The 54890-nt window shown below is 70.9% G+C and carries 59 protein-coding genes and 1 tRNA gene (2 of these 60 running past the window's edge); 23 read left to right on the plus strand and 37 right to left on the minus strand.

The features are described 5' to 3' along the window. The 14 genes from DP939_RS23310 to DP939_RS23375 form a co-directional block, all read right to left on the minus strand. Positions 1 to 176, minus strand: the start of a protein-coding gene (locus tag DP939_RS23310) for a cell division protein FtsK (protein ID WP_199565363.1). Its footprint begins 2122 nt before the window's first position; the window shows 176 of its 2298 coding nt (coding positions 1–176); the start codon lies at positions 174 to 176; the stop codon falls past the left edge of the window. After that, positions 173 to 802 carry a hypothetical protein gene (locus DP939_RS23315; RefSeq protein WP_199565364.1) on the minus strand — a complete coding sequence of 210 codons (630 nt, stop codon included), beginning with the start codon at positions 800 to 802 and terminating at the stop codon, positions 173 to 175. Before DP939_RS23315 ends, DP939_RS23310 begins: the two co-directional genes overlap by 4 nt. Continuing rightward, complete coding sequence (locus tag DP939_RS23320; RefSeq protein ID WP_113982889.1) at positions 802 to 1797, minus strand: conjugal transfer protein TraI; 996 nt, start codon at positions 1795 to 1797, stop codon at positions 802 to 804. The genes DP939_RS23315 and DP939_RS23320 overlap by 1 nt, the downstream gene beginning before the upstream one ends. Position 1798: 1 nt before the next feature. After that, a complete protein-coding gene (locus DP939_RS23325) occupies positions 1799 to 2059 on the minus strand; it encodes a hypothetical protein (protein WP_147268099.1) in 261 nt (86 codons plus the stop codon). A 41-nt stretch (positions 2060 to 2100) separates the two neighbouring features. Next, positions 2101 to 2292 carry a hypothetical protein gene (locus tag DP939_RS23330; RefSeq protein WP_113982891.1) on the minus strand — a complete coding sequence of 64 codons (192 nt, stop codon included), beginning with the start codon at positions 2290 to 2292 and terminating at the stop codon, positions 2101 to 2103. Positions 2293 to 2314: 22 nt separating this feature from the next. Then, positions 2315 to 2815 carry a hypothetical protein gene (locus tag DP939_RS23335; protein WP_113982892.1) on the minus strand — a complete coding sequence of 167 codons (501 nt, stop codon included), beginning with the start codon at positions 2813 to 2815 and terminating at the stop codon, positions 2315 to 2317. Next, complete coding sequence (locus tag DP939_RS23340; RefSeq protein WP_113982893.1) at positions 2812 to 3192, minus strand: RRQRL motif-containing zinc-binding protein; 381 nt, start codon at positions 3190 to 3192, stop codon at positions 2812 to 2814. Before DP939_RS23340 ends, DP939_RS23335 begins: the two co-directional genes overlap by 4 nt. Before the next feature lie 13 nt (positions 3193 to 3205). After that, entirely contained in the window at positions 3206 to 4102 is an 897-nt protein-coding gene (locus DP939_RS23345) for a DUF4097 family beta strand repeat-containing protein (RefSeq protein ID WP_113982894.1), read from the minus strand. A 15-nt stretch (positions 4103 to 4117) separates the two neighbouring features. Further along, positions 4118 to 4567: a DUF3307 domain-containing protein gene (locus tag DP939_RS23350; protein ID WP_113982895.1), complete on the minus strand. Its 450-nt coding sequence runs from the start codon at positions 4565 to 4567 to the stop codon at positions 4118 to 4120. Beyond that, positions 4564 to 4749 (minus strand): hypothetical protein, encoded by a 186-nt coding sequence (locus DP939_RS23355; RefSeq protein ID WP_113982896.1) that lies wholly within the window; start codon positions 4747 to 4749, stop codon positions 4564 to 4566. Before DP939_RS23355 ends, DP939_RS23350 begins: the two co-directional genes overlap by 4 nt. Next, positions 4749 to 5069, minus strand: a complete 321-nt coding sequence (locus DP939_RS23360) for a WhiB family transcriptional regulator (protein WP_158578668.1) — start codon at positions 5067 to 5069, stop codon at positions 4749 to 4751. The genes DP939_RS23355 and DP939_RS23360 overlap by 1 nt, the downstream gene beginning before the upstream one ends. Positions 5070 to 5175: 106 nt before the next feature. Next, positions 5176 to 5355 carry a hypothetical protein gene (locus DP939_RS23365; RefSeq protein WP_113982898.1) on the minus strand — a complete coding sequence of 60 codons (180 nt, stop codon included), beginning with the start codon at positions 5353 to 5355 and terminating at the stop codon, positions 5176 to 5178. A 235-nt stretch (positions 5356 to 5590) separates the two neighbouring features. Further along, a complete protein-coding gene (locus DP939_RS23370) occupies positions 5591 to 5983 on the minus strand; it encodes a RapZ C-terminal domain-containing protein (RefSeq protein ID WP_113982899.1) in 393 nt (130 codons plus the stop codon). An 80-nt stretch (positions 5984 to 6063) separates the two neighbouring features. Next, positions 6064 to 6306 (minus strand): hypothetical protein, encoded by a 243-nt coding sequence (locus DP939_RS23375; RefSeq protein WP_113982900.1) that lies wholly within the window; start codon positions 6304 to 6306, stop codon positions 6064 to 6066. Positions 6307 to 6694: 388 nt separating this feature from the next. On the opposite strand from DP939_RS23375, the gene DP939_RS23380 reads away from it, so the two are divergent. The 3 genes from DP939_RS23380 to DP939_RS46275 all read left to right on the plus strand — a co-directional run bounded on the left by DP939_RS23380 (position 6695) and on the right by DP939_RS46275 (position 8971). Continuing rightward, a complete protein-coding gene (locus tag DP939_RS23380) occupies positions 6695 to 7549 on the plus strand; it encodes a GntR family transcriptional regulator (RefSeq protein ID WP_113982901.1) in 855 nt (284 codons plus the stop codon). Positions 7550 to 8098: 549 nt separating this feature from the next. Continuing rightward, positions 8099 to 8752, plus strand: a complete 654-nt coding sequence (locus DP939_RS23390) for an HAD family hydrolase (RefSeq protein ID WP_113982903.1) — start codon at positions 8099 to 8101, stop codon at positions 8750 to 8752. Between the two features lie 155 nt (positions 8753 to 8907). Further along, a tRNA-Arg gene (locus DP939_RS46275) sits at positions 8908 to 8971 on the plus strand. A 212-nt stretch (positions 8972 to 9183) separates the two neighbouring features. Here the strand turns inward: DP939_RS46275 and DP939_RS23395 are convergent. After that, positions 9184 to 10740 carry a tetratricopeptide repeat protein gene (locus DP939_RS23395; RefSeq protein ID WP_147268100.1) on the minus strand — a complete coding sequence of 519 codons (1557 nt, stop codon included), beginning with the start codon at positions 10738 to 10740 and terminating at the stop codon, positions 9184 to 9186. 274 nt (positions 10741 to 11014) lie between these two features. Here DP939_RS23395 and DP939_RS23400 point away from each other — a divergent pair, with 274 nt between their 5' ends. The 5 genes from DP939_RS23400 to DP939_RS23420 all read left to right on the plus strand — a co-directional run bounded on the left by DP939_RS23400 (position 11015) and on the right by DP939_RS23420 (position 19992). After that, complete coding sequence (locus DP939_RS23400) at positions 11015 to 11233, plus strand: DUF5988 family protein (protein ID WP_147268101.1); 219 nt, start codon at positions 11015 to 11017, stop codon at positions 11231 to 11233. A 114-nt stretch (positions 11234 to 11347) separates the two neighbouring features. Next, on the plus strand, positions 11348 to 16642 hold the full coding sequence (locus tag DP939_RS23405) for a type I polyketide synthase (RefSeq protein WP_113982906.1): 5295 nt from the start codon (positions 11348 to 11350) through the stop codon (positions 16640 to 16642). Positions 16643 to 16647: 5 nt separating this feature from the next. Beyond that, entirely contained in the window at positions 16648 to 17595 is a 948-nt protein-coding gene (locus DP939_RS23410; RefSeq protein ID WP_113982907.1) for a spirocyclase AveC family protein, read from the plus strand. Next, positions 17592 to 18926: an FAD-dependent oxidoreductase gene (locus tag DP939_RS23415; protein ID WP_147268102.1), complete on the plus strand. Its 1335-nt coding sequence runs from the start codon at positions 17592 to 17594 to the stop codon at positions 18924 to 18926. Before DP939_RS23410 ends, DP939_RS23415 begins: the two co-directional genes overlap by 4 nt. A gap of 73 nt (positions 18927 to 18999) precedes the next feature. After that, on the plus strand, positions 19000 to 19992 hold the full coding sequence (locus DP939_RS23420; RefSeq protein WP_113982909.1) for an aldo/keto reductase: 993 nt from the start codon (positions 19000 to 19002) through the stop codon (positions 19990 to 19992). Positions 19993 to 20001: 9 nt separating this feature from the next. Here DP939_RS23420 and DP939_RS46280 read toward each other — a convergent pair whose 3' ends face one another. The 4 genes from DP939_RS46280 to DP939_RS23435 form a co-directional block, all read right to left on the minus strand. Then, positions 20002 to 20169, minus strand: a complete 168-nt coding sequence (locus tag DP939_RS46280; RefSeq protein WP_158578669.1) for a hypothetical protein — start codon at positions 20167 to 20169, stop codon at positions 20002 to 20004. A 16-nt stretch (positions 20170 to 20185) separates the two neighbouring features. Beyond that, positions 20186 to 21067, minus strand: a complete 882-nt coding sequence (locus DP939_RS23425; protein ID WP_113982910.1) for a hypothetical protein — start codon at positions 21065 to 21067, stop codon at positions 20186 to 20188. Then, positions 21064 to 21435: a hypothetical protein gene (locus DP939_RS23430; protein WP_113982911.1), complete on the minus strand. Its 372-nt coding sequence runs from the start codon at positions 21433 to 21435 to the stop codon at positions 21064 to 21066. Before DP939_RS23430 ends, DP939_RS23425 begins: the two co-directional genes overlap by 4 nt. Positions 21436 to 21549: 114 nt before the next feature. After that, entirely contained in the window at positions 21550 to 22146 is a 597-nt protein-coding gene (locus DP939_RS23435; protein WP_113982912.1) for a DUF2249 domain-containing protein, read from the minus strand. A 56-nt stretch (positions 22147 to 22202) separates the two neighbouring features. Here DP939_RS23435 and fdxA point away from each other — a divergent pair, with 56 nt between their 5' ends. The 3 genes from fdxA to DP939_RS23450 are packed head-to-tail and all read left to right on the plus strand — an operon-like array spanning position 22203 to position 23543. After that, positions 22203 to 22547, plus strand: a complete 345-nt coding sequence (fdxA, locus tag DP939_RS23440; protein WP_113982913.1) for a ferredoxin — start codon at positions 22203 to 22205, stop codon at positions 22545 to 22547. A gap of 4 nt (positions 22548 to 22551) precedes the next feature. Further along, positions 22552 to 23196, plus strand: a complete 645-nt coding sequence (locus tag DP939_RS23445; protein WP_225878441.1) for a helix-turn-helix transcriptional regulator — start codon at positions 22552 to 22554, stop codon at positions 23194 to 23196. Then, positions 23196 to 23543: a cupin domain-containing protein gene (locus DP939_RS23450; RefSeq protein WP_113982915.1), complete on the plus strand. Its 348-nt coding sequence runs from the start codon at positions 23196 to 23198 to the stop codon at positions 23541 to 23543. The genes DP939_RS23445 and DP939_RS23450 overlap by 1 nt, the downstream gene beginning before the upstream one ends. Here the strand turns inward: DP939_RS23450 and DP939_RS23455 are convergent. From DP939_RS23455 to DP939_RS23470, 4 genes are read right to left on the minus strand one after another with little or no spacing between them, the layout of a single operon-like run. Further along, positions 23521 to 24093 carry a GNAT family N-acetyltransferase gene (locus tag DP939_RS23455; protein ID WP_113982916.1) on the minus strand — a complete coding sequence of 191 codons (573 nt, stop codon included), beginning with the start codon at positions 24091 to 24093 and terminating at the stop codon, positions 23521 to 23523. The two genes, DP939_RS23450 and DP939_RS23455, sit on opposite strands and share 23 nt — an antisense overlap. 44 nt (positions 24094 to 24137) lie before the next feature. Continuing rightward, positions 24138 to 24677: a hypothetical protein gene (locus DP939_RS23460; RefSeq protein ID WP_147268103.1), complete on the minus strand. Its 540-nt coding sequence runs from the start codon at positions 24675 to 24677 to the stop codon at positions 24138 to 24140. Next, positions 24674 to 26074 (minus strand): sensor histidine kinase, encoded by a 1401-nt coding sequence (locus tag DP939_RS23465; protein ID WP_225878442.1) that lies wholly within the window; start codon positions 26072 to 26074, stop codon positions 24674 to 24676. Before DP939_RS23465 ends, DP939_RS23460 begins: the two co-directional genes overlap by 4 nt. A gap of 11 nt (positions 26075 to 26085) precedes the next feature. Continuing rightward, positions 26086 to 26769 carry a response regulator transcription factor gene (locus DP939_RS23470; RefSeq protein ID WP_158578672.1) on the minus strand — a complete coding sequence of 228 codons (684 nt, stop codon included), beginning with the start codon at positions 26767 to 26769 and terminating at the stop codon, positions 26086 to 26088. Positions 26770 to 26913: 144 nt separating this feature from the next. Between DP939_RS23470 and DP939_RS23475 the strand changes: the two genes are divergently transcribed. The 3 genes from DP939_RS23475 to DP939_RS48800 all read left to right on the plus strand — a co-directional run bounded on the left by DP939_RS23475 (position 26914) and on the right by DP939_RS48800 (position 28831). Next, positions 26914 to 27216 (plus strand): hypothetical protein, encoded by a 303-nt coding sequence (locus DP939_RS23475; protein ID WP_113982920.1) that lies wholly within the window; start codon positions 26914 to 26916, stop codon positions 27214 to 27216. Position 27217: 1 nt separating this feature from the next. Then, complete coding sequence (locus DP939_RS23480) at positions 27218 to 27856, plus strand: class F sortase (protein WP_113982921.1); 639 nt, start codon at positions 27218 to 27220, stop codon at positions 27854 to 27856. Positions 27857 to 28021: 165 nt separating this feature from the next. Further along, complete coding sequence (locus tag DP939_RS48800) at positions 28022 to 28831, plus strand: alpha/beta hydrolase (protein WP_113982922.1); 810 nt, start codon at positions 28022 to 28024, stop codon at positions 28829 to 28831. On the opposite strand, the gene DP939_RS23490 is transcribed toward DP939_RS48800, so the two are convergent. Further along, positions 28823 to 29281, minus strand: a complete 459-nt coding sequence (locus tag DP939_RS23490) for a MarR family winged helix-turn-helix transcriptional regulator (RefSeq protein WP_113982923.1) — start codon at positions 29279 to 29281, stop codon at positions 28823 to 28825. The two genes, DP939_RS48800 and DP939_RS23490, sit on opposite strands and share 9 nt — an antisense overlap. A 62-nt stretch (positions 29282 to 29343) precedes the next feature. On the opposite strand from DP939_RS23490, the gene DP939_RS23495 reads away from it, so the two are divergent. Next, complete coding sequence (locus tag DP939_RS23495) at positions 29344 to 30471, plus strand: FAD-dependent oxidoreductase (RefSeq protein WP_113982924.1); 1128 nt, start codon at positions 29344 to 29346, stop codon at positions 30469 to 30471. A 361-nt stretch (positions 30472 to 30832) separates the two neighbouring features. Then, the gene (locus DP939_RS23500) at positions 30833 to 31276 is read left to right on the plus strand and encodes a hypothetical protein (RefSeq protein ID WP_147268104.1); all 444 of its coding nucleotides are present in this window, start codon (positions 30833 to 30835) and stop codon (positions 31274 to 31276) included. A gap of 173 nt (positions 31277 to 31449) precedes the next feature. Here the strand turns inward: DP939_RS23500 and DP939_RS23505 are convergent, their stop codons facing one another. Continuing rightward, positions 31450 to 32874: an MFS transporter gene (locus tag DP939_RS23505; protein ID WP_199565365.1), complete on the minus strand. Its 1425-nt coding sequence runs from the start codon at positions 32872 to 32874 to the stop codon at positions 31450 to 31452. 252 nt (positions 32875 to 33126) lie between these two features. On the opposite strand from DP939_RS23505, the gene DP939_RS23510 reads away from it, so the two are divergent. Next, positions 33127 to 33753 (plus strand): TetR/AcrR family transcriptional regulator, encoded by a 627-nt coding sequence (locus DP939_RS23510; RefSeq protein WP_113982926.1) that lies wholly within the window; start codon positions 33127 to 33129, stop codon positions 33751 to 33753. 2 nt (positions 33754 to 33755) lie between these two features. Further along, entirely contained in the window at positions 33756 to 34271 is a 516-nt protein-coding gene (locus DP939_RS23515) for a hypothetical protein (protein ID WP_113982927.1), read from the plus strand. 14 nt (positions 34272 to 34285) lie between these two features. Here the strand turns inward: DP939_RS23515 and DP939_RS23520 are convergent, their stop codons facing one another. Further along, complete coding sequence (locus DP939_RS23520; protein ID WP_113982928.1) at positions 34286 to 34654, minus strand: hypothetical protein; 369 nt, start codon at positions 34652 to 34654, stop codon at positions 34286 to 34288. Positions 34655 to 34737: 83 nt separating this feature from the next. On the opposite strand from DP939_RS23520, the gene DP939_RS23525 reads away from it, so the two are divergent. Further along, positions 34738 to 36888, plus strand: a complete 2151-nt coding sequence (locus DP939_RS23525) for a tetratricopeptide repeat protein (RefSeq protein ID WP_158578670.1) — start codon at positions 34738 to 34740, stop codon at positions 36886 to 36888. Here DP939_RS23525 and DP939_RS23530 read toward each other — a convergent pair. Continuing rightward, on the minus strand, positions 36885 to 38555 hold the full coding sequence (locus tag DP939_RS23530) for a translation initiation factor IF-2 (protein WP_147268105.1): 1671 nt from the start codon (positions 38553 to 38555) through the stop codon (positions 36885 to 36887). The two genes, DP939_RS23525 and DP939_RS23530, sit on opposite strands and share 4 nt — an antisense overlap. Before the next feature lie 370 nt (positions 38556 to 38925). On the opposite strand from DP939_RS23530, the gene DP939_RS48805 reads away from it, so the two are divergent. Beyond that, positions 38926 to 40632: a DUF4082 domain-containing protein gene (locus tag DP939_RS48805; protein ID WP_199565366.1), complete on the plus strand. Its 1707-nt coding sequence runs from the start codon at positions 38926 to 38928 to the stop codon at positions 40630 to 40632. Positions 40633 to 40639: 7 nt separating this feature from the next. Here the strand turns inward: DP939_RS48805 and DP939_RS23540 are convergent, their stop codons facing one another. The 3 genes from DP939_RS23540 to DP939_RS23550 all read right to left on the minus strand — a co-directional run bounded on the left by DP939_RS23540 (position 40640) and on the right by DP939_RS23550 (position 43078). Further along, positions 40640 to 41530, minus strand: coding sequence for a DUF2268 domain-containing protein (locus DP939_RS23540; RefSeq protein WP_113982931.1), 891 nt, complete (start codon positions 41528 to 41530; stop codon positions 40640 to 40642). Positions 41531 to 41760: 230 nt separating this feature from the next. Further along, entirely contained in the window at positions 41761 to 41994 is a 234-nt protein-coding gene (locus DP939_RS23545; protein WP_113982932.1) for a DUF397 domain-containing protein, read from the minus strand. Between the two features lie 184 nt (positions 41995 to 42178). After that, on the minus strand, positions 42179 to 43078 hold the full coding sequence (locus tag DP939_RS23550) for a helix-turn-helix domain-containing protein (protein WP_225878443.1): 900 nt from the start codon (positions 43076 to 43078) through the stop codon (positions 42179 to 42181). Between the two features lie 227 nt (positions 43079 to 43305). On the opposite strand from DP939_RS23550, the gene DP939_RS23555 reads away from it, so the two are divergent. Both DP939_RS23555 and DP939_RS23560 read left to right on the plus strand, forming a co-directional pair. After that, positions 43306 to 43770 carry an ATP-binding protein gene (locus DP939_RS23555; RefSeq protein WP_158578671.1) on the plus strand — a complete coding sequence of 155 codons (465 nt, stop codon included), beginning with the start codon at positions 43306 to 43308 and terminating at the stop codon, positions 43768 to 43770. A 61-nt stretch (positions 43771 to 43831) separates the two neighbouring features. Beyond that, positions 43832 to 44911: a quinone-dependent dihydroorotate dehydrogenase gene (locus tag DP939_RS23560; RefSeq protein ID WP_113982934.1), complete on the plus strand. Its 1080-nt coding sequence runs from the start codon at positions 43832 to 43834 to the stop codon at positions 44909 to 44911. A gap of 5 nt (positions 44912 to 44916) precedes the next feature. Here the strand turns inward: DP939_RS23560 and DP939_RS23565 are convergent, their stop codons facing one another. From DP939_RS23565 to DP939_RS23585, 5 genes are all read right to left on the minus strand, one after another. Further along, positions 44917 to 48432, minus strand: a complete 3516-nt coding sequence (locus DP939_RS23565) for a S8 family serine peptidase (RefSeq protein ID WP_225878444.1) — start codon at positions 48430 to 48432, stop codon at positions 44917 to 44919. A 181-nt stretch (positions 48433 to 48613) separates the two neighbouring features. Next, positions 48614 to 50239: a beta-N-acetylhexosaminidase gene (locus DP939_RS23570; protein ID WP_113982935.1), complete on the minus strand. Its 1626-nt coding sequence runs from the start codon at positions 50237 to 50239 to the stop codon at positions 48614 to 48616. Positions 50240 to 50277: 38 nt separating this feature from the next. After that, positions 50278 to 51123, minus strand: a complete 846-nt coding sequence (locus tag DP939_RS23575) for an N-acetylmuramoyl-L-alanine amidase (protein WP_113982936.1) — start codon at positions 51121 to 51123, stop codon at positions 50278 to 50280. Between the two features lie 321 nt (positions 51124 to 51444). After that, a complete protein-coding gene (locus DP939_RS23580; RefSeq protein WP_113982937.1) occupies positions 51445 to 51699 on the minus strand; it encodes a hypothetical protein in 255 nt (84 codons plus the stop codon). A gap of 263 nt (positions 51700 to 51962) precedes the next feature. Next, positions 51963 to 53054 (minus strand): LacI family DNA-binding transcriptional regulator, encoded by a 1092-nt coding sequence (locus DP939_RS23585; protein WP_113982938.1) that lies wholly within the window; start codon positions 53052 to 53054, stop codon positions 51963 to 51965. Positions 53055 to 53288: 234 nt separating this feature from the next. On the opposite strand from DP939_RS23585, the gene DP939_RS23590 reads away from it, so the two are divergent. After that, positions 53289 to 53978 (plus strand): TetR/AcrR family transcriptional regulator, encoded by a 690-nt coding sequence (locus tag DP939_RS23590; RefSeq protein ID WP_225878445.1) that lies wholly within the window; start codon positions 53289 to 53291, stop codon positions 53976 to 53978. A gap of 146 nt (positions 53979 to 54124) precedes the next feature. Here DP939_RS23590 and bldC read toward each other — a convergent pair whose 3' ends face one another. After that, on the minus strand, positions 54125 to 54328 hold the full coding sequence (gene bldC, locus DP939_RS23595) for a developmental transcriptional regulator BldC (protein WP_013133571.1): 204 nt from the start codon (positions 54326 to 54328) through the stop codon (positions 54125 to 54127). 321 nt (positions 54329 to 54649) lie between these two features. After that, on the minus strand, positions 54650 to 54890 hold the end of the coding sequence (locus tag DP939_RS23600; RefSeq protein WP_113982939.1) for a hypothetical protein. It continues 683 nt past the right edge of the window; only the last 241 of its 924 coding nucleotides appear in the window; its start codon lies beyond the right edge, outside the window; its stop codon occupies positions 54650 to 54652.

Consider the following 54890-nt stretch of genomic DNA (forward strand, 5'->3'; position numbering starts at 1 on the left):
GTGTCCAGGTGGACGATGTCCGCGCCCTTGCCGCCGGGGTCGTCGTCGCGGTCGGCGGGGCGGGGCGGCTCGGCGGACCCTCCGACCTCGGCGGTCGGGGCGGTCCGGGTGGTCGGGGTGGCCTCTTGCGGACCGGGGGCGGGCGGGCCGGTGGGAATGGGCGGCGTATCGGTCATGATGGGGTCACCTCGTGCTCTGTGCAGGGTGTGGGGTGGCAGGGCGCGGCCGGATTCTTGGCGGAAGAGGTCGCGCCCTGCGTGATGGTGAGCGGGTCGTGCGTGGGCCGCTTGAGATCGGCGTAGGCGATGATCTGCCGGGCCAGCACCGCTACGGCGGCCATCTCGACCAGCCCCGCCGTCAGCGTTGCCGGACTGAAGGCCGTAGCGAGCACCACACCGAGCGCAACCAGCGGCGGCAGGCAGAACACGCTGAGATCGACGGCCAGTTGGTAGCGCTTGCGGGAGCGGCGGCGGCGGTCTGCGATGTGGTCGAACTCCCAGCCGAGCACCGCATCAGCGTCCCCGGCGGCCAGGGCCAGATGCGGCCCGAGGTCATCGCGCAGGTAGCGCCCGATCGCGGTGATCATGTGGTCATTGACCAGGAAGGTCCAGCCGATCGCCACGGACGCCAGCGGCAGCACCAGCAGCAGCTCAGCCCGCGCGGCGGACACGGCAACGGTGGCGATGGCCGCAACGGCGGTCAGCATGGCATAAACGAGCTGGTCGCGGTGCCCGATCCGCGCGGCCTGTTCAGCCTTGAGCGCGGAGTATTCCGCCAGCAGCAGGGTTGCGACGGGGGTCATCACGCCACCTCTTTGAGTGCGTCGCGGACCACGCGGGCGTCGTCCATCGCGCACCGCAGTGCCCGCTGAATCCGATACGCGCTCGGTGCCGCGGGCAGCGTGCCGGCGGCGATGAGCTTTTGCGTACGCTCGATCAGCGGGGCCACATCGGCGGCGGTCCGCCTTACCCGATCATGGCCGTTTCCGCTGTACGTAAGGCCGGTAAGCCCCTCGCCGGCCCGATCGCCGACACGGTCGTGGTCCAAGCGGGCGAACGCCGCGAGGATGATCGGAAGGGCGGTGACGATGGCCACCGCCACCACCGGGCCGAGGATGTGCAACACCAGCCGAGACAAGGAGAACGACTCGGCGACCCACGGCAGATAGGGCCAGGCGTTCATACCGAGCGTCAACCCGAGAAACAGCCACTCGATCTTCACCAGCTTGGGGTCGTTGAGCGGCTGTCCCCGGGTGCCGAGGTAGGCGCGGGCACCCACGATGCCCAGCAACGCGATCGACATGAACGGCTCGACCAGCCACGCGAACACCCACGACGGCGACCACGCGGGCGCGTTCTCGGCGGCGAAGTGCTGCACGCCGGCCGTGCTCCACGCCAGTGCCAGCGTCAGCGCCACCATGAGCGCGGTGAGCAGGGTTCGCCGCATCCGGGCGGCCTGCCAGGCTCGCATCTGCGGGTTCTTGGCCAGCTCGTGCAGCCGCGCGGCCTGGTGGGCGGCCTTGCGCCGCTTGCGGACCTTCGGGGAGTCCACCAGCAGCGGGGTTTCATCCTCTTGCAGGTCAGCCACCTCGTGCGCTTCGGCGACCTCGGCGCGCAGCCGCCGCACCCTCTTGGACTCCGCGCGAACCGGCAGGCCGGCCGGGGCAGTGTTGTGTGTCGTGGCCGGCGGCGGGGCGGTCGGGGTTTGGGCGGCCAGATGCCGTTCCAGGTCGGCCAGCCCCCGCGCGACGTCCTCGGGGTCGGGGTCGGGGGCGGGAAGGGGAATGATCGCAGGCATGTCACACCTCCTTGCGGGTCAGGCAGGCGGGATAGGCGGAGCGGGGGCGGCAGGCGCGGTGTTCGGCGAGGGACACGGCGATCCGTACCGGCTCCCCACCGGCGGCGGGGCGCACCTTCAGCCGGTAACGGGTCTTGCAGACCGTGGGGCGTCCGGCGCACGTGAGCACGCGGAAGCTGTCGATGACGACCCCGGGCGGGCCGTCCGGGGCCGACACGGTGCAGCCGGCGGCGACCAGGGTCGCCGCGGCGGCGAGTGTCACGACGTGAACGGTGCGGGCAATGGCCGAAGGGAGGGGCATCACTAGCCCTGCCTGCCGATCTCGTCCCAGATGTCGCGGTCGGCCTGCCTGCGCTCGTCGTCTGAGGCGTTGCGGTAGGCGCCGGCGTAGGTGGCCCTGGCACGGGCGGCGGCACTTGAACTGCCCCGCTGCCGGGCGATGCGGGTTTCACGGGCGGCGGTGGTGAGCTTGTCCACCTGAGACTTGCGGGTCATGTCGATTCCTTCCGAAGAGGGGTCAGGCGGCCATGGACTGCGGTGCGCGGTTCCAGGCGGTGCGCAACCGGCCGATGGCCGCGATGTCGGGCAGATCCTTGGCACGGCGGGCGCGTTGTTTCCAGGTCAAGACGTCGCCGAGGCGCATGAACGGGATGCCGTCGATCACGTCGGCGGAACTGATCAGGTAGCCGGTGGACCATCCGGGGGTCCACCGGTCGGCGAACTCGATCCCGGAGGGGTGGCGGATGACCAGGCCATGCCCGGAGGGGGCCGGGCAGGGCGCGACGCCCAGTTGCAGGACGCGTTTCCAGGCCGGTCCCTCGGCGAGGACGTCCAGGTCGCCGAGATGGGCGCGCAGCCCGCGGACCCACAGGGTCGCAGAGCCGCACACCACGTAGTGCCCGCGTGGCAGGTCCAGCCGGGCCAGCTCGGCGAACATCCCGGCAGGGTCGGTCACCAGGACCGGCGGCGTGCCCACCCCGTACGGATGGAGCGGGGCGGGGCAGGCCGGCGGGCTCATGCCGCACACCCCTCGGCGCAGTCCAGGCAGGTGCCGAGGTGGCGTGGGAGCACGTAGCCGACATCGCGCAGGCACTCAGGGCAGGTCCGCCGGGCGGCGTTGGCCTTGCCCAGGGCGGCGCGCTGCGCGGGGGTGGCGGTCCGCTTGGGCAGCGCGAACCGCACGTCGTAGAGGTAGGCGGCGCGCACGCCGGGCGCGCCGTGCCGGCGCGAGCGCCACAGCAGCTGCCCTTGTACGCCCTGACCGCCGGGACGCAGCCCTTCGGCGGCCAGCTGGCGCAGGGTGAGCAGGTGCGGCGGGGCCAGCCGCCACGGGTAGGTGGGGATGCCGTACCGGCTACCGGCCGGGTCCCAGAAGGCGACGCGGATACGGGACATGATGACCTCCTGATCAGCAGAACCGGGGACGGCGGGAACGGGTGGGACCGGTAGCGGTGGCGGGGGTGCGCACGCGGCCGGTCAGTGAGTGGGCATCGATGGTCAGGGCGTGCTCGCCGGCGCGGGGCGGTGCGGTGATGCGGATGTCGCCCGAGGTGGCGTGCGCGGTGATCTGGCCGGGCGGCGTGGCGTTCACGGTGATGTCGCCCGAGACGGTGCGCAGCAGCGCCGTTCCGTTGAGATCGCTGATGGTGATGTCGCCCGAGGTGGTGCCGGCGGTGACCGTGGCGGTCGTGTCGAGGTAGATGTCACCGGACACGGTCCGTACCTCGGCATGCTCGGCGAAGCCGGCGGACAGATCGCCGGAGGTTGAGGAGGCGTTCAGCCTGCGGCAGGCACCCAGACTCAGGTCACCGGAGACGGACGCGAACCGCGCCCACTCCAGCGGGCCGCTCGTGGCGAGGTCGGCGGACTTGGTCCGCACCTGAAGGGCCGAACCGCGCGGCAGGCGGACCACGGCGCGAACGCCCGGGGCGGCGGCTCCATTGATGATCTGCCCGCCGGTGATGGTGCCGCCGGCGATGTGAATGTCTCCCCCGGAGATGACGACTCCGGACGTGACGTTGCCGGAGACGACGACTCGCCCGCCCCGTGCGTGGGTGACGATGGTGGTACCGCCCTCGGGGGCGGGAACGTGTACGGTCATCACCCGCGCGTCGATGGTCACGGTGGCGTCGGCGATGGCCTCGCCGGCCGGGCTGCCGGGCGGGGCCGCTGTGGTGAGGTCGATCTCGGCACGGTCGATGTCGCAGACCCGAACGTCGATCTGCCCATGCGGCATGTCCAGGTCGAGCACCATGGGACCGGGGATCGGGGCGGACAGCGTCCGCCGTGTGGCCGTGCTGGTCATGATGGGGACTCCGTTTCAGGCGGCGATGATCAGGGCGGCGATGAACAGCCACAGGTGATGCCAGGACTGGTCCAGGGCGTAGGCACCGGTGCCCAGATGCGGCGCGTCGTCGGTGCCGGGGCGGGGCGCGCCGAGGCGGTAGAAGTCGCCCTTGCCGATGCGCTCGGCGAGCCGGGCCAGCGGTGCGCGGCGGTCGGCCCAGTAGTGCGAGACGGCGTCGATGGTCAGGCCCACCGCCACCGGCACCAGCGATACCGTCAGGCCGGTGACCGCGATGACCAGCGCGAGGGCGACCGCTTTGGTGGCGGTCAGCGTGGCCACGTGCCGCAGGCAGGCCAGCCGTCCGGACTGCGACGTCGCGCCCTTGGCGCATGCCTGGCCATGGGTTTGAACCCAGTGGTCGCCGAAGCTGTGCGCGGCGTATAAGGCCGCGAATGTGGCGGCGAAAGCGGCGGGGCCGGTCATCGCGCCTCGCCGCCCTTGTCGCCGGTGGGGTTGTGGCGGCGGTCGATCAGCTCGAAGTAGGCCGGCGAACCGAACGGCGGGCAGGCGCACGGGGCCAGCTCACACAGCGCGCACCGCACGTCTTTGGCCTCCAGCTCCCCGGCGGCGTAGCGGTCGAAGTCGGGTGACCACAGGACGGACATCACGCCACCCCCAGACCGGGCAGGTCCCCCGGCAGGGTGCCGGAGTGGGACAGGCGGGCGGTGTGCTCGGCGAGTTCGGTGGGAGTGCGGCCGGCCCAGATCCCGGACGTCGGGCGGACCCGCGCGGCGTACCGGCCGCACACCTCCAGGGCCGGGCAGGCGGCGCAGACCTCACGGGCGACGGCCTCGCGTGCGGCACGGTCGCCGGGCGGCTCGATCACACCGCGCGGGCCGGTGTGCAGGTCGGGGTCATAGACGCACTCGGGAAGCGGCACGTCCCCCGCCGCGGTCCAGGCCGCTTCCAACTGCGGAAGCGACATGCGGGATGGATGAACAGGGCGCATCATGGGTGGGGCTCCTTCAGGAGTCGAGAGGGGGGCGGCTCGTGTCTTGGCGGATGAGGGCCGCCCCCGGTGGTTGCGTCGATCACGCGCTGACCGTGCGGATGAACTCGGCGACCTGCTGCGCGCCGGTCACCACGGTCTGAAAGACCCACTTGGCCGCCGCGGCGGCACCCTGCGGGTCGGTGAACAGGTAGATGACGAAACCGATCAGGATCAGCGTCGGCAGGAACCGGCCGATGCTCTTGGCGGGCTGCATCTGCATGGAAGCTCCTAGGGGCGATGGCGGGCGGCTACTTGATGAACCCGGACAGGATCGCGATGACCCCGATCTGGAGAGCGGCGTAGAACACGACGAACATGAGCATGTTGAAGGTGCTGGGGCGCATGGCATGTGCTCCGTTCAGTGAGAAGAGGAAGTGAACCGGCAAGCGGGCCGGAGTGCCCCGGCAGGGAGTCGAACCCTGCCTTCGACCATCGGGGCCGACATGCGATGTGGATCAGCGTTGGACCACGGGCTTGCCGAGGTCGCGGTGGCGAAGCGCGACGGTAAGACCATCGCGGCGCAGCCGATCGGCCAGAGCCATCGCGAACGTCGGCGCGCGGTGCCGTCCACCGGCGCAGCCGTCAGCCACGGTGACCGTTCCGCAGCGTGCAGCGTTGGGGCCGGCGGCGAACGCGACGACAGCGGCGGCGCTGGCCTCTACCAGCTCGGCGACGCCGGGGGTGTCGAGCACCGTGGCGCGCACCGGCTCATCGAGCGCGGTCATGTACCGCAGCTGCGGCGAAACGTGCGGGTCTCTGAAGTGGTGCCGCAGGTCGATGGTCAGATGCGCCGGCGGCGGCTCGCCGTGCAGGTAACCGAACGAAACGATCTCGACGACGGTGGGCATTGCAGGTCCTTCGGTGGTGGAATCAGGGCGGGAAAGGGCATCGCCCGGGGCATCGGTCCCGGGCGATGCGACATGACCGGCTACTTGCGCTTCTTGGACTTCTTCGGCGCGCTGGTGGTGTAGAAGGTCTGGGAGATCCCACCGTGGTGGCCGCCGGAGATGTAGACGGCCCCGGGGCCGGTGACGGTCTCGCCGTTGAAGATGATGTCGCCCTTGCCGGTGTGGACGACTCCGCCGGTGGAGCTGGTGAAGATGTTGCCGACGTCGCCGTCGATGTCGTCCCCGTCGCCGTCGCCGACCACGCGACCGTTAATGATGTTCATGGCGGTCCTTCGGATTCGTAGGTGTTTGAAGTCCGCACGGCCGGATGGCCGTACGGATGGGGGGCTCTTTACGGGAGGTATGGGTTGCTCCCGCTTGTAGGCAGAGCCCTGCCCTCCGGCTGCCAAGGTGCCGGGAACCTCGGTCCCCTCTGTCCGGGACCCCTTTGACGTGCCAAAAGATGCACAGCCCGTCGGCGTGCGGCTTGCGCCGCCTTCCCAGGTCTTCCGGCTGTGCGCTGCGTTGCCATGAACCTAACAGTTGAATGGTCAGCCTATCAATTGTTAGGTGACAAGATTTTTTAGATAGGCCGCTGACCAGGCACAATGCGCTCATATCAACTGTTAGGTACCCTGGGGTGCGTTGCCCCCAGTGAAGGGATCATCAGCCGTGGCGGCTCATGGAGAACGGCTCAACCGCTCCCAATCCCTGCATCAGCAGGTAGCTCGCAACATCCGCAACGACATCGAGGCCGGCGTACTCCGACACGGTGAAGCCTTGCCGTCCTCGCGCCAGCTAGCGGACGAGTGGGGGGTCAGCGTCTTCACGATCACTGAAGCCATGAAGGTGCTGGCCGAGGAAGGGATTGTGATCAATCAGTCCAGATCCAAGCGCGTCGTTAATGCTCCAGATCAAACACTTAGGCATGATCTGCGCGCACAAAACCCGCATGTGATCACCGTTGGTGGGTATGCAGGTAGTGGAAAGACTGAATTGGGCAGGATTCTCGCGAGAGAAACTGGCTGGCCCATGCTGGACAAGGACACGATTACCCGCCCTGTCGTTGAAGTCGCTCTAGAAATCCTTAACCTCTCGCCTGATGACCGCGAGTCGGAAGACTATCTTACTAAGATTCGCCCTCGCGAGTATGAGTCGCTGATGGCGGCAATAGATGAGAACTTGGCATGCGGCAATAGCGTTATCGCGACCGCGCCGTTCATTCGAGAGTTCAACGATGCCGCATGGCTGGCGCGCGCAGAAGCTTCTTTCGCCGCCAGGAATGCGACTTCGTCACTAATCTGGGTCTATTGTGATCCAGACACTATGCACACCTACATCCGACACCGAGGGGCGGCGCGTGATGCCGCAAAGCTGGCGAACTGGTCCAGCTATCTGGCAAGTATCGATGTTACATTCCGCCCTTCGATCCCCCATTATGTGATTGACAACAGCGTCTCTAGCGATCCGCTCCAAAACCAGGCCAGAAGTATCCTAAAGAGAATTCTGAGCGCGAAGGAAGGCTGATGCCGGGCATCATTCTATACGGTCCACCGGCGGCCGGAAAGGACACGATTACAGCAGAGCTGGAGCGATTGGATAAGAGATATCGGGCGTTCTCCAGGCTCAAGTCTGGCTATGGTCGTACTCGTGGATATCGTATGACATCCGACGAGGCTATTGCAGAGCTGCGAAGGAGGGGGGATGTCATCTGGGAGAACAGGAGATACGAAGCTGTCTACGTGGTGGATCGCCCCGGCTTGCTGCAAAGTCTTCAAAATGGGATTCCTGTGGTACACCTCGGGCAGATCGAAGCCGTAGGGTCGGTGACCAGGGCGATATGTGACAGGTGGTTGGTGGTTTATCTCTGGTGTCCGCGAGATGTGGCCAAAGCAAGAATAGTCGCCCGCGGTTCAACTGATGTGGCGGCGCGCCTAAGTGTCTGGGACGCAACGGAGCCTCTTGCTAGACCAGATATCGCCCTTGACACCGCCAAGATGCCACCCCAGCAAGCAGCGCAACGAATTCATGCTGAGGCATGTGCTCGGATAATTTGAGTACGCGAAAGGCGTATCTATGCAGCGGCTTGCGCTATTTGATCTCGACAATACTCTTGTGGATTTGGATCAAGCCTTCGCCATCTGGGCTATCGAGTTTAGCGATCGGTACCAGCTAGGTTGCGAAGCGGTTGAACGGATTATAGCGCTAGGCCAGGGCCGTCCTCATCGTGAGATGTTCTTTGCTGAGGTCCGCGAGCGCTTTGCCCTAGCCGAATCGGTTGATGAGCTGTGGAGAAATTACCGCCAACGCATGCCGCACCTTGTTTATTGCTCGCCCGAGGTCAAAGATGGGCTATCACGGCTCCGCGTATCTGGCTGGAAAGTTGCCATCGTTACGAACGGAATGGCGGACAACCAGATGGGGAAGATCCAGCAGACGGGGTTATCTGAGATCGTGGATGCCTTGGCTCTCTCGGGTATCGAGGGCACCCGCAAGCCGGGCCGCATGCTGTTCGAGATCGCCGCGAAACGGTGCGGCATGAGTCTGACTGCTGAAGGCGGCGGCGGATGGATGATTGGGGACAGCCCCATAGCTGACGTTGCCGGCGGGCGCGCAGCCGGACTTCGTACCATCTGGATCGACCGAGGGGTCTGGCCGGACCACGACCAGGAGGCGGACCACGTTGTCATAGACGTGCTCCAGGCGATCGAGATTCTGGCTGGCAGTTGAGGGAGACAGAGCGCGCGGAAGCTTGCATGGATGGCCGGGCGCGCGGGCGGCGAGGGCTACAGATAGCTGCCCAGGTTTGATCGTTTTCCCAATGCTTTCCCTGCATCTGCGCAGCGCACCGGCCGCATGGAGATAGATGCTGGTCAACGGGGCATGCGCGCCGGGATGGCGTCTCGACTACGGATCAGAAGGTTAGGGGTTCGAGTCCTCTCAGCCGCGCAACGCACAGCAGGCCCCTGGTCGACTATCACAGTCCAGGGGCCTCCTGCGTTTCTGGGGGAGGACCGTGCTCGCGGACCGGTCGCTCTTGTCGGTGTCGGTGTCGGTGTCGGTGTCGGTGCCGGCGGTGCCGCCGGTGAGCTCCCGCGCTCTAGCGTGTGATGATCGTGTCGTCACGGTATGGAATTGATCAGGGTGATGGTGGCGTCGCCTCAGCCTCCGGTGCGCTTCTTGTGCTCCCGGTAGTTTCGCCGGCGGCAGTCGATCCCGCAGTACAGCCGGTTGCGGCGCGTGCCGGACGGGCCCAGGCGTACACCGCAGCCGATGCAGAACCGTGGGAAGGGGCGGTCCCACTGGGCCGGAAGCGGGTGGCCCACTTCCAGGTCCTGGGGCGGGATGATGGGGAGCACACGCTGGTCGCGCGCCACCTGCGGGAGCCGTCGCATGGCGGCGGCCCGGGCCAGCAGGGCCTTGGCGGCCGGGGTGTTCCGGTACGGCTGGATGAAGGTGGGCAACAGGGTGAGCGCGGTGCGGGCCCGGCCGCACTTGAGCGCGGGATAGTCGTCGAGGAATCGATGCCAGCTCTGGATGGACTCCTGTAGCAGGCCGTGGCGGAGCTGGACGTCCGCGAGCCGGAACAGCGTGAGGGCGCGTGATCGCCGTTCCAGGTCGGGACGGTGCCGGGCGGAGAATTCGAGTTCGGCGATGGCACGCGGCCGGTCGTTCAGGATGGCGAGCATCAGGCCGTGCTGGTGGGCCAGCGCGGCCTCATGCCGGTCGGCGGGCGCCTCCTCACCGTCGCCGCCGCGGCGCAGCCGGGACCGGGCCGCGTCGATGTCGGACAGGGCCCCACGGCGGTCGCCGGTGGCCGCGCGGGCCACCGCGAGCTGGCCGAGCAGCGCGGCCAGGCCCGGCGGCGGGTCGGCTCGGGAGGCGACGCTCACGGCTCGCTGGGCCAGGTCGAGGGCGTGCCCTGGGTATCCGAGCGACAGTGCCTGGACGCTCATGGCGCACAGGGTCTGGGAGCGGAGGCCGACCTGCTCCACCTCCGCACAGAACCGCAGCGTGATGTCGAAGTACCGCTGGGCGAAACCGTGCAGTTCATCGTCGTAGCACGTCAGCCCGCACAGGTAGGTCAGCCCGGTCGCCACCTGCAGCAGGCTGTCCCGCACCTCCCGAGGCGACGCCTGGAGAAGGGGGGCGATGGCGTCGGCCAGATAGAGGATCAGCACCGGGCGGACATAACCGGCTCCGATCGCGTTGTCGGCGGCGGTGAACAGGCGGAGCATCGTGCCGGCCGTTTCGACGTCGTCCTGGCCGACGCGGAGGGGGCTGTACCGGAGGCCCCGCGGCGTGCGCGTGTCATCGGCTGTGTCCTCGCCCGGGGAGGAAAGTACGGCCAGGCGGTAGATGCGGTTCAGTGAGGTGGCGATGCGCTGCGGGTCGGCCTCGACGGCCATGGTCGCGAGCCGGGTGATCGGGCCGGTCCCGCGGTCGTCGATCTCGGTTTCCGGCCCGTCGAAACCCGTCTCGCCGACTGTGATCCGGCGTCCGAGCCGGCGCGAGAGGGCTTCGGCGACGACGTGGGGAACCGGTGGGCGCGGCGTGATGCCGGTCAGCCATTGGGTGACGGAGGACCGGTTGTAGCGCAGCGGAAGGCCCGCTTCCCGGCCGACGAGGTTGATCGCCTCTATAAGGGTCTGACCGCTCCAGGCCGCCTCTCTCATGAGAGAGCGGAGGCGGCTGTTGCGGTCCTGTGGCACGTCCACAAGATCGCTCCTGAAGTCTGCCGGATCTGGCCGTGGGCGTACTGTGACCTGCGCCGCCGGTAATGCAGGAATGCCCGGCCAGATGCCGTGTCGCAAAGTCGGAATACTGTCGGCGCCGGAGCTCAAGAGGTCCGGCGGTATTGATCCGATAACCGCCGGACGCCCATTGTCAAGATCTCCGGAAGGTTAAGCGGCTCGCCGCGCCGAAAATGGCATGACACCCTGCCGCCCGGTCAGTTTCCGCATGTTGCCAATGACGTGAGGAGCGGTGGCCATGAATCCGGACGGTCAGATGCGCGTCTTCCTCCAGGGCGGCCCAGACGACCTGTCGCAGGCCGCCCGAAGGTGCCGGGCCCCTGCTGATGACCCGGAGGTCAAGGTCCCGCGCCGGAACGGATACGAGCATTTCTGCCGTACGACGGAAATCCTCATCGTCGACCGGTGCGAGTTCACCGTCTATCGCTGGTCGTATCGGACGTGCGTGGCCGAATGACGCCCGCGTCGGCACGAGAGGCGACCGGCTCCGACCTTCCAGCGGGTCCACTTCCCGAACAGCCCGAATTCACGGTTCCGCCGTTGTGCGGCGGAGCAGGCAAGGAGCGGCACGATGTCCACCTTGAACAGGAGTCCGATCGCGATCGTCGGGGTCGGCTGCCGGTTTCCCGGCGGCGTGACGACGCCGGCCGGCCTCTGGGATTTGGCGGCACAGGGCCGGCAGACGGTCGGGCCGGTGCCGGCCGACCGATGGGACGCGCGGCGGCTGGCCGCACTGCAGAACCCGGACGAGGCGGAGCGGTACGCACGCGGCTGCTTCATCGACGGTGACGTGTGGGCCTGGGACCCCGAGGCGCTGTACGTCGCCCCGGCCGAACGGGAGTACATCGACCCGCAGTTCCGGATGCTGATGGAGGTGGCCTGGGAGTCGGTGGAACACGCCGGTGTCCCGATCGACCGGCTGCGCGGCGGCCGGGTCGGGGTGTACGTCGGCGCCTACGCGCCGGACAACCTGCTCCGCGAAGCCCGCCCCGTGGAGGACGCGCCGGAGAGCCTGTACCTGTTCGGCAACTTCAGCGGGACGCTGGTGGGCAGGCTGGCGTTCAGCATGGACCTGCGCGGTCCGGTCATGGCGCTGAACACGATGTGCTCGTCGGGCCTGGTGGCCGTGGACAGCGCCTGCGCGGCCCTGACCCTCGGCGAGTGCGACGCCGCCCTGGCCGGGGCGGTGCTGCTGATGTTGTCGCCGGAGACGCATCACCTGGAGGCGTCGCTGCTGACCTCGCAACGCGGCGGGTGCTTCGCCTTCGACGAGCGGGCGGACGGGTACGTACGCGGCGAGGGCGCGGCGATGCTGCTCCTCAAGCGGCTGGAGGACGCCCGCCGCGACGACGACCGGGTGCTCGCGGTGATCCGGGGCGGCGCGGTCAACAACGACGGGCAGGCGAGCCGGATGACCGCGCCCTCCACCAAGATGCAGCAGCAACTGTTCCGCCTGGCCGTGGAGCGGGCGGGCATCGACCCAGGCGAGGTCGGCCTGGTCGAGGCGCACGGGCCGGGGACCCCGGTCGGCGACCCGGTGGAGTACAACTCCATCAACCAGGTCTACGGGCATGGCCTGGGCCGGTGCGCGCTCGGGTCGATCAAGACCAACATCGGGCACTCCGAACCAGTGTCCGGGCTGGCGGGCACGATCAAGGCGCTGGAGTCCCTGCGCCGGGGCGCGATCCCGCCCAACGTGAACTTCCGGAACTGGAATCCGGCGATCGACGTGGATCCCGACTCCCGCCTGTTCATCCCCACCGAGGTCACCCCCTGGCCGGTGGACGGCGAACGCCGGCTGGCGGCGGTGTGCTCGTACGGGGTGACCGGCACCAACGCGCACATCGTGCTGGAGGCCGCGCCCGAGCCCGCCCGCCCCCGAAGGAAGCGCTCGCGCGACGCGGGCTCCGGCCAGTGGATGTTCACGCTGTCCGGGGTGGCCGAGGAGTCGGTACGGCTGGCCGCCGGGCGGCTCGCCGACTGGGCGGAAGGCGCGGGCGCGGCGACCGACCTGACCGATGTGGCCCGCACGCTGGCCGTACGGCGGTCGCACGCCACCCACCGCGCGGCCGTCGTCGCACGCGACCGTGCCGAACTGGTCGCGCGGGCCAGGCACCTGGCCACCGGCGAGGCGACCGAGGGAGTGATCACCGGCGCCGCGAGCCTGCCCGCCGACCACCCCGGACCGGTCTTCGTCTTCCCCGGCCAGGGCACCCAGTGGGCCGGGATGTGCCAGGGGCTGCTGGCCCGCGAGCCGGCCTTCGCCGCCGCCATCGACGAGATCGAACCGCTGATGGCCGCCGAATCCGGTTTCTCCCTCCGGCGGATGCTCGAAGACCCCGCCGAACTCGCCGGAGTGGACCGCATCCAGCCGGTGCTGTTCGGCGTCCAGGTCGCGCTGGCCCGCCTGTGGGCGTCGTGGGGGGTGCGCCCGGCCGCGGTGATCGGGCAGTCGCTGGGCGAGGTCGCCGCCGCTGTCATCGCGGGCGGCCTGAGCCTGCCCGACGGGGTCGCCGTGATCTGCCGCCGGGCCACCCTGCTGGCGGAGACCGCCGGCGGGGCGATGGCCTCGGTACTGCTGGACGCCGACCGGGTGCGGGCCGACATCGAGGCGGCGGACGCCCACGGGGTGTCCCTCGGCGTGCTCACCTCCCCGTCGGCGACGGTGATCTCCGGCGACGCGGGCCAGGTGGCCGCCCTGGTGGAACGGTGGGAGGAGGAAGGGGCCAGCGCGCGGATGGTGGACGTCGATGTGGCCTCCCACTCCGCGCAGATGGACCCCATTCTGGAACGCCTGGCAGAGGCGGTCTCCTCCGTCGCCCCGCGCGAGCCGAAGCTGCGGTTCTACTCCACCTCCGGTGACGAGCCGCGCCGGGGCGTGCCGCTGGACGCCGCCTACTGGGTGGGCAACCAGCGGGAAACGGTCCGTTTTCATCAGGCCGTCGCCGCGGCCATGGCCGACGGGCATCGGCTGTTCGTGGAGTGCGGCCCGCATCCGGCGGCGGTTCGTGCGATGGCCGACACCGCCGCCCACCACCAGGTGAGCGACGTCCTGGCGGTGGGCAGCCTGCGGCGGGACACCGATGACCTGGACTCCTTCCTGGCGAACCTGGCCGAGGTCCACTGCGGCGGGCACGCGGTGGACTGGCGGGCGCGCTACGGCGACGGGCCGCTCGCCGACGTGCCGGGGACGGCGTGGCGGCGGCTGACGTTCGGCGAGAAGGGCGAACCGTACCGGCGGGTCGCCCCGTACCTGCCCGCGGCCGACGAGCACCCGCTGCTCGGCGGGCACGTCCAGGATCCGCAGGCCCCGCGAAGGCACCTGTGGCAGAGCCCGATCAGCCCCGGGCGGCTGCCCTGGCTGGCCGATCACCAGGTCGCCGGGGTACCGGTACTGCCGGGCACCGGGTTCGCCGAGATGATCCTCGCGGCGGGGGCCGAGATCTTCGGCACCGACCGGGTGACCCTGAAGGGCCTGGTACTGGAGGCGCCGCTGCCGCTGGAGCCCGAACCGCTGGTGACCACGCACCTCACCCGCGAGGGGCGGACCGCGACCGCCGAGATCCTTTCGGCGGGGGCGGGCGGCGACCAGACCACGCACGCCCGCGCGGAGGTGTCCGCGGTGTCCGCGGACGGCGCGCCGGAGCCGCTGCGGGTGGACGCGCTGACCGGCGAGGGCTGGATCGACTCGGTGCCCGGTGACCTGTACGCGCACTTCCGCGACCGGCACGACGTCTATCACGGTCCCGCGTTCTCGGCCGTCGAGCGCATCCGGCTGCACCCCGACGAGGATCGGGTGGTCTCCTGGCTGCGGATCGCCGATGGCGCCCGCGCCTCGGCCTGGACCATGCGGCTGCACCCGGCACTGGCCGATGAGGTGGTACAGACCGCGGTGGCCGCCTGGATCGGCCACCACGCCACCAGCCCCGGCCCGGTCGTCGTGGCCGGCGTGGAGGAGATCCGCCTGTACGGCCCGACCGCCCCCGCCCGGCTGGCCGCCGTCGAACTCCAGTACGCCGACGACCTCACGTGTACCGCCGAGGGCGTGCTCGCCGCCGCGGACGGCACGGTGGTCGCCGAGATCCGCGGCCTGCGCCTGACCAACATCACCCCGGCCGCCGAGCGCTACAACGAGCGGCTGGCCCACCTGGAGTGGGTGCCCCGGCCCGCTCCGGAGGACTCTCGGGCCGACGCGGGCCGGTGGCTGGTGGCCGCCCCCGACGACGCCCCGTGGGCCGGGCGGCTCGCCGCCCTGCTGGCCGGGCACACCGCCGGGGTCCACATCCTGAGCCACGGTCCGGACGCCCCGCTCACGACCGACCGGCTGGGCCGGGCGCTCGACGCCGAGGCCGGATGCGCCGTCGTCGTCCTGGCGGCCGAGGACCCCTCCGGCGCGGCCGACCCCGAGGCCACAGCGCGGCAGGAGGTGACCCGTGCGGCGGAAGTCGTCCGGTGCCTGGCCCAGCGCCCCGACCCGCCGCGCCTGTGGCTGGTGCACCGGACGGGCCAGGGTTCCCTGACGGCGGCGAGCCTGCGCGGTCTGTGGCGGGTGGCCGCGTTCGAGCACCCCGAACTGGTGCCGGGCATCATCGAGATCTCCGGTGACACCCCGCTGGACGCGGTCCTGCCCGACCTGCTCGCCGATGACCGGCGGATCACCGAGATCGCCTGGCGGCACGGTATCCGCCACCTGGCGCAGGTACGGCCCGGCCCCGCCGCGACCGGCCCGGCGCCGGTCACGCCGCTGATCGACCCGCAGGCCGCGTACCTGGTCACCGGCGGTCTGGGTGGGCTGGGCCTGCTCTCCGTCCGCTGGCTCGCCGAACGTGGCGCGGGCCGGGTGGTGGCGGCCGGCCGTTCCGCGCCCGGCGAGCACGCCACGGCGGAACTCGACGACCTGCGCGCGAACACCGCGGCCGACATCCGCGTGGTCCGCGGCGACATAGCCGACCCGGACGCGCTGCGGCGGATCATCGACACCGCGGGCGAGGGCGGTATGCCGCTGCGCGGCATCCTGCACGCCGCCGGAGTGGTGGAGGACGCCACCATCGCCAACCTCGGCGACCGGCTCATCGAGCGGGTCTGGCGCGGCAAGGCGGGCGGCGCGTGGGCCCTGCACCGGGCCACCATCGACGGTGACCTGGACTTCTTCGTCGTCTACTCCTCCGTCGCCGCGCTGCTCGGATCGCCCGGACAGGCCGCCTACGCCGCCGCGAACGCCTTCACCGACGGCCTGGTCGCCCGGCGGCTGGCGCTGGGACTGCCGGCGACCGGGATCCACTGGGGCGCCTGGCGCGAGGTGGGCCGGGGACGGCACCTGGCCGGCCAGGGCTTCGTGACCATCGCGCCCGCCGACGGCATCGCCGCCCTGGAGCGCATCCTCACCGAAGGCCATCGCCAGGTCGCCTACTCGCCGATCGACGTCGCCCGCTGGACCGCCGCCTACCCCGCGCTGGCCGATTCCACGCTCTTCGCGGACCTGGCGTCCGGCCGGGCCGCCGTCGGCCAGGAGGCGTCACCGGTGCTGGAGAAGCTGATGAGCGCCGGGACCCCGGCCCGGCGGATGGAGATCCTGCAGGACCACATCATCAGTTGCGTCCGGGACATCCTCGGCGGCACCAGCCGCCACATCGCCCCCGGCACCAGCCTGGTGATGCTCGGCGTGGACTCGCTGGCGGCGGTCCAGCTACAGCAGCGTCTCCAGCACACCTTGAAAACGGAGATCAAGGCCGGGGTGATCTGGGTCAAGCCCAGCCCGGCCGGTCTCGCCGAATGGATCGCCGGCCGGATGGGCTTCGCCGATCAGTCCCCGGCCGGTAACGGGGCCCCCGAAGCCCCGGCGACGTCCCGCACCCCTCGGAGGTGAACACCATGTCACGACACCTTGTCTCCTCCCCGAGCCCGCCCGCCCCTCGGACGCGCCTGCCCAGGGCACCGATGCTGTGGGCCGCCTTCGGGGCCGCCTGCGTCATCTTCCAGGCGTGGGTGCTGGTCCGCTGGGCCGCCGACGGCAACCTGCGCTTGTATTCCTCCAGCGGGGACATGCCGGCCTGGCTGGCCATCGCCACCCGCGCGGAGATGGTGGTCGCGGTGGCCGGATGCGCCGCCCTGATCGCCTGGGGCGTGCGCCGCTCCCTCAAGGCCGGGCACGTCACCCTGCCCGCCGCCCTGGTCGCGGGATACATCCTCGCCATCTGGACCGACCCGTACGCGGGTGCGATACACCATGCCGTCAGCCAGAACCTGCACGGCGTCGCCTACCCCACATGGGGGCCCTACCTTCCCGGCTGGCACGGCCCGCTGCCACAGGCCCAGACCCTGCTGGAGAACGTGGCCTATGTCTGGGTCGTGTTGTGGATCTTGCTCGGCCTGGGCGTCGCCCGCCTGCTGCGCGCCCGCCGCCCACACTGGAGCCGGGCCCGCCTCGCGGCCGTCACGGCGGGCGCGATGTTCGTGATCGACATTCCTCTGGAGCACGCCTACATGCGTTTCGGCGGCTACGGATACCCACGCGCGCTGCCCGGACTCACCCTGTTCGAGGGGCAGTGGTACCAACTGCCGCTCAGCTCGCCGTTCGTCATGACGTTCCTGGCGGTCATGCCGGTCGTTCTGATGACGATCTACGCCCCCCCAGGGCGGGAGGCATGGCTGCTGGAAGGGTCCCTGGGCCTGCCCCGCCGTGTCCAGCCGTGGGTCCGCCTGCTGGCCGGAGCCGGGTTCGCGAACGCGTGCATGCTCGCCCTTCAGATCTTCATGCTGGCGGCCTCGCTGATCAGCCATCCGATCGAGCTGCCGCCGTGGTACGGGCCGCCGGCATGAGCGCGCGCGACCGTCACCCCACGTCGGGCGGGCACGCCGTCGTGATCGGCGCCGGCATCGCCGGCCTGGTCGCGGCCCAGGCCCTGGCCGAGTCGTTCGGCCAGGTCACCATCATCGAACGCGACCGGCTGCCGGACACGGCGCGGCCCCGGCCGGGGGTCCCCCAGGGGCACCACGCGCACGCGCTCGCCGCGCGTGGGCTGCTCGTACTGGAGGAACTGTGCCCGGGGCTCGGCCGGCGGCTGGACGCCGCCGGTGCGCCGCCGGTGGACTTCTGCCGCGAGGCCCGTCACCACTGGCCCGCCGGGGTGCCGGAGCCGGTCTCCTCGGACGTCGTGATCCGGCCGGTCAGCCGTCCCCTGCTGGAGATCCTGCTGCGCGAGCACGTCGGCGCGCGGCCCGAAGTACGGATCATGGACGGCCACCAGGCCGGCGACCTCGTGGGCGACGCCGGAGCCGTCACCGGCGTCGAGGTCACCCCCCGTGGCGCCGGCGGTCGGGCGATGACGATGGCCGCCGATCTGGTCGCCGACGCCAGCGGGCGCTCCTCCCACCTGCCGGGCCGGCTCGCGGCCATCGGCCTGCCCCCTCCCGCCGAACAGCGCGTGGACGCCCGCGTCGGCTACGCCAGCCGCGCCTACCACATCGACCCCGCCGCGCCGCCGCCCTGGCGGGCCCTGTTCGAGACGCCCGACGCCCCCGGCCGCACCCGCGGCTGCTTCGCGCTGCGCATCGAGCGGGACCGGCTGCTGATCACCCTGCAAGGAGCGGCGGGCGACCACCCCGGTGCCGAGGAGGACGACTTCATGGCGTTCATGAAGTCGCTGCGCGCCGGCCTCGCCGACGTGGTCGCCGGGCTCGAACCGGCCACTCCCATCCACCGGTACAGGCGTTCGGCCGGTCATCGCCGCCTCTACCATCGCCTCCCGTCCTGGCCGGACGGCCTCATCGTGCTCGGCGACGCCACCTGCACCCTCAACCCCCTGTACGCCCAGGGCATGACCGTGGCCGCGCTGCAGGCCAGGGCCCTGGGCACGATGCTGAGGGAAAGGCCTCTCGCCTCACCCGGATCGGCCGCCGCGTTCCAGCGCCGCGCCATGCGGATCAGCGCCCGGCCGTGGTGGATGTCGGCCCTGGCCGACCGCGCCTGGACGGACTCCTCGCCGCTGGTCCGCGCCGCCGACGCCTACCTCGGCGCCTGCCAGAGGCTGGCTGTCGCCGACACCGCCATGTTCCGGGACCTGGCCGAGGTGAGCAACATGCTCACCGGCCCGGCCGTACTCACTCGCCCACGTCACCTGGCCCGGCTGCTACGGCCACGCGACCGTTAGGGGTTGAGCTGGAGTCGGGTCCAGCTCGTAGGCTCCTGGCGGTAGTGCGTGTTCGGGCAAGGGGTTGGTTCATGTGAAGTACCGTACGATCGGCAGTGATCCGAGTACGCGGCGTGAAGTGAGCGTGCTGAGCCTGGGGGCGATGTCGTTCGGGACCGTGACGGATGAGGCCACGTCGTTCGCCGTTCTTGATCGGTTCGTTGCGGCCGGCGGGACGTTCATCGACACCGCCAACAACTACGCCTACTGGGTCAATGGCACTCAGGGGGGTGAGAGCGAAGCCCTGATCGGGCGGTGGCGGCGGAGTCGTGGGGTGAGCGATGAGGTGGTGATCGCCACGAAGCTCGGGGGGCGGCCGAATGTGCCGGCGAACGCGCCCTCCAATGACCTTGAGGGGCTGTCCGCCAAGGTGATCAAGGAGTCCTCGGAGCGGAGCCGGGAGCGGCTTGGGGTGGACAAGCTGGACCTTCTCTATGCGCACATCTACCTGGAGGATTCCGGGGTGCCGCTGGAGGAGACGGTGGAGGCGTTCGGGGGGCTGGTACGCGAAGGGGCCGTGGGGTTGCTCGGGGCGAGCAACCATTGGGTTTGGCGGCTGGAGCGGGCGCGGAACCTGGCGGCGGCGGCCGGGCTGGCCGGGTATGAAGTGCTTCAGTACCACCACAGCTACCTGCGGCGGCGGACCGATCGGCCGACGTTCCGCTCGCCGGATGGGGACATCGGCGTGGTGGACGGCAACCTGCTCAGCTACCTGCGGGCCGAGCCCGCGCTGGCGCTGGTCGCGTACTCGCCCCTGCTGGGCGGTGCGTACGTACGTGAGGACAAGCCGCTCGGTGACGCGCTCGACCACCCGGGTACGCCCAAGCGGCTCACGGCGCTGCGGGAGGTGGCGAAGGAGACGGGGGCGACCGTCAACCAGGTGGTGCTCGCCTGGCTGATCGGCGGCGACATTCCGATGATCCCGCTGGTGGGGGCCTCGTCGGTGGCGCAACTGGAGGAGAGCCTGGCCGCCGTGGACCTGGAGTTGACGGGGGAGCAGCGAGCGAGGCTGGACGCCGCGTACTGACGGGCGCGCTCAGCGCAACAGGCCGGACACGGCGGTGATGACGGCCATGGCCACCAGCGCGATGCCGATGAGGACGGCCTTGGCGGTGACGGTGGTCCGCCGGTACTGCCGTTGCCACCGTTGTGCCCGGTCCATCGCGCGCTGGGCTCGGAGTCGCCGGATCTTCTCGCGGTCCATGAACCGATTGTTCCTCTCAACCCGGGCGGGTGCCGGGCAGGATCTCCACGCGTATGTCGTCCTCTTCCTTGAAGACGAACGCCCGGCCGTGGCCCTGCTCCCACTGGGCCGCGGTGATCTCGGGGATCAGATAGTAGGTCTCACCTCGGATGAGCAGCAGATGTAAGCCCAGATATCGGTATTTGTAGGTGCCCTTGCCCAGCGTCTCGCGCTGCACCATGGGGGCGTTGAGGGCGAGCGTGTCGGCGGTGTAGAGGGCCACCTGGGGCTTGTAGGGGAGCTGGTCCATGAGGATGCGGGCCGAGCGCGCGCCGCGTTCCTGGGCGTACAGCGAGGTCATCCACAGCAGGCAGAAGATGGAGATGGTGATCGCCACGGCGTAGCCGATCCGGCCCAGCGGGGTGCGCCGGGACGGCCAGGTCAGCAGCAGTGAACCGAGGATGATCAGGATCAGCAGGAGGTTGGTGCCGACGGCCCGGCCGCGCAGCGCGCCCAGGGCCAGGAGCAGGGCGATGAGGGTGATGACCGCGCCGACGCCGGTGACGTTGCCCAGGGGGCGTACGGCGGGGTGCGCGCGGAGGGCGGCGGCGAGCGTGTGCAGCCGGGCGGGCAGGAGAGGGGACAGCTTCGCGCGGTGTGTGAACGCGGCGAGGATCAGCGGGGCCGCCGCCATCCAGGGCACGAATTCGGGGGTGAAGAGGTTGAGCCCGAACAGCGCGTACTCGTCGGGACGGAAGTTCAGGCTCGTCGGCCGCAGCAGGAAGGGGCGCAGGTAGCCGTCCAGGTAGGCCCAGCCCATGTAGATGAGAACGGCCGCGCCCGTGGCGAGCAGCAGGGTGATCATCCCCGCGACGTCGAGCGGGCGCGGGTTCTCGGCGGCGGGCGGGCCGCTGGTCATTGCGGCGTGGTCGCTTCCGGCTCGGGCTCACCGTCGTCAGGGGGCGGTTCGGACGTGATCTCGGGGTTGGGCTGCTCCTCGGTCGGCTCCTCGCTGGGGATGGGGGCGGTGATCACGGGGGCCGGGCTGGGGGACGACCGTACCGATGGGCATGGGGCCGTGACCGCGTCTCCGCCGCCCGTCAGGCAGGAGCTCTGCGTCCGTGGCCGTTCGCGCTTGGGCGAGGTGCCGCTTTCCTCGGCGTTTTCGTCCGTGCTCTCGGGCTCGGTCGCGCTGACCGATGCGCTGACGGGTGCGCTGACCGATTCGGTGACCGTCACGGTGGCCGGCGGTTCGGTGGTACCGCAGCCGCCCGCCACTGTGAGCATCCCTAAGACCGTCATCCCCGCGAACATCACAGTACGTGATCTTCCCATTACGCCCCCCATTGCCTGCCTGGTCATCTCCTTCCGGCAGGCGGGCGTTACAGGGAGTCATAGGGATCAGGCAGGGCGGGATTCGATCGGAAGGGCCTGGCGGCGCTGGTGGACGGTGAGGTAGCGAAGGCCGTCGGGACCGGCGGTGAACTGGCGGTGGGAGCGGCGCGGGAGCCAGAGCAGGGCGCCGGGTTCGAGGTCGAGGACGCCGAGTTCGGTGGTCAGGGTCCCAGAGCCCGCCAGGACGTGGATGAGCACGTCGAGGGCCGGGCCGAAGTGGGCCTCGATGGCGCCGCCCGGGGGCAGCGCGATGATGTTGGAGTCCAGGTCGCGTTCGTGGACCTGGAGTTTCCAGACCGCGCCGGTCGCGTCCGGGTCGCCCGCCGGCAGCCGGGTGTCGGTGAGGATCCGGGGCAGCGGCGTGGTGGCGAGCTTGGTGATCTGGATCCGCCAGTCGCGCGGCTCGCGGCTGAGGTAGTCCCACTGGAAGCCGCCGGGGTGGTCGGCCTCGAACTCGTCCCGCAGGTGCTTCGGGTCGTGGTCGTTGACCAGCACGAACGAACCGCCGACGGGCAGGGCGCGGTAGGTCGCGAAGATCGTGGGGTGCTTGTCCGGCTTGCGCAGCGGCCGTACGTCGAGTTCGGCTACCTGATGCGGGGCCATGGAGGTATCTCCTGGTCGAGAGTTTTTACAACGGTAGTTTGTGTAAACTCTAGGGCATGACGTACGTGATCGCCGAGCCGTGTGTCGACGAGCTGGACCGCGCGTGTGTGGCGGAATGTCCGGTCGACTGCATCTACGAGGGCGCCCGGACCCTGTACATTCAGCCCGACGAGTGCGTCGATTGTGGCGCGTGCGAGCCGGTGTGCCCGGTCGAGGCGATCTACTACGAAGACGACCTGCCCACGGCGCTGCGGCCGTACGCGCCCGACAACGCCGCCTTCTTCACCCTCACCCTGCCGGGGCGGGAGGCGCCGCTCGGGTCGCCCGGGGGCGCGGGCAAGCTCGGTCCGGTGGGGGTGGACACGCCACTGGTGGCGGGGCTGCCACCGCAGGGAGGTTGATCGGGTGCCTCGGTCGAGCAGCGGAGCGGACCAAGGGCGGCGCGGTGAGGTGTTGCGCATGCTCAAGGCGGCACCGGCGCCGTTGCCGATCACGGAGATCGCCGATCGGCTCGGGGTGCATACCAACACGGTCCGGTTCCATCTGGACAGACTGCTGGAAAGCGGCCAGGTCGAGCGGGCCCTCCCGGCCCACCGCACCGCCGGACGGCCGCCGCAGTTGTTCCGGGCGGTCCGCGGCATGGACCCGGCGGGGCCGCGGCACTACCGGGTGCTCGCCGAGGTACTGGCCGACACGCTCGGCGCCGAGCCCGAGCCGCAGGCCCGCGCGGTCGAGGCGGGGCGGGCCTGGGGGCGCAGGTACGGCGGAGCGCCCGACCCCGCCGGGCGTACGCACGTACAACGGCTGGTCGCGCTGCTCGACGACCTCGGTTTCGCGCCCGAGCAGGCCGGCCGCCCGCCGCGCATCGAGCTGCGGAGCTGCCCCTTCCTCGAACTCGCCGCCGACCGTCCGCAGATCGTCTGCCCCGTCCACCTCGGGCTGATGCAGGGCGCGATGGACGCCTGGGGCGCGGCGGAGACCGTCGATCGGCTGGACCCGTTCGTGACGGCCGACGTGTGCGTGGCGCACCTGACCGGAGGAGAAGCCTGATGGAGTCGCGGTCTTTGACGGACCTGGCGGCCGAGCTGCTGGCCACGGCCCGGGGGTCCGGCGCGGGACGCGCCGCGCGGACGGTCCACACCGGTCAGGGGCTGCGCCAGACGCTGTTCGCGCTGGCCGCTGGGCGCGGCCTGGGCGAGCACGACAGTCCGGGCGAGGCGACCTTGCAGGTCCTGGCCGGGCGGGTACGGCTCCGCGCGGGCGCGGAGTCCTGGGAAGGGGGGCCGGGCGATCTCGTCGCCATCCCGCCCCTGCGGCACGCCCTCGACGCGATCGAGGACTCGGCCGCCCTGCTCACGGTGGCCGAGCGGCCGGTCACGGCACCGGCTGTCGCATGATCCAGAACGGCACCGGCTCGGTCACCTCGCGCACGATCTCCCATCCGGCCCGGCGGTACATCTCGACGTTGCCCGGGGTGGCGGTCTCCAGTATCGCGGGCAGGCCGTCCGCGGCGGCCCGGCGCAGCCCGGCTTGCATCACCGCGTGGCCCCAGCGGCGGCCGGCGCGGTCCGGGTGGGTGCCGAGGACGCCCAGGTACCAGAACGGCGTGTCCGGCAGCACGGCGCGTACCGCGTCGTCGTAGGCGTTGACGCGGGCGAGCACGTCGGCGGGGTAGTCGGAGGCGGGGCCCGCGCCGGGGGAGCCGGTCTCGACGGCGGGTTCGTCCCACATTGCGACAGATTCGCCGTGGCCGATCGTCCAGATCGTCTGCCTGTGCACCCGTTTGTCGAAGAGGTCGCCGAAGAAGGTGGCGGCGTACCGGAGGTAGGTGGTCCGGTCAGGGAACAGGTAGCGCAGGACGGGATCCTCGGCGAACGCGGCGACCAGCGAGTCCACGGCCCGGCCCCGATCTGCCGGGGTGGCGACGGTGATGTCGAAATCTGTCACACCGGCCGACGATATCCCACGCTTTTTCGCGCCTGGACCAGGCGTTACTCCGGCGCTCGCGCGAACTCCGAACACCGGAACGACCCGGACCGCTCGCGCTTGCCGCGCCGGACGGTGACCGTGACCGCGTCGGCGGCGATGTTCGAGCGCGCGGCCAGCGCCCCCGCCGCGGTGCAGGTGAGCTGCCCCAGCCACAGCGGCTGGGTGCGGTCGCCGGGCGGCGGGCCCTCCGAGGGCGCCGGAAGGGGAGCGGGGGGCAGCTCCCGGAGGGAGATGTGGACCTGCGCCGCGTCCGAGGTGACCTTCTGGACCACGTCGTCTTCGGGGTCGAGCCCGGTACGCAGCCCGCGCCGCCGTTCGGCGGCGGTGGGACCGGCCATCAGCAGATCCAGCGTCTCCTGGAGGGACGGCAACGGCAGGGGACGGCTCACCGCCACCAGCCGGGCCCCCGACACGAAGTACAGCCGGGTGGTGGGCTGGAAGCCGACGGCGGGTTCGCCGCCGTCCAGTACGCCGGTCGGGCTGATCCCGCACCCGGTCGCCACGAGGAGCATGAACACCGCCACCAGGCGGCCCGCCTTCATCGCGGTCCCGCGACGGGCAGGGTGAGGGTGAACAGCGCGCCGCCGCCGGGCGGGTTGGCGACGTCGATCGAACCGCCGTGCAGGCGGGCGTTCTCCAGGGCGATGGCCAGGCCGAGCCCGCTGCCGTCCGAACGCACCCGGGCCGCGTCGGCCTTGGAGAACCGGTCGAAGACGTGCGGGAGCAGGCCCGGGTCCACGCCCACGCCCGCGTCGCGGACCTCGATGACGGCCCGCTGGTCGTCGCCGCCCAGTCGTACGGTCACCGGGGGAGCGCCGTGCCGCAGCGCGTTGCCGACCAGGTTCGCCACGATCACGTCGAACCTGCGGGGGTCCATCCGGATCCGCACGCCCGCGGGCAGGTCCAGCTCGGCGCGGCCGTACCAGCCGCGGGTGCGCAGGCAGGCGCGGATCGCGTCGGCCACATCGACGTCGTTCAGCACGAGCCGCGCCGCCCCCGCGTCGAACCGGGAGATCTCCATCAGGTCCTCCACCAGCCGGACCAGCCTGCCCACCTCCAGGTTCAGCAGCCTGGCGGCGCCGGCCAGGTCGCCTTCGAGGCGCCCGGCCTCCTCCTCGAACATCTCCGCCATGGCCAGGATGGACGCGAGCGGCGTGCGCAGTTCGTGGGACACGTCGGCGACGAACCGGCGCGCCCTGACCTCCATCTCGCGGAGTTCGGACACGTTGGCCTCCAGTGCGGCGGCGGTGGCGTTGAAGGTCGTCACCAGCCGGGCCAGCTCGTCGCCGCCGCTGACCTTCAGCCGGGTGTCCAGTTCGCCCGCGCCGAGCCTGCGCGCGGCGCGGTCCAGGTCGCGTACCGGGCGCAGTACGCCTCCCGCCGCCAGCAGCGCGAGCAGTACGGCCAGCGCCAGCACCGGCAGCACGCCGTTCAAGGCGGCGGCGAGCAGCGCGTCCTGGTCGGCCGCCTCGGTGTCGAGCGGGGTCACCAGGTAGACCTGCACGTCGGAAGGGGTGCGGCGGCTGCCCAGCAGGACGGGGGTGCCCACGACGAGGTAGGGGGTGCCGCCGGAGATGACGCGCTGGTACTGCAGGCGCTGCCGGGTCGCGATGCCCTGGCGCAGCGCGGACGTGATCGGGCCGGTACGGTCGCCGGAGGCGATCAGCCCCGAGTCGCGGTAGACGGCGGCGCCGGTGGCGGACAGGAACGCAGGGGCCACGCCGTTGGCGAGGCGTTGCAGGGCGGCGCGGTCGGGCGGGTGCCGCATGTTCTCCGTGAGGGTCGCCACGCGCAGCCGGAACTCGTTGACCAGCGATGACTCGGTACGCGCCAGCATCAGGTCGCGCGCCTGGCGGTAGACCAGACCGGCGGCGGTGAGCGCGGCCAGCCCGGCGAGCAGGACGAACACCACGACCAGCCGGGCCCGCAGCCCGCGCACCCTTGCCAGCCTCATAGGGGCCCGAAGCGGTAGCCGAATCCGCGGGCCGTCTGGATGTACCGGGGCTTGGCCGGCACGTCCTCGATCTTCGTGCGCAGCCGTTGCACGCAGGCGTCCACCAGCCGGGAGTCACCGAGGAAGTCCAGGTCCCAGACCGACTCCAGGAGCTGCTGGCGGCTGAACACCTGGCCGGGCGCGGCCGACAGCTCCAGCAGCAGCCGCAGTTCCAGCGGCGGCAGGGTGAGCTGGGCCCCGGCCTTGGCGACGGTGAGCGAGGCGCGGTCGATCGCCAGGTCACCGTGGACCTCCCGGCCCCCGCCGGGCGGGGCGGCCGGGCCGCCGCGGCGCAGTACCGCGCGGATGCGCGCCTCCAGCACGCGCGGGCGTACCGGCTTGACGACATAGTCGTCCGCGCCCGCCTCCAGGCCGCTGACCACGTCGAGGTCGTCGCCGCGGGCCGTGAGCATGACGATGGGGGTGGGGCCGCCCGCGCGGATGCGGCGGCAGACCTCGAAGCCGTCCAGGCCGGGGAGCATCAGGTCGAGCACCACGATGTCGGTGGGCGCGGCCTGGAGGCGGTGCAGCCCTTCCTCACCGGTACCGACGGCGTCCACCTGGTGGCCGTGGCGGCTGAGCGAAAGCCGCAAACCTTCCCTTACGGACGGATCATCCTCGATCAGCATCACTCTGGCCACCGTCCCAGTATCCAGCTTGATCAGGACGTTACTTGTGAAGCCCGGCATTCATTACAGGCTCATGACATTTCGCTCATGGCTGGCTCACATCGTGCTGTCAGGATCAGGCACGCTCACCGACTCCCAGAAATCTCAGGAGGACATATGCGATTCGCCGGTAAGGCACGGAACGTCCTGGCCGTGGCCGGGCTCGCCACGGCCCTGCTGACCGTCGGCGGTCCGGCTCTGGCGTCGGCGGCGACGCCCAGCCCCGCCCCGCCCAGCGAGCAGGCACCCAGCGACGACAAGCCCCGCGAGACGGAACCCCGCCCGCTGCCCGAAGGGGCTCCGGAGACCGGTGGCGGTCCGGGCGCGAACCTGCTCGCCCCGGCCGGTGGGGTCCTTCTCGTCGCGGGAGCCGGGACGGGCCTGCTGGTACTGCGCCGCCGTAAGCACACCGCGGCCTGACATGCCGGGTGCGAAGGGCGGCGGCGTCCGGGCCCTCGGCCTGGTGGCCGCCGCCCTCACCGTGACCGGCGCGGCGCTGCTGGGCGGCGGCGCGCTGCTGTCCGATCCGACCCCACCGCTGCCGTCCCCGGACAGCGCCCGCGCGCAGCCCTCCTCCGCGGCGGCCCGGCTGGTGCTTCCGCGCTCCGAACCGCGCCGCCTGGACGTACCGCGGATCGGCGTGCACGTGCCGCTCTCCCGGCTCGGCCTCAACGCCGACGGCACCGTCCAGGTCCCGCCGGTGGACCGGCCCGAGCAGGCCGGCTGGTACGCCCGCGGCTACACGCCCGGCGAACGCGGCGCCGCCGTGATCCTCGGCCACGTGGACGGCGGAGGCCGCAAGGGCGTCTTCTACGAACTCGGCCGGCTGCGTCCCGGCGACAAGATCTCGGTGACCCGCGCGGACGGCTCGGTCGCCGCCTTCGCGGTGCGGTCGGTGGAACGGGTCGCCAAGCGCCGGTTCCCGGCCCAGCGGGTGTACGGGCGGCTGAACCACGCCGGCCTGCGCCTCGTGACCTGCGGCGGCGGCTTCGACCGGCGCAGCGGCCACTACACCGACAACATCATCGTCTACGCCCGCCTGATCGAGCCCCCCGCGTAGCCGCGCGGCGACCGAAATTCCCTGCGGCGCGACCGATGAGTCCGTCTCCTCCCGCGAGTCCCACTCAATGAGAACGGCACGTCGGCCCTTCGCCGCCGTCCGCCGTCTCGGATCTCACGTACGCATCGCCGGAGCCCCGGAGGCTCCGGAACCAGGGAGGGCACCATGATCACCACCGCCACGCTGGACGTCCCGGGCGCGCACCTGTACTACGAAGTACGAGGCCAGGGCCCGCTCATCGCCCTCGTCGGCGCCCCGATGGACGCCGGCCCCTTCGCCCCGCTGGCCGACCTGCTCGCCACCGACCACACCGTACTCACCACCGACCCGCGCGGCATCAACCGCAGCCGCCTCGACGACCCCGCACAGGACTCCACCCCCGCCCTGCGCGCCGCCGACCTGTCCCGGCTGCTCACCCACCTGGACGCCGGACCGGCCACCGTCCTCGGCTCCAGCGGCGGCGCCGTCACCGCCCTCGCCCTCGCCCAGACCCGCCCCGACCAGGTCCACACCGTCATCGCCCACGAACCGCCCCTGGTCAACCTGCTACCGGACGCCGCCCGCATCCACGCGGAGACCGACGACTACATCGCCACCTACCTGGCGGGCGACGTCATCGGCGCATGGACGAAGTTCATGCGGGTGGCGGGCATCGAGCTCCCCGAAGGGGCCCTGGAGATGATGTTCGGCGGCGAACGCGACCCACAGCAGGTCGAAGACGAACACCGCTGGTTCGCCCACGAAATGACCCACACCGACCGCTGGCAGCCCGACCTGAACGCCCTGCGTTCCCTGGGGAACCGCCTGATCATCGGCATCGGCGAAGAATCCACCGGCCAACTCTGCGACCGCACCTCCCACGCCCTCGCCGACGCCCTCGCCCTCAAGCCCACCCACTTCCCCGGCGACCACACCGGCTTCGCCGACCACCCCGACCAGTTCGCCACCCGGTTGCGGGGGGAGCTGTCACGGTAGGGGTGGGGTTTCGCGGAGTTCCTTGGTGGCGGTGCGGAAACCGGTGGTGACGTGGTGGAACAGGTCGATCATGAGGGTGATCTGGTCGGGGGTGTAGTGGAGGCCGAGTGACTCCAGGTGCCGGCGGGAAATCTCGCAGGCGGCGTCGTAGGCGTTCAGGCCGCCTTTGACCAGTTCGACGGTGATCGTGCGGCGGTCGCGTTCGCCGCGTACGCGGCGAACGTAGCCCGCCTTCTCCAGTCTGTCGATCAGGCGGGTGGTGGAGGCGGAGGGCAGGCCGAGCTCCTGGGCGAGCGCGCCGACGGAGAGGGGGCCGCGCATGTCGAGCAGGACGGCCGCCGCGACGTCGGCCGGCTGCAGGCCGAGCCGGTCGGCGACCGCCTCGTTGTGCAGCAACAACGCGATCTGGAACTCGCGGAAGACGTCTTCGCCTGGGTACTTACGGGCCACTTTCCGAACCTACTCCACCCCGGAGTATCTTCGAAGTGGAGATACTCCGAGTTGGAGAAGATATGGATGTTCTCGTCATGGGCGCCGGAGTGGGCGGCCTGGCCGTCGCGCGGACTCTGCTGGCGGCCGGACACCAGGTACGGGTGTACGAGCGGGCCCTCGCGCCGCGCACCGGCGGGGCGGCGGTGACGATCTTCAGCAACGGCACCGCCGTACTGAGCGACCTCGGCGTCAGCCTGGACGGCATCGGCGGGCGCATCGACCGGCTGGACGCGATGACCTCCGGCGGACGGCTGCGCGCGAGCATGAACATCGCGGACGCGGCCGACAGGTACGGGTTCGAGACCAGAGCGACCCCGCGCCGCCTGCTCCTCGAACGCCTGGTCGAGGGCCTGCCTGGTGACCTCGTGCGTTACGGCATGAACTGCCGGAGCGTACGCCAGGACGGGGACCGGGTCACGGCGGCCTTCGAGGACGGATCGACGGTCGGCGGGGATCTGCTGATCGGGGCGGACGGGCACCATTCGGTCGTACGCCGGCATTTGTGGGGCGAAGGGGCGGTCCGGGCGGCGACGTACGGGACGTGGCAGGGGCTCAGCCCGATCGACATCGACATCACCCACTCGCACCGCAGTCTCATGATCACGGGTAGGGAGGGCGCGTGCGGGCTGATGCCCGCCGGGGGCGGCATGCTGCAGTGGTGGTTCGACGTACGCTGGTCGCCCACCGACCCGCGCCCGGAAAGGCCACTGGCCGAACTCCGCCGCCGCTTCGGACACTGGGCCTCCCCGGTCCCGGAGGTACTGGCCGCGGCCACGGAAGACGAACTCGAATTCTTCGGGCACCACTGGACAAAGGTCCGTCCGGTGTGGGGGAAGGGACGCATCACACTCGTCGGGGACGCGGCGCACATCATGCCGCCGACCATGGCGCAGGGGGCCAATCAGACGTTGGAGGATGCCTGGGTGCTGGGGCGCGAACTGACGGGGAAGGGGGGAGATCCGGCGCTGCGGCTGCGGGCGTACGAGAGGGCGCGGTACCCGCGCATGTCATTCGTCTCGCGAATGGCCAAGCACAATCCGGCCAACTGGCGCATCCCCCCGCTGATCGGCCGCCTGTTCCCGGAGAACACCCAGAGTTCCATCCTCCTCCGCTACAGCAACCGCCTCACTGCGGCCAACCCCCACTGAACCTTTTTCAACCGGTCGCTTGGACCAGGTCAGGGGTGCCTCCGTCGGGCTCGGACCGGGCCTGGCACCCTGGCAGGACGCCTGGTCATGCGGATACGGCATCTCGCCTACCGCCTCTGACCAGCGAACCTGAGGTTGAAAAAGGTTCACTGAACGCCTCTTCGCCGGGGCCGCCTTTGCCTTCGCTCCGCTCGCACTCTTTCCTCAAGGCCCGCCGCTGAACCCGTCACCCAAAGCGATTAATTAACGGATATTTGAATTTAGACGATTATCCTATGATTCCGGTGACCGGGCGATCCCGGGCCATAGAGTGGGCATTGTCGCGGACGCGACAGTTCACGGGGAAACGGGGGAGATTTCGGTGAGGAATACCACCAGGACCAAGACCGGAAATCGGGTGGCCGCGGCCAGTGCGCTCGCGGTCGGCGCGCTGGCGGTGTCTTTGTTCGGGCCGGCGTCGGCTCAGGCGGCCACGGCCCAGCAAGCCCAGCAAAGTGGTTCCAAGATCGTGGCAGGTCCCTGCACGATGTTAAGGATCGGCGGTAGCGGCGCGACCGTCCGTCTGTGGTGGTGCGACGGAACGCAGGGAACGGGAAGGGGCTATCACGGTCAGGCGTACCTCGCCAGGGGCGGGGCGGTCTGGATGGTCAGCGCCACCGGTTCGCCGACGGCTTTCACGAGTAGCAATACAAGCGGCTGGTACGACTCGGGGACCGTCGGCGACTATGGCGCTCCGTGGAAGGCGTGCAAGCACAACGGTGGCACCACGAGCCCGACCGAATGCACCGGCTACGCCAGCCACTGATGCGTTCGTGAAATGCTCGCCCATGCGCTGAACTCATCGGCCGAAGGCCGTCGGCGGAGCGGCTGATGGGGGTGGGCGCCTATCGCCGTTCGAACCGGCGGTAGGTGCCCGGCCCCGTGCCCTGGCCCCGGCCCGGTAGTCGCCGTTCCCGGGCGGTGAGATCGGCGCGACCGTCAGGGCTTTGGTCTGGCCAGGAGGGGGAGGACCAGGGCGCCGAGGCCCGTGAAGGCCGCTGCGGCGAGGAAGGCGGCGGTGAAGCCGGTCGAGGAGGGGCTGGTGGTGCCGGAGAGGACGGTGCCGGCCAGGATGGCAGCGCCGATCTGGCTGCCGGTCGCGCCGCCGACGGTTCTGGCGACGGTGTTGACGCCGTTGGCGCTGCCGCTCTGCTCGGGGGTGCTCCCCGCGTTGACCAGCGTCGGGAGGGCCGCCATCGCGAAGCCGTACCCCGCTCCGCAGACCAGGTAGCAGGCCATCACCTGCCACAGGCTGTCGTGGAAGGTGGCGAGCAGCACGCCGCCGCAGGCGGCCAGGATTAGACCGATCCAAAGAGGCGCCCGATGACCGGCGCGGCGTTCGATGCGCGGTACGGCCCAGCTCGCCGGGACGATGAGGAAGGTGCCCGGGAGCAGCATCAGCGCGGCGCCGGTGACCGTGGTGCCGAAGCCGATGTCGCCGGGCAGTTGCGCGATCTTGGGGAGTAGCGCGTAGAACACGAACTGGTTCGCGCCCAGTGCGAACGCGCCCAGGTGCGCGATGAGCAGCGGCCGGTGGACCAGCAGGCCGATGTCGATCACCGGGTGCGGGGCCCGCCGTTCGATCAGGACGAACACCGCCAGCAGTACCAGACCACCCGCGAACAACCCGAGCACCGCGGGCGAGAGCCACCCCCAGGCGGGCCCCTCGGTGATGCCGAGCAGCAGTGCGACGAGGCCGCCCGCGAGGGTCACCGTGCCCGGCAGGTCGAGCCGTCCCGACGGGCTGCCCGGCAGCGGTGGCACGAACGCGACGGTGGCGATCAGTGCGGCGAGTACGAGCAGCGCGCCGATCACGAACAGCCAGCGCCAGGACCCCTGGTCCACGATGACGCCGCCGACGAGCAGGCCCGCGCCCGCCGTACCGCCGACCAGTCCGGCGGTCAGCGCGAGGCCGAACGGCACCCGGGCGGGCGGGAGGGTGCGGCGTACGATCGCGAACGAGAGCGGGAGCAGGGCCAGGCTGACGCCCTGGACGGCCCGGCAGGCGATCAGTACGCCGACGTTGGGCGCGACGACGGCGGCGAGGTTGCCGGCCAGGTAGAGGCCGAGGCAGGCGAGCAGCACCCGCCGCGTGCAGTAGCGGTCGGCGAGCCGCCCGGCGAGCGGGGTGCAGACGGCGCTGGCCAGCAGCGTCGCCGACAGTACCGCCCAGGACGCCGCCGCCTGGGTGGTGCCGAGGTCGTGTTGCAGCACGCTCATCGCCGGGACGACCATGGTCTGCGGCAGGCCGTAGGAGAGTACGACCAGTACGAGCGCGGTCAGTACGCCCCCCGGTCTGCTGCTGGGGAGGGGCGGAGCGGACGCGGGCGCGGCGGCGGTGGTCACGCGGACTCGCCCGCGCACGCCACGCGATGGTCGAAGCCGTCGCCGCCGCCGAAGCGAGCCCTTGTTCCGTTCCCGATGATGAACGCGTCGGAGTGGGTCATCGCATACCTCGGATCTCCGGCAGGGATGGCCGTACGGGTGGTGCCGGATTCTGGACGCGACGGCGCTGCGGTGAAAGTCTCAGGGGCTCGGGGGGCTGTGCGAACGACGTTCGCGCAACAGTGCAGTTAAGTTAACCTAACGCGAACGACGTTCGCAACAGGGGGTGCGGTGACACAAGATGTGACATACCACCGCCGGCCGCTGAACCGGCAGCTCATCGTCGCCGCCGCGCGCAGGGTGGCCGACTCCGATGGGCTCGCCGAGCTGACCCTGCGCCGGGTGGCCGGCGAACTCGGCACCGGCCAGGCGTCGCTCTACCGGCACATCGCCGACCGGGCCGAACTTCTCGGCCTGCTCGCCGAGGACCTGGCGACCAGCTTTCCGATGCCGGGCCGGCCCGATGAGCCCGGCGAGCCCGGTGAGCCTGGCGAGTCCGCCGAGGCCGGGAGGAACGGCTGGGCGGGGGACGCGGTGGTGGGGCAGTGGGAGGCGATGTACGCCTATCTGGCCGCGCACCCCTGGGGTGCGCGGGTCATCGCCGAGGGGAGCCGGGTCGCGGACGGTGCGCACAGTGTGGCCGGGCACAACCTGGCGCTGCTGCGGGCGGCCGGGCTCGACGACGACGACGCGGTACGTGCCTACCGCGCCCTGTGGCACCTGCTCCTCGGACACCTCCTGGACCAGACCGCACACCCCGCCACACCGGGTTCGCCGGGCGACTTCTCCTGGGCCCTACGCCGCCTGGTGGCCGGAATCGTCCGGGCGACGGACGCGCCCGCCGAGGTAGATTCCTGATCATGAACCCTGCGATCGGGAAGATGGCGGCGCTGGCCTGCGGGGCGGGCCTGCTCCTCGGCGGAGGCGCCCTGGCGGTGGGGATGATGAGCGGGAACGGCCTGGTCCAGGCGGTCGCGGCGAAGTACGTGTCGCCAGGGTGTCCGCAGGAGCGGGAGCGGATGGGCGAGGCCCTCGGCCGCCTCGGCGTTCTCGACGTACGCCCGCCCGGGGCGCGACCGTCCAAGCGGTACGCCGGATGCGAGCCGGACGACGACCTCGCGTACGCCGACCAGTCCTACACCCTGCGCGACACCCACGAGGCGGTGCCCGCCCTGTACCGTTCGGCGGCGGTCAGAGATGGCTGGAAGGTCGTCCCCGGCGTCCGGCCCGAGGACGACGACGTCGACCTGTTGTGCCTCACGAAGGTGGTCAACGGCCAGAAGGCGTTCATCGGCGTGCGCACGAACAAGACCGGAGGCGGCGACTACCACCTCGCGGTCAGGTCAGCCGCCACCGGCGGCGTGCTCTGCTGGTAGCGCAGCGCGCAGGGTCAGTCCCGGCCGCCCAGGTTGATCGAGCCGAACACGTCTCCCGCCTGTACGACCGGCCCGGTGATCCGCGCCTCCCCGCCGATCACGTTGACCACGTCGTGTTTCTGCTGGACGACCTTGGACGTCTCCGACATCCACTCCGCCAGCGCCCGCGCGAATTCGGGATCGGCCCCGGCGCGGTTCACCAAATCCTCCGCCATTTCCGTGGAATTCGCCCCGGGTTCCAGCTCGGCCGCCGTTTCCCTGCCGAATCGCCGCCGTACGAGGGAGGTCAGGGAGGTCCATGCGCTTTTGCCCGCCTCACCAGCGGCACCGCCGACGGCGGCGGAGATGACGGCGGCCAGCGCGGGGATGATGCTCGGGTCCATCGCGTCTCCCAACACGTCGGAAAATGGGCTCGCTCCAATTGTCGCCTTGCCCGCGCCGGCCGGGGAAGGAAAACTTGCCGAACGTGGCGACCCATGAGGCGGGCCAGGGCGGCGGCGAAGGCCCCACCGGCGACGTGCTGCGCAACGAACTTTCCGGGGGGCAGGTGTCCGGTGGCGTGGTACAGGCCAGGGACATCGCGCACCTGACCATCGGGGCGGGCGCTCCGCCGCCGCCGCCGCCGGTGCGGGTGCCCCGGCAGGTGCCCGCACCCCCGCGCGGGTTCGTCAACCGGACGGAGGAGCTGGCCGCGCTCGACGCGCTGCTGGCCGGTGAGCCGGACGCGCCGCCCGTGGCGGTGATCAGCGGCATCGGCGGGGTCGGCAAGAGCGCGTTCACCCGCCGCTGGGCGCACCAGGTCAGCGACCGGTTCGGCGACGGCCAGCTGTACGCCGACCTCGGGGCCCTGCGCCACCGGGGCGGGACCGAGGTGAGCGACGTACTGGGCGGGTTCCTGCGGGCGCTCGGCGTACACGAGGAGTGGATCCCCGCCGAACTGCCGGAGCGGGCCTCGATGTTCCGTTCCAAGACCGCGGGCCTGCGGCTGCTCCTGCTCATCGACGACGCCGAACACGCGGCCGAGGTCACGCCCCTGCTGCCCGCCTCGCGCGCCAGCGCGGTCGTGGTGACCAGCCATCGCCGCCTGGGCGAGCTGCTGCTCTCCGGCGCGGTGCCGATCCGGATGGCGCCGCTGTCCGCCGATGAGGGGGCCCGGCTGCTCGCCGGGATGCTGGGCGAGGACCGGCTGCGCGCGGACCCGGCGGCGGCGGCCGAGCTGGTACGGCTGTGCGGCGGCCTGCCGATCGCGCTGCGGGTGGCGGGGGCGAGGTTGGTCCAGCGCCCGGCCTGGACGATCGAGCGGGTGGTCCGCGAGCTGACGGACGCGGCCCGCCGCCTGGACCGGCTGGCGGTGGAGGGGAAGCCGGTGGTGGAGTCCGTGTTCGAGGCGGCGTACGACGGGCTGCCGCCCGGCGCGGCGCGGCTCTACCGGCGGCTGGGCCTGCTGCCCGGACCGGACTTCCCGCCGGGCGCGGCCACCGCGATCGACGGCGGCGACGATGACGTGACGGACCTGCTGGACGTACTGCTCGACGCCAACCTCCTGGACGAGCTGGGCGACGGGGATCGGTACCGGTTCCACGACCTGGTGCGGCTGCACGCGGCGAGGTGCGCCGAGCGCGAGGAGTCCGCCGAGGAGCGGGACGCGGCGCTGGAGCGGGCGGCGGAGTGGTACCTCGGGCGGATGGCCGCGGCCGACCTGGCCGTGATGGGGAGGCGGCTGCGGCTGGCCGACCATGGGCGGCGGCTCGCCGAGGGCGCGGCGTTCGGCTCGCCGGGTGAGGCGCTGGACTGGCTGGACGCCGAGCGCGCCAACATCCTGGCGCTGCTGCGCGGGGCCGCCGCGCGCGGGTGGGACGCGTTCGTCTGGCAGGCGGCGGAGGCGATGTGGGCGCTGTACTACCAGCGCAAGCACTACGCCGACTGGCTGGAGGCCAACCGGCTCGGAGTCGCGGCGGCGCTGCGCTGCGGTGACCTGGCGGCGCAGGCGCGGATGCGCAACCAGGTGGCGCGGGCGCTGCTCGAACTGGGCGAGTACGGCGGCGCGCACGAAGAGCTGGTCCTCGCCCGCGCGGCGGCGGAGGAGTCGGGGAACCGGCGGATGGAGGCGGCGGTACTGGAGTCGCTGGGACGGGTGGACCTGGAACGCGGCGACCTCGAGGCGGCCACGGCCGCGTTTCGCGAGGCGCTGCGCGTCAACGAGGACATCGGCAACCCGCGCGGCGTCGGGTTGCAGACCTACCACCTGGGGCTGGCGCACAGCCGGGGCGGACGGCACGACGAGGCGGCTGCGGCGTTCGAGCGGGCGATGACCGTGATGACGGAGGTCGGCGACGAGCTGTTGCAGGGCAAGATCGGGATCAGGCTCGGTACGGCGTACCGGAGCCTGGGCCGGTCCGCCGACGCGGTACGGGTGGCGGGGCGGGCGGCGGAGATCATGCGCGCCCGGCGGGTCCCGGCGCAGGAGGCGCGGGCCTGGGAACTGCTCGCCGCACTGGCGGCGGAGTCCGGCGACCCCGGCACCGCACGGGCCCACGTACGGCAGGCGGTGGCAGCCTGGCTGGCCGCCGGCAACACCGACCGCGCCACCGAACTGCGCGCCGAGCACGACCTCTAACCCTGGAGTCCCATCGTGGCGCGGCGGTCGCCCAGGCGCACGGAGATTTCGGCGGGCAGGGGCCGGGCCGGGTGGTCCGTGGTCAGCCAGGCGTAGACGGCGGACGGCAGATGGCCGGCGTTCAGGCCCGGGGAGGCGGTGGCGTGCAGGCGGTCGCCGCGGCGGAAGGTCAGGGTGGCGGTGTTGGGGCCGGTGAGGGCGGCGGCCATGAAGCAGCCGGGGTGGCGGCGTAGGACCTCGTCGGCCCAGCCCGGGGCGTCGCCGTCGCGCATGATGATCGCGGCGGTCTCCAGGATCCGCCGGTCGAGTTCGTCCGCCCAGGTGATCAGGTGGGCGTCGGGCGGCTCGCCGGCGGACGGGTCGCGGGGCGGGGCGGCCGGGTAGCGGCGCAGCGCGATGACGCCGTCCGGCTCGACGGCCGCCGTCACGAGCAGCGCGCCCGGCCGTACGACCTGTTCGGGGGCGGGCTCGGGCAGCGGGGTGACGGGGACGGCGGGGCCCGGGGGCGGGAAGTCCATCAGGTCGTACGCGAGCCGCCGCAGGCGCTCCCCGCCGCCGCCCTGGCCGACGCTGCGGATGGTCACGGCGTCGTAGGCGGTGGGGACATGTCCGGACATGAGGGCTTCGATCTGCGGCAGCAGCCCCCGGCGCGGATCCAGCCGGGGCAGTACGCGGCACAGTTCGGCGGTGGGCGAGGACGGGTCCAGTTCGTCCAGCTCCGCACCGGATGAGGCGAGCAGCGCCGGGCGGCCCAGCGCCGCGCCGTAGAAGGTCACCGAGCCGTGATCGCCCACCACCGCGTCCGCGGCGATGAGAGCCCCCTGCCAGCCCGCGTGCGGCGGGATGAGGATGAGTCCCGCCTCACGAGCCTCCGCCAGCCACAGGCGCAACTGGAGCCCCCCATGGCCGTACCAGACGTTGGGGTGGGCGGCCAGCGCCACCGCGTACTCGTCCAGCGGCAGTTCGGCCAGCAGCCGGGTCACCAGGCCGCCGCCGGGGGCCAGGAGGGCGTGCCGCCCCCAGGTCGAACTGACGAAGATCAGTTTGCGCTCGCCGACGCCGAGCGCACGGCGGTGGCGGTCCCGCCGTACGGCGTTCGCGGCGATCCGGTCGAAGCACGGGTCGCCCGTGATGACCGCGCGCGGGAGCGCCTGCGGGCAGTCGCGGGCCAGCCGGGTCAACTGGTCGGCGTGCGGCAGCGCGATGGCCGCCGGCACCACCCGCCCGTCGCGGACGAGCTGCGCCGCCGACAGCCCCGACGTGCCCAGATCGCCGCCGTCGGGGCCGGTGAGACGCCGGTTGTGCCCGGCCCCGTGCGGGGTCAGCAGTACCGGGGCGCGCAGCCGGTCCAGCCGCCCGTTCGCGCTGGGCGCGATGGCGAGGTCGAACCGGGTGGCCACGGCCTGCTCCCACGGGATGGTCCGGGCCTGTACGTCACGGAGGTAGTCGGCGACCGGATCGCCGAACGCCGAGCCGCCCGCCACGGTGAACACCACCTGCACCCGCGGGTCGGACCGGAACAGCGGCACGATGTCGAGCAGCCGGCTCGCCGCGGCCATGTTGCGGGCCACCCCGAGCACGGTACGACGGGCGGCCACCGTGTTCCACCGCTCCGCCTCGGCCCCCACCGGCACCGAGAGCCACCCGTCGGTCACCGCCGTTTCCATCCCGCGATTATGGCAAGCCGCCACAGACCCACCCCGGGACCCGGCCGCAGACCGAACCTGTGGAACGGTCTCGTGGAACGGTCTTGTGGGCGGATCGGAGCGCCCGGTATAGGTGATCTGGGCGCACCGCGCGGGCGAATCACTTGGTTTGGCCGCTTCCGGCCACGCGTTCCGGAGTGCTGATTTATGCCGATCTACAAGAAAAATCGGGGAAAGGGCTGCATGTTGAAGATCCAACTCGTAAAGATGGCACCCGGTACGAGGGAACGCACAGTAAACCCGACAACGCAAGGTACGCACGACACATACCGGGTGGCTAATCGTCGCGGAGGTCGCAGACATGACCGGTAGGCATATCCCGAGTCCTGGCATGGACGGTGAGAGCGCGTTACCCGACCGGCCGCGGAGACGCCGTGGCGTTCTGGCCGTCATCGTGGCGGCCTTCCTGGTGGGAGCGGCGGTACCCATCGTCTGGCTGGCCAACCGAGGCCCGCAGCAGGTACTGGTCGCCCCGGCCGGCGCGGCGGCGCCCGTCCGCGAGGCACAGGAGACGAGCCTGTGGAACTCCCAGGAGATCGTCCCCTCCAGATACCGCGACCGCAGCGCGGTCGAACTCGGCACCCGCTTCACCGCCTCCCGGGACGGCTGGGTGCTCGGCGTCCGGTTCTTCAAGGCCAAGGGCGACCGCGGCGGGCACACCGGCAGCCTGTGGGACTCCTACGGGCGGCGGATCGCCCGCGTCACGTTCACCGAGGAGAGCGCGACCGGCTGGCAGCAGGCGCACTTCGCGCAGCCGGTACGGATCAAGTCCGGCGGCGTCTACACCGTCTCCTACCACACGCGAGGCGGCGTCTTCGTGGGCACGCCGGGGTTCACCTCGGTGAAGTCCGGGCCGCTGCGCACGGCGTGGGGCAAGGCGGGCGTCTACCAGTACGGCAGGAGCGCCTACCCGCGCAGGGCGAACCCGCGCTCCTACAACTACTGGGTCGATGTGATCTTCCGCTGGTACGAGTGGCGGCGTCCGACCACCAAGCCGACGCCCAAGCCGACCCCCACTCCCACCCCGACCGCCACCGAGTCGGAGACGCCCGAGCCGTCGCCCACGGTGAGCGAGCCCACCGGGGAACCCACGTCGACCCCCACGGGCGAACCGACGCAAGAACCCACCAAGGAGCCGACGAAGGAGCCCACCGAGGAGCCTTCGGAGACCCCGGCCCCCACGAACGAGCCGACCAAGGAGCCGACGAAGACCCCGACGGCGACCCCCACCGACTCCGACCCGCCCAGCGGTGACTGCGCCTACCCCGCGCCCGGCTGCGTCGGCGTGCCGGAGGGCACCCAGCTCCGGGAACTCCCGCTGAACCTCGACGGCGACGCCTACCGCGTCACCAAGGCGGGCACCGTGCTGGACGGCGTCTACGTACCGGGCCACCTGGTGATCCACGCGAACAACGTCAAGATCGTCAACAGCCAGATCGACGGCAGCGTGATCAACAACGACGGCCCCACGACGTACTCCTTCGAGATCAGCGACTCGACCGTCGGCGCGGAGTCCGGCTGTGAGACCCATCCGGGAGTCGGCTGGGACAAGTACAAGGCCACCAGGGTCCACGTACGCAACCACAGCGACGGCTTCCGGGCCTCGGGCAACGACATCGAGATCCGTGACTCCTACATCAAGCTGTGCTCCAACCCGGGCGACCACTCCGACGGAATCCAGGCGTACAAGACCGGCACGGGCCTGATCTTCGACCACAACACGATCGACCAGCGGTTCGCCAAGGACGCCACCGCGCCGATCTTCCTGGTGGACGACTACCAGCGGGACGTCGTGGTCACCGACAACCTGGTCATGGGCGGCACCTACAGCATTCAGGTCCGCAACGTGGCCGGTGAGGCCGTGGTCCGCGGCAACCGGCTGGTGAACAAGTCGTGGGTGTACGGCCCGACGGAGAGCGACTGCCGGACCGTCGACTGGTCGGACAACACGCTGGTGACCATCGACAAGAACTACCGCATCACCGGCACCGTCGGCCCGCTGAGGTGCGATGGTCCGCAGGGCAAGGGCCAGGGCTGAGAAAGGGCTAACCGGAAGAGGCGGCGGAGAGCGCGATGCCCGCGTTCGCGGCGATCGTGAGACCGGGCAGTACGGTGCTCTCCGCCACGGTCAGCCCGGTGGCGGCCAGGTGGGCGTCCACGATGCGCAGTCCGACGGCATAGCCGGACATGCTCGGGACGCCCACCGGCTCATACCCGAAGCGCTCCATGGCCGGGTCGCCCAGGACGTACCCGAGGGCGGTGCCCATCCCGGGGCGCTCGATGTCGGCCGTCGTCTTGGCGTACGCCCGCTCCAGCTCCTCGCCCGCGACCATCTCCGACCACGGACCCATCGCCTCCGCCCCGGACAGCTCCCTGACGAACGCCTCCGCCAGCCCCTCGGCGACCACATGTTCGCCGACGGGGACCGTGGCCGGGTTCCACTCCACGTTGGCGTAACGGACCTGGTGGTGGAACTCGTGCACCCCGCAGTGCGCGATCTTGCCGATCACGTCGTCGTCCGGCCAGGCCAGCAGGTACACCCAGCCGGGCGCGGCGCCCATGCCGTAGTAGCCGGCCGCGGTCTTCATCAGGTGCTCGTTGTCGGGGTTGCCGAGGACGAACATCACCTGCTGCCGGTCGTGGTGCTTGATCCCGGGCACATGCGCCACCAGGTGATCGAGCGCCCGGCGGATCTCCCGCTCGATCTGGCCGAGCACGTCCTCGGCGGCCAGCCGTTCCAGGGCCTTCGCGTAGCGGGGGTCGTCGGTGTCGAGCCGGAATCCGCCGCCCTGGTGGTGGATGTCCACGGGGTCGCCGGGCGGCATCGCGCCCTCCATCGGCGCGAGCATCGCGCGCAGGGCGTCGGCCCGCCGCTCCCGGGGCAGGGTGATGATCTCCGCCATGGTGGAGATCGTGTCGTGTACGACCAGTTCCATGCCGGGTACGGTAAAGCCTCCCGTTACGGGAGACTCAAGGGAATTTTCGCGGGGCAGGGGCCGTGGACACCGCCGGGGCCGCCCGGCCGCGTAGGCGGCTTGAGCGGGTCCGGCCGATCCCCGGCGGCCGGATGTGACCGAGTCGTGGCGTCTTCCGTGGCGTCACGGTGGCGTTTTCCTGTGGCGTTCCGTGTGGCCGTGTGGCCGTGTGGCGTTCGGTGTGGCGACGATCAGTTGATCATGTCGTCGAACTCGCCGTCCTTGGCACCCAGAATGAAGGCCCTGATCTCGGCGCTGGTGTAGACGAGGGCCGGACCCTCCGGGTACCGGGAGTTCCGCACGGCGACCCCCCCGTCCGCCAGCGGGGCCACCTCGACGCAGTTGCCGTTGGGGTTGCTGTGCCGGCTCTTGCGCCAGGCGACGGTCAGGCGGTCGGCGGGTACACCGTTGTGGATCGAGTTCATCCTTGTCTCCCCGAGGTGCTGTGCAGGTGCGTACCAATGCACGTGCATCTGCGCTTGCATGTCGCAAGATACGCCAAAACTCCCGGGCATGTGCATGGACCGCGACATTTATGGCGGTTGCGCAAGGTACTTCCCGCTGTTCAGGGAGACGGCGGGTGGTGGCCCGGGTAACTGGGGATGGACGTCAGTCGGACAGCTCGTTACGCAGCCTGCTCAGGAACCGTTTGCTGTCGGCGGCGCAGTCGGCCTGGACGCACAGGCTGTCCATCACCTCCATGTACCGCTCGGTCTCCTCCAGCTTGTCGAGATAGAGGGCGCTGTCGAGCTGTTCCATGTAGACGACGTCGGGGAGTTCGCGCTCGCGGAACCGCAGCAGGGTGAACGGACCGCCCGCCGCCGCGTGCCCGCCGCGGTCGAACGGGACGATCTGGAGGGTCACGTTGGGCAGCTCGATGGCCTGGAGCAGGTGCTCGACCTGGGCGCGCATGATCTCCCGGCCGCCCAGCGGACGGCGCAGCACGGCCTCGTCCATCACCACCCACAGCACCGGGGCGTCCGGACCGGTCAGCCGCTGCTGGCGGCGCATCCGCAGGTCGATGCGGCGGTCCAGCTCGTCGCCGGGGGCGGCGGAGTTGGCCAGCAGGATCACCGAACGCGCGTAGTCGCGGGTCTGGAGCAGGCCGGGGACGAACTGGATCTCATAGGAGCGGATCGTGCAGGCGGCCTCTTCAAGGCCGACGTACACCTCGAACCAGCCGGGGAGCAGGTCCGTGTACTTGTGCCACCAGCCGGGGGAGTTGGCCTGGCGGGCCAGGGCGAGAAGTGCCGCGCGTTCGTCGGGGTCGGTCACGCCGTACAGGGTGAGGAGGTCGGCGACGTCGCGTTCCTTGAAGCTGACCCGGCCCAGCTCCAGCCGGCTGATCTTCGCGTGCGAGCCTCTGATGGCGTGGCCGGCGGCCTCGCGGGTGATGTCCTTGGCGGTGCGGAGCCGCCTGAGTTGGGTGCCGAGCAGGATCCGCAGGATCGTCGGTCCACCCGACCCGGGCGAGAGTAACGATCCGCTGTCGGCCGCTTCTGCGATCAACGCCGTGCTCCCTGTCGATCAAGTTGAACAATCAAGTAGTGTCGCACGTTCACCACCCAACGTACAGTGCTTCTGCACGTGCATACGCACATGCAAAGGTAACGTTCGGAAGAACTTGCATCAGCACCGTTCCGATGTACTTGCACGAGATTCACCGTCGGGCAAAGATGTCCTTTGAACGACTTGCCCGGACCGCGCGCACCTTCGATCGCCCTGGGGACGTTTCCATGACGACACCTGTAGCACGGCAGCAGGCCGCCACGGGGGAACCACGGCCCCCGGCCTGGCTGCTCACCGCTCTGGTGAACGACGGCCGACCGCGGTTCCCCGGCCTCGACGTCTGCACGCCCGCCTCGCCCGCGGTCGCCAGGGAGTTCGCCGTCTCCGTGCTCGGCGACTGGGCCTCACCCGAGTGCTCCTACGACGCCCAGCTCATCGTCTCCGAGCTGGTCACCAACGCGATGCGGCACGCGGGCGGGCTGGTCGGGCTGCGGCTGGTCCGCAGTGACCGGCAGGTGGCCTGCGCGGTCTCCGACGAAAGCCGCGACGCGCCCGTCCTCACCGAACAGGACTGCTTCGCCGAGACCGGCCGTGGCCTGCACTTAGTCCAGGCGCTCAGCGTCTGCTGGGGCTGGTTCCCGCTCAACGACCACGGCAAGACCGTCTGGGCGGTGCTCGACACCTCCGGCTGAGCCGCGTCCGGTCGTGTCCCCACAGGACCGCGCGCTGATCGCGGCGGTACGCTGACCCTTGATGTACCGACTCCTGTTCACGCAGGTCCTGGCGCGGTTCGACGCCGAGGCCGTGCACCATCTCACCGTCAGGGCGTTTCGCGTGCTCGCGATGCTGCCGCTGCTCAAGAAGCTGATCCACCGCTCGCTGGCCCCCCGGGACCCCGCGTTGCGGATCAAGGCGTTCGGCGTCCACTTCCCCGGCCCGCTCGGTCTGGCCGCCGGGTTCGACAAGGACGCCGGGTGCGTCCCGGCCCTGGCCGCGTTCGGATTCGGCTTCATCGAGGTCGGTACCATCACCGCGCACGCCCAGCCCGGCAACGCCAGGCCGCGCCTGTTCCGGCTGGTCCGCGACCGGGCCATCGTCAACCGGATGGGCTTCAACAACGCGGGCGCGCACGCGGCGGCGGCCCGGCTGCGCCGTCCGCGCGGCCTGCCCGCCGTGGTCGGCGTCAACATCGGCAAGACCAAGGTGGTGCCGGAGTCCGAGGCCGTGGCCGACTACGTGAGCTGCGCCAAGGAGCTGGCCCCGCTCGCCGACTACCTGGTGGTCAACGTCAGCTCGCCGAACACGCCCGGCCTGCGCGACCTCCAGACCGCCGACAAGCTCCGCCCGCTGCTCACCGAGGTCAAGCAGGTCGCCGCGGCCAACACCCGGCGCACGCCGCTGCTGGTGAAGATCGCCCCCGACCTCGCCGACGACGACATCGACGCCATCGCCGACCTCGCGGTCGAACTGGAGCTGGACGGCATCATCGCCACCAACACCACGATCGAGCGCCCGTCCGGCGTGCGGGTCCCGCCCGGCGCCGAGACCGGGGGGCTGTCCGGCCGCCCGCTCAAGGACCGCTCGCTGCGGGTGCTGCGCAGGCTGCGGGCCCGCGTCGGCGACCGGATCACGCTGGTGTCGGTCGGCGGCGTCGAAGACGTGGACGACGTGTGGGAACGCCTGCTGGCCGGGGCCACGCTGGTCCAGGGGTACACGGGGTGGATCTACGGCGGCCCGTTCTGGGCGGCCGGCATCCACCGGCGGCTCGCCCGGCGGCTGCGGCGGCACGGCGCGAAGTCCGTCCAGGACGTCATCGGCCGCACCGCCGCCTGACCCGGTTAGCCGTCGGCCCGGTCGGACCGTTCGGAGACACGGATCGCGTTGACGATCGTGGCGCCCTGCCGGGTGGCGAAGCGCACGTTGAGCTGACCGTCACTGACCCTGACCGTGTACTGCCTGGGCACCGCCGTGTACGTGCCCGACTCCAGCGCCAGGTCCAGCGCCGGGATGGCGAACGCGCCCTCCACCAGCACGTCGAAGACCCGCGCGCCCGGCCTGGTGGAGCGCAGGTCGGCGAAGTCCAGCTCGACGGTGTAGACGCCGTCCGGGATCTTGTCGAAGCGGTACTCCAGCATCGACTCCCTGGCCGTGCGGTACAGGGCCTGGTCGTCGGTGCCCTTGATGGTCCTGGACGTGCTTTCCGTCCGGTTCCGTGTGGTGATGTAGCCGTAGGAGCCCTCGGTGTACCGCCGGTCGGGAGTCCACGCGTCGCCCCCGGCGTCGGTCACCGGCCCTGAGCCGCCCGCGTCCACGGCGATCTGCAACTTCGTCACCACGAGCGTGACCTTGACCTCGATCACCGGCTGCCGGCCACTGGCGGACTCCACCACCAGCGTGCCCAGCCAGTACGTCCCCGGTTCCTTCCCGGTGCTGTCGAACGTGACATCGACGTCCACCGCCTGCCCCGCGGCCAGCTCGCCCGCCTCCGAGCTCACGTCGAACCAGCTCCGGTCCCCGGTCGCGGTGTAGGCGACCCGCGCTCCCAGGTTCGTCAGCCGCAGCTTCCTGGACCTGGTGGAGTCGGTGTGCATCACCGCGGTCAGCTCCGTGGTCGAGGCGCTGACCGCGCCCGTGATCAGCGCGGCGTCGAGTTTCGCCGGCTCGCCGGGGATGATCGTGATCGGCTTCTCCACCGTGCCGTAGTGCTCCATGGAGACCTTCACCTGGTGGTCCCCGCTGAGCACCTGGCCGAAGAACCTGCCGTCCGCACCGGTGGTGAGCGTGGCCACGTCCCCGATGGCGACGGTGGCCCCGGCCAGCGGCCTGCCGTCGTTGGCGTCGGTGACCACGCCGCCGACCAGGCCGTGCCCGCTCGGGGTGATCTCGATGCCCTGCCCGCCGGCGACGGCAGGCTCGTCGAAGGAGTACATCAGCGCGTCGGTGCTCGTGGCGTTCTCGATGCCGATGGTGGCACTCGCGCCCCGTTCGTCCGCGCTGTCGATGTCCTTGTAGCGGAAGCCGATCGAGCCGTCCTCGCCGAGCAGCGCCGAGAACGTGACCCGCTGGTCGCTCCGGCCCTGGAGGGTCACGTTGCGCCATTCGACGACGTACCGGCGATGCGGGGCGACGCCGATCACGCCCGTGTAGATCGCGCCCGCGTCGTCCACCACGATGTCATCCCAGAACGGATAGACGGTGCTGTCCGGGATGAACCGGCTCGGGAGACTGGTGTTGCCGCTGTTGATCTCGTAGCTGGTGTCGAGGCCGATGTACCCGTTCGTGTTGACCCACGCGACGCTGGTGCCCTTGCCGTAGTACGGGACCGTGAAGGGCAGGGCGACGTATCTGGCGTCGTCGTCGCCCCGAAGGTCCAGCTTGTGCGTGCCGGCCACGAACTCGCGCGGGCCGGCGGAGCAGGTGTAGCCGAAGGCGTCGCTGCGCAGCGGCAGGTCGAAGTCCCTGGCCGTCTCCCCGGCCACGGTGACCGGCGCGCTCGCGCCCGCCGAACAGCGCGAGGCCGGGACGACCCGCAGGGTGTGGTCGCCGTGCGGCAGCGTCATCCGGTACCGGCCGGAGGCGTCGGTCACCGCGCGGACCGGCGTGTCCACGGCTTCGACCGTCGCGCCGGGCTCGATGGTGCCGATCGTGGTGACCGTCCCCGACACCACGGCCGTGGGCGTGCGCGGCAGCACGATGCCCGGGTCGGCGCTCTGGCCCGCGACGATCGTGACGTTCGCGGTGGTCGTGTCATAGCCGAACTTCGCCACGGTGACCTTGTAGTCGCCGGCCAGCAGGCGCGGTACGGCGAACGTGCCGTCCGCGCCGGTCGTGAGCTCGCGCTCGACCGGGCCGCGCACGGTGACCTTCGCGCCGGAGAGCGGCGTGCCGTCCGAGGTCGCGGTGCCGCGCAGGTCGCCGAGCGGGTCGCGCGGCGCGGCCTGTACGGCGGCGTAGGCATCCAGCCGGCCCTCGCCCCAGACGTTGTTGTCGGTCGCGGTGCCGCCGCAACTCGTGTCGTTGACGTCGATCGCGGTGCCGTCGAGCACCTGCCGGGTGGCGGCGATCTTGCCCTGCAACGACGGCGCGGCCGACCAGATCAGCGCCACGGTGGCCGCCACGTGCGGCGTGGCCATCGAGGTGCCGGAGTGGATCTCGTAGCCGCCGCCGGGGACGGAGGAGCGCACGTCCACGGCGGGGGCGGCGATGTTCGGCTTGATCTCGCCGTTCTCGCCCTCGCCCTTGCTCGACCGGTTGTACAGGGCGTTGTTCACGTCGAATCCGCCCACGCTGTAGCTCTGCACGTACTGGGCGGGGGAGTCGCTGGTCCGGCAGGCCGGGCCGCTGTTGCCGTTGGCGAACACCGGGAAGATCCCGGCGGCGATCCAGGCGTCGACGCTCTCCTTGTACCACTCGTCCAGCCCTCGGCCGCCCCAGGAGTTGTTCACGATGTCCGGGGCCAGGTCGGTACGCGGGTTGCGGCCGTTCAGGTCGGTCGGGGCGAGCACCCACTGGGCCGCGGCGAGCAGCATCTCGTCGGAGCACCTGCCGTTCACGCAGCCCTTGACGGCGATCCAGCGCGCGCCCGGCGCGACGCCGATGCCGTTCGCCCCGGCGATGGTGCCGGTGACGTGCGTGCCGTGGCCGTATTCGTCGCACGGCGCGGCGCTCGGGCAGGTGCCGCTGGCGTCGTACCAGTTGTAGGCGTGGTCGACCGTGCCGTCGGCGTTCCTGCCGCGGTAGGAGGCGGCCAGGTCCGGGTGGTCGAACTGGGCGCCGGTGTCGATGGTGGCCACCACGATGCCCTCGCCGCGGTCGTCGCGCTCGCTCCAGACGCGGGGGGCGTTGATCCGGTCGACGTTCCACTCGACGGCGTCGACTTTCGCGGCGGCCCGGCCGGGCGCCGGTTGGGGCAGCGTGACGCTGGTCACCGGGGTGATGCTCGCCACCTCGGGCAGTTTCGCGATCTCGGCGGTCAGCTCGCTGTCCGCGGTCACGCGCACCTCGTTGACGATCCAGTACGCGCTGAAGTCGGCGTGGCGCGACTTCAGCAGTTCGCGCAGCTTCGCCTGGGAGGAGGCGGCCCACTCGGTCTTGGCCCGGTAGACCTGTGCGGCCTTGTCGTCCTTGGCCTTGGCCCGCCGGGCCGCGCCGAGATCGGCGTCGCCTTTCAGGCGGACCCAATACGTCGACTTGCCGGTCGTGTCGAGTTGGGTCTGTACGGTTTTGTGGATTTTGACAGGGTCGGGTGCGGCGGCCTGAGCCGTACTTGGGGACAGCAGGCCACTCGTGAGCAGAAGGCAAAAGACGGCGGTGATCCTGGTCAGGACCGCACGCCGGTAGGGGGTGGTCGGCACGCGCTCTCCTTCTCGCAAGGGGAGAGGTGATCTTTACGCCTCTGTCGAGAAGGGTGAAGAGATCGGGTCGGCGACGCAAGGGCACGGGTTTAACAAAAGCGCGAAAGTCCCGAAACACCATCAGGTCATAACAAATGCCGCCCCCCTCTGGCGAGGGGCGCGGCATTTGTCCAGGCGGTGCTCAGGTGCTGGCGCTGTAGGCTTCGGAATTGCGGGTCATGGTCTCCAGGCGTTCCATGATGGCGCGGACGTCGATCACTCCGGGGCGGCTCCTGCGCCGCCCGGTGCCGCCCTGCTGCCACGGGTGCGGCCCGGACAACGGGCGATATTCCACGCCGTAGGCGTCCAGGCGGCTCAGGTGACCGGGAAGGGCCGCCAGGTCCGACGCCGTGCCTGACCAGGTGATGTCGGCCAGGGCCGAGGCGCGGGGCCAGGCGCGGTAGTCGAGGGTGCGGGCGTCCGGGATGCGTTCGCTCCAGAGCTGCGCCTGGGCGCCGACCACGCGTGCGCGCTCCTCCTCCGTCCAGGACGCCGGGGCCACCTCGAAGGACGCCACGTCGTCCAGGGTGATCGCCTCGCCGATGGCCAGCGGCTCTTGCGGGGAGCCCGACTCGCCGTAGTCCAGGTACAGCGGGAAGACCGGAGTCATCACCACGTCGTGCCCGGCCGCCGCGGCCCGCTGGGCGATGAACGCGCCCCGCCAGGGCATCACGACCGTGTCCTGGCGGAGTTCGCCGTTGCCGAACGCCTCGTCCCACACGACCGCTCGCGTGCCGCGCTCGGCCAGGATGTCCGCCAGCCTGCGCAGGAACCACGCGTGCAGGTCACCGAGGGTGGCAAGACCCAGCGAACGCTGATACTCGACGATCTCGGCGGACGCCGCCCAGTCGTCCAGCACGCACTCGTCGCCGCCGATGTGCATGTACGGGGCCGAGCCCAGCGCCTCGCCCACCTCGCCGAGCACCACCGAAAGGAAGTCCACGGTCTGGGGCAGCGGGGAGATGATCGCGGGGGAGACGCCCCACCGGTCCAGCACCGTGTGCGTCCGGTCCGGCTGCGGCCCGTACTCCGGATAGGCCGCGAGCAGCGCGCTCGCGTGCCCCGGCACGTCGATCTCCGGGACGACGGTGATCGCCCGCGCGCGGGCGTAGGCGGCGATCTCGGCGAGGTCGGCCAGCGTGTAGTAGCCGCCGTGCGGCACCTCGTCGTAGGCCGGTTCCTCGCCGTAGGAGCTGGACAGTGTGCGCGGGCGGTGCGAGCCGACCTCGTGCAGCAGGGGGTGGGCCCGGCTCTCGATCCGCCAGCCCTGGTCGTCCACCAGGTGCAGGTGGAGGGTGTTCAGCTTGTGCAGGGCCATGATGTCGAGCTGGCGCAGCACCTCGCGCTTGGGCAGGAAGTGCCGGGCCACGTCCAGGTGCAGGCCCCGCCAGGAGTGCCGGGGGGCGTCCGCGACGTGGACGCCGGGCACGGTCCAGACGCCCGCGGGCGGCACCGTCCGGTACGCGTCCGGCGGCAGGAGCTGCCGGAGCGTCTGAGCCGCGTAGAACGCCCCGGAACGTTCCGCCGCCCCGATCCGCACGCCCGCAGCCCCGACGTCGAGCGTGTACTCCTCAGGTCCCAGGTCCGGCCGATGTTCCACCCGGATGTCGCCGCCGCCGCCGTCGGTCACCCGGAGGTCGAGTACGGCGAGGGCCGTCCGGACCCCGTCCACCAGCGCACTGGCCCCCGACACCGTGGCACCGGCCCGCAATTCGAACGATCCACCCACGTGTTCCGCGTGCCGAGGCCGCGGCAACAGATCAGTCATGTCTTCAGATCATGCCAAACGGCCCGAAAAGCGGTAGATCACGTCAGGTAGCGCTGCATCCCGGTGGCGATGGACTCGGCGATCTTCTGCCGGAAGGCCGCCGCCCGGAACTTGGCCGCCTCGGCGGAATTGCGCATGTTGCCGCACTCCAGGAAGATCTTCGGCACCGTGGAGAGGTTGAGCCCGCCCAGGTCGTTGCGGAAGTCGAGGGCCTTGCTGCCGATGTAGGTGCTGTAGGGCAGGCCGGTGCCCGTCCGGAAGGCGTCCCTGACCGCGATGCCGAGCTTGCGCGAGTCGCCCACCACCGGATCGACCGGGCCGCCGATCTTCTTCGGCATGATCACGTGGAACCCGTGATTGGCCGCCGCCGCGCCGTCGGCGTGGATCGAGATGGCGGCGTCGGCCTTGGCCTTGTTGCCCGCCGCGGCCCGCTCGGTGATGCAGGGCCCCACGCCGGTGTTGTTCTTCCTGGTCAGCTTGACCGTCGCGCCGCGCGCCTTGAGGATCTTGGCCACCCGCTGGGAGACGTCCCAGGTGAAGGCCGCCTCGCTGTAGCCGTCGTTGGTGGAGGTGCCGGTGGTGTCGCACGGCTTGCGCTTGGTGAGGACGTCCACCTGGCGGTTGATGACCTCGGGGTGCTTGGCGTTGCCGCCGTTGTGGCCGGGGTCGATCACCACGACCTTGCCGCGCAGCGGCTCGTCCGCGGACGAGCCCGGGGCGGGCTCGCCCTTGGGCTCTTCCGGCTGGGTCGTGGCGGGCGGGGCCTGGCGGGCGTCGGCCGACGAGGGGTTGAAGCTCAGCGTGGTCTCGCCCGTACCGCAGGCCGCCACGGTCAGGCCGCACAGGGCGGCGAGCGCCGCGCCGGCGACTGCTCGACTTGTCACGTTCTCCCCCTCTGTGAGCCGTTAAGCCCGTTGAGCGCTTGACGGGACTTTCCACACGTTCCCAGCAAAGCACCTTTCCGGTCCGCCTCGCGGTGGAACCCGGCACCCCAACTTACGTGCCCCGCGGCGATGGCCGGGCCGCCGCGAACGTTCCACACCCGCCCCGCGATCCCCAAAGAGCCCGCAAAGAACGGCCAAGGCCCCCTGGGAGGCCGTCAGGAGCCCCCAGAGGGCCGTAAGGGCAATTTGGGTCCTATGGATCGGCCCGCCGATCCGATCGGGCCTCAGCCGCCGTTCTGGCGGCTCGGGCGGCGCGCACCCTCAGTACGCGTGCTCGTGGACATGTCCCGGCTGCCGCAGCAGCAGCGCCGCCAGCTCCCTGGCGTCCTCCGCGTCCAGCCCGAGGACCACGCGCGGCCGTCCCCAGGGGTGGTCGATGGAGTGGGCCACGTAGCTCGCCACGGATTCGGCCGCCGGGTCGCTCTCGTGACCGTGGGTGGCGCGCCAGCCGGTCCATGCCCGTTCGAGTTCCGCCGCCGCGCGCTGGGCACAGGCCACCAGTTCCGGATCACGCATGTCTTCCCCCCGCTTCGTACGCCTGCCTGCGACCCGGCGTACGCGGGAAAGCCCCGCTCGCTGCCCCTGTGAACAGCCGGACGACCGGCCGGCCCGCGCGGGCCCGACGGCGACCCGCCGGGGGATCGACGTCACGGCCCCGAGTCAACACCAGGCGCACGGGGGCGCTTCGGGTGATTGACCCGGCCTTGGAAATTCCTTTCCGTGTTCTCGTTCGGGAAGGTTCTCGTTCCGAGGGTTCTCGTGCGGGGGCAGCGGGCGGGTCAGGCGGGCGCGGGGCCCGCGCTTCGCCGTACGACGAGCTTGGGGGTGACCTGGCGCATGCGCGAGACCTTCCCCGGGTCGCCGATCCGGTCGCTGAGCAGGGCGGCGGCCGACCGGCCCATGGCGCGGCGCGGCTGGTCCACCGTGGTCAGCGAGATGTGCTGGACGCCGGAGAGGTGGCTGTTGTCGTAGCCCACCACCGAAAGGTCCTCCGGCACCCGCAGGCCCAGCTCGCTCGCCGCGGTCAGCACGCCGAGCGCGGCCATGTCGTTCACCGCGAAGATCGCGGTGGGCCTGGGATCGCGGCTGAGCAGCGCGTGGGCCGCGCTGCGCCCGCTCTCCTCGGTGAAGTCGCCGTGCTCGACCATGATGTACGGCGCGAGCGCGTGCCTGCGCATCGCCACCAGATAGCCCTCGCAGCGGAACCTGGCCGCCGAGGACCGCGCCCCCTCGATGTGGGCGATCTTGCGATGGCCGAGTTCGACCAGGTGATCGACGGCGAGCCGGGCGCCCAGTTCGTCGTCGTCGACCACGATGTCCACACCGTCCAACTCGGTGTGGCGCTCGCCGACCACGACCGTGGGCGTGTACGACGTGGCCTCGATGAGCGTCGCGCTGACCGGCGCGATCCCGAGGAGGACCAGGCCGTCCACCCGCAGTTCGAGGAATGCCTCGACGGCCTCGTCCTCCAGGGTGGGCTCCCACTGGCTGTTGCCGATCAGCAGCCGCAGTCCCTCGCCGTGCAGGCTCTCCTGCAGGCCGTCGAGGAATTCGGCGTAGAACGGGTTGTGCAGGTCTGCCACGAGCGCGCCGACCAGATGGGTCCGGCCCTCGACGAGGCTGCGCGCCACCGCGTTGGGGCGGTAGCCGAGTTCTCTGGCCGCTTGCAGCACCGCCTGCCGGCGATGCTCACTTACGTGGGGCGATCCGCGCAGCACCAGCGAGACCAGCGATTTCGAGACGCCGGCGCGCTCGGCCACGTTGCGGATCGTGGGCCGCGGGCGGGGTTGCCCGTAGCCCTCTGACGCGACGGCATCGGCCACGTTGCCGGCTCGTGTCGTGGTGGTGATGTTGACGGGCGGTCCTGACATGTGTCTCCCCGCGGAGCGTGGATGGGCACCTGCCACACCAAACGATCGAGTTACCCGCAGGGTACGGCTCGGCATGCGGGAACCGTGTTTTCCTTCCATAGCGGACGCGAATCACCAGGTCCCCGATGCCGGGAATCAGGGGATATTTCGTTAAACCTTCAAGGAATCGACCGGCGCGCTTTCCGGAAAATCGCACACGGTGACTCCCCGCGCTCTCTTCGCTATCGTCGGACCGTGGGTGCGAGATCCGAGGCGGCCGGATACGGCGACGCCCGGGAAAGGCCCGATTGCGCCGCCGCGCGCCGCCGCAGGCTCAGCGTGGACCGCAGACGCGACGAGCTGATGGCCGCCGCCCTGGAGCTGTTCGGCGCCCGCGACCCCGACGACATCTCGATCGACGACGTGGCCGCGGCGGCGGGCGCGTCCCGCGCGCTGGTCTACCACTACTTCGGCGGCAAGCGGGAGCTGCACGTGGCCGCGCTGCGCCGCGCGGCGGCGGGCCTGGAACGGCGTCCGCCCCCGATGGACGGCGGCTGCCCGCTCGACGCCCTGGCGGGCGCGCTGGCACGGTACTTCGACTTCGCCGAGGAGCACGCCGCCGGATTCGCCGCGCTGCTGCGCGGCGGCGGGGCCGGGCGCGGTGGTGAGGTGGGGCGGATCGTGGAAGGGGTCCGCGGTGAGCTGTTCGCGTCGCTGACCCGGCGGCTGCCGGTACGCGAGCCCGGCGCGCTCCTGCGGGTGACCCTGGGCGCGTGGATCGCGACGGTGGAGTCGGCGGCGCTCGACTGGCTGGAACACCGCGACGTCGAACGGCGGGCGCTGGAACGCCTGCTGGTGGATCAGATGGTCGCGACGCTGACCGCCGCCGCCCGCCATGACCCCGAGGCGAGCCACGTGCTCCACAACCTCAAGAACGACCGCTGAGCCGACCAGGCGGTCCGGGGGTGAACGGCGGGGGCGGGGGATTTCGGGTGAGTCGGTGATGGAGGGGGAGCCCCCAGTGGGGCGGCGCCGGGCGGGCGGCGCCGCTTGATCCCCCCTGGGGCTGACGGTTGTCGTCCTCCTCGCGCCTACTCCGAGCGCTGCTGCGGAATGCCCGCGAGCAGCGCCCGGACCTCGGTCTCCCGGTAACGCCGGTGACCGCCGAGGGTGCGGATGGACGTCAACTTGCCCGCCTTGGCCCACCGGGTAACGGTCTTGGGGTCGACGCGGAACATGGTGGCGACCTCTGCCGGCGTGAGCAGTGGCTCGGCCTCGGGTGTACGAGCTGACATTTGTGCGGCCTCTCCTCCGTGTGGATCGGCGAGCGATCCTGCGACTGCGTTTGCGCTTGTCACGGATGTCCCCCTATGGCCCTTCGCGTGCGGCTTTCCCGGACCATATGCGGCATCACCCGATGTGACCATACAGCCACGTAGAGCGATTGGCGAGCCCTTCTGGGGCCCAACTAGGTGTCCACGCGGTGATGTCACGCTCGGTGATTCTAGCGACACGTTTCGTGGTATCGCAGTGAAAACGGCAAACTACTCAGTTCGCAGATGCGTGGCTGGGAGTCACCTGACCAACAGATGCAGGTCAGAGGGACGATTTGGGGCTCAGTTGGCTGATTCCAGGACCTGGATCGACTTCCATCTGAGGATGACCCTCTGATACATGGCGAAAGCAAGTTCTTCTTGACCGGTGTCCAGCCCGGTGAGGGCCGCCGCCAGCTCGGCCACCGACTGGTCGGTGCGCAGGGTGTCGTCGTCCATCAGGTGGACGAGGCCGCCGTAGTCGAGCTCCACCAGCGAGTGCGGATGGAACTCCTCCAGCCAGCGCCCGACCTCCTCCACCTCG

This window comes from Spongiactinospora rosea (assembly GCF_003315795.1).
In the GTDB taxonomy this organism is placed as follows: domain Bacteria; phylum Actinomycetota; class Actinomycetes; order Streptosporangiales; family Streptosporangiaceae; genus Spongiactinospora; species Spongiactinospora rosea.

Coding starts and splice junctions, on each gene's coding strand:
- DP939_RS23560 (WP_113982934.1), top strand. CDS start 43,832: ATGTACCGACTCCTGTTCACGCAGGTCCTGGCGCGGTTCGACGCCGAG.
- DP939_RS23400 (WP_147268101.1), top strand. CDS start 11,015: ATGAATCCGGACGGTCAGATGCGCGTCTTCCTCCAGGGCGGCCCAGAC.
- DP939_RS23475 (WP_113982920.1), top strand. CDS start 26,914: ATGCGATTCGCCGGTAAGGCACGGAACGTCCTGGCCGTGGCCGGGCTC.
- DP939_RS23555 (WP_158578671.1), top strand. CDS start 43,306: ATGACGACACCTGTAGCACGGCAGCAGGCCGCCACGGGGGAACCACGG.
- DP939_RS23410 (WP_113982907.1), top strand. CDS start 16,648: ATGTCACGACACCTTGTCTCCTCCCCGAGCCCGCCCGCCCCTCGGACG.
- bldC (WP_013133571.1), bottom strand. CDS start 54,328: ATGTCAGCTCGTACACCCGAGGCCGAGCCACTGCTCACGCCGGCAGAG.
- DP939_RS23345 (WP_113982894.1), bottom strand. CDS start 4,102: ATGACCAGCACGGCCACACGGCGGACGCTGTCCGCCCCGATCCCCGGT.
- DP939_RS23430 (WP_113982911.1), bottom strand. CDS start 21,435: ATGCTCACAGTGGCGGGCGGCTGCGGTACCACCGAACCGCCGGCCACC.
- DP939_RS23320 (WP_113982889.1), bottom strand. CDS start 1,797: ATGCCTGCGATCATTCCCCTTCCCGCCCCCGACCCCGACCCCGAGGAC.
- DP939_RS23340 (WP_113982893.1), bottom strand. CDS start 3,192: ATGTCCCGTATCCGCGTCGCCTTCTGGGACCCGGCCGGTAGCCGGTAC.
- fdxA (WP_113982913.1), top strand. CDS start 22,203: ATGACGTACGTGATCGCCGAGCCGTGTGTCGACGAGCTGGACCGCGCG.
- DP939_RS23530 (WP_147268105.1), bottom strand. CDS start 38,555: ATGGAAACGGCGGTGACCGACGGGTGGCTCTCGGTGCCGGTGGGGGCC.
- DP939_RS23390 (WP_113982903.1), top strand. CDS start 8,099: ATGCAGCGGCTTGCGCTATTTGATCTCGACAATACTCTTGTGGATTTG.
- DP939_RS23360 (WP_158578668.1), bottom strand. CDS start 5,069: ATGTCGCTTCCGCAGTTGGAAGCGGCCTGGACCGCGGCGGGGGACGTG.
- DP939_RS23405 (WP_113982906.1), top strand. CDS start 11,348: ATGTCCACCTTGAACAGGAGTCCGATCGCGATCGTCGGGGTCGGCTGC.
- DP939_RS23495 (WP_113982924.1), top strand. CDS start 29,344: ATGGATGTTCTCGTCATGGGCGCCGGAGTGGGCGGCCTGGCCGTCGCG.
- DP939_RS23435 (WP_113982912.1), bottom strand. CDS start 22,146: ATGGCCCCGCATCAGGTAGCCGAACTCGACGTACGGCCGCTGCGCAAG.
- DP939_RS48805 (WP_199565366.1), top strand. CDS start 38,926: ATGGACGGTGAGAGCGCGTTACCCGACCGGCCGCGGAGACGCCGTGGC.
- DP939_RS48800 (WP_113982922.1), top strand. CDS start 28,022: ATGATCACCACCGCCACGCTGGACGTCCCGGGCGCGCACCTGTACTAC.
- DP939_RS23335 (WP_113982892.1), bottom strand. CDS start 2,815: ATGAGCCCGCCGGCCTGCCCCGCCCCGCTCCATCCGTACGGGGTGGGC.
- DP939_RS23370 (WP_113982899.1), bottom strand. CDS start 5,983: ATGCCCACCGTCGTCGAGATCGTTTCGTTCGGTTACCTGCACGGCGAG.
- DP939_RS23570 (WP_113982935.1), bottom strand. CDS start 50,239: ATGACTGATCTGTTGCCGCGGCCTCGGCACGCGGAACACGTGGGTGGA.
- DP939_RS23580 (WP_113982937.1), bottom strand. CDS start 51,699: ATGCGTGATCCGGAACTGGTGGCCTGTGCCCAGCGCGCGGCGGCGGAA.
- DP939_RS23330 (WP_113982891.1), bottom strand. CDS start 2,292: ATGACCCGCAAGTCTCAGGTGGACAAGCTCACCACCGCCGCCCGTGAA.
- DP939_RS23585 (WP_113982938.1), bottom strand. CDS start 53,054: ATGTCAGGACCGCCCGTCAACATCACCACCACGACACGAGCCGGCAAC.
- DP939_RS23315 (WP_199565364.1), bottom strand. CDS start 802: ATGACCCCCGTCGCAACCCTGCTGCTGGCGGAATACTCCGCGCTCAAG.
- DP939_RS23355 (WP_113982896.1), bottom strand. CDS start 4,749: ATGTCCGTCCTGTGGTCACCCGACTTCGACCGCTACGCCGCCGGGGAG.
- DP939_RS23450 (WP_113982915.1), top strand. CDS start 23,196: ATGGAGTCGCGGTCTTTGACGGACCTGGCGGCCGAGCTGCTGGCCACG.
- DP939_RS23365 (WP_113982898.1), bottom strand. CDS start 5,355: ATGCAGATGCAGCCCGCCAAGAGCATCGGCCGGTTCCTGCCGACGCTG.
- DP939_RS23540 (WP_113982931.1), bottom strand. CDS start 41,530: ATGGAACTGGTCGTACACGACACGATCTCCACCATGGCGGAGATCATC.
- DP939_RS23415 (WP_147268102.1), top strand. CDS start 17,592: ATGAGCGCGCGCGACCGTCACCCCACGTCGGGCGGGCACGCCGTCGTG.
- DP939_RS23520 (WP_113982928.1), bottom strand. CDS start 34,654: ATGGACCCGAGCATCATCCCCGCGCTGGCCGCCGTCATCTCCGCCGCC.
- DP939_RS23480 (WP_113982921.1), top strand. CDS start 27,218: ATGCCGGGTGCGAAGGGCGGCGGCGTCCGGGCCCTCGGCCTGGTGGCC.
- DP939_RS23375 (WP_113982900.1), bottom strand. CDS start 6,306: ATGAACATCATTAACGGTCGCGTGGTCGGCGACGGCGACGGGGACGAC.
- DP939_RS23350 (WP_113982895.1), bottom strand. CDS start 4,567: ATGACCGGCCCCGCCGCTTTCGCCGCCACATTCGCGGCCTTATACGCC.
- DP939_RS46280 (WP_158578669.1), bottom strand. CDS start 20,169: ATGGACCGCGAGAAGATCCGGCGACTCCGAGCCCAGCGCGCGATGGAC.
- DP939_RS23425 (WP_113982910.1), bottom strand. CDS start 21,067: ATGACCAGCGGCCCGCCCGCCGCCGAGAACCCGCGCCCGCTCGACGTC.
- DP939_RS23545 (WP_113982932.1), bottom strand. CDS start 41,994: ATGAACTCGATCCACAACGGTGTACCCGCCGACCGCCTGACCGTCGCC.
- DP939_RS23515 (WP_113982927.1), top strand. CDS start 33,756: ATGAACCCTGCGATCGGGAAGATGGCGGCGCTGGCCTGCGGGGCGGGC.
- DP939_RS23460 (WP_147268103.1), bottom strand. CDS start 24,677: ATGAAGGCGGGCCGCCTGGTGGCGGTGTTCATGCTCCTCGTGGCGACC.